The 55,015-nt window shown below is 67.5% G+C and carries 52 protein-coding genes and 2 pseudogenes (2 of these 54 running past the window's edge); 23 read left to right on the plus strand and 31 right to left on the minus strand.

Features of this window, described 5'->3' with window-relative positions; all coding sequences use genetic code 11:
- The 3 genes from ACODSU_RS14280 to ACODSU_RS14290 all read right to left on the minus strand — a co-directional run.
- Window positions 1–503, minus strand: partial view of a helix-turn-helix domain-containing protein gene (locus ACODSU_RS14280; protein ID WP_488842762.1) — the 5' portion only. Its footprint begins 466 nt before the window's first position; the window shows 503 of its 969 coding nt (coding positions 1–503); its start codon is at window positions 501–503; the stop codon falls past the left edge of the window.
- Window positions 504–587: 84 nt separating this feature from the next.
- Window positions 588–1,916, minus strand: a complete 1,329-nt coding sequence (locus ACODSU_RS14285; protein ID WP_488842763.1) for a sulfatase family protein — start codon at window positions 1,914–1,916, stop codon at window positions 588–590.
- Window positions 1,913–2,866: a Bug family tripartite tricarboxylate transporter substrate binding protein gene (locus ACODSU_RS14290; RefSeq protein ID WP_488842764.1), complete on the minus strand. Its 954-nt coding sequence runs from the start codon at window positions 2,864–2,866 to the stop codon at window positions 1,913–1,915. The genes ACODSU_RS14285 and ACODSU_RS14290 overlap by 4 nt, the downstream gene beginning before the upstream one ends.
- Before the next feature lie 117 nt (window positions 2,867–2,983).
- On the opposite strand from ACODSU_RS14290, the gene ACODSU_RS14295 reads away from it, so the two are divergent.
- The 4 genes from ACODSU_RS14295 to ACODSU_RS14310 all read left to right on the plus strand — a co-directional run bounded on the left by ACODSU_RS14295 (window position 2,984) and on the right by ACODSU_RS14310 (window position 7,455).
- Window positions 2,984–3,535 carry a MarR family transcriptional regulator gene (locus ACODSU_RS14295; protein ID WP_488842765.1) on the plus strand — a complete coding sequence of 184 codons (552 nt, stop codon included), beginning with the start codon at window positions 2,984–2,986 and terminating at the stop codon, window positions 3,533–3,535.
- A gap of 135 nt (window positions 3,536–3,670) precedes the next feature.
- Window positions 3,671–5,251 carry an MFS transporter gene (locus ACODSU_RS14300; RefSeq protein ID WP_209820563.1) on the plus strand — a complete coding sequence of 527 codons (1,581 nt, stop codon included), beginning with the start codon at window positions 3,671–3,673 and terminating at the stop codon, window positions 5,249–5,251.
- A 154-nt stretch (window positions 5,252–5,405) separates the two neighbouring features.
- Window positions 5,406–6,518, plus strand: a complete 1,113-nt coding sequence (hemE, locus tag ACODSU_RS14305; RefSeq protein ID WP_488842766.1) for a uroporphyrinogen decarboxylase — start codon at window positions 5,406–5,408, stop codon at window positions 6,516–6,518.
- A 52-nt stretch (window positions 6,519–6,570) separates the two neighbouring features.
- Window positions 6,571–7,455 (plus strand): helix-turn-helix domain-containing protein, encoded by an 885-nt coding sequence (locus ACODSU_RS14310; protein WP_476018191.1) that lies wholly within the window; start codon window positions 6,571–6,573, stop codon window positions 7,453–7,455.
- Window positions 7,456–7,467: 12 nt separating this feature from the next.
- On the opposite strand, the gene ACODSU_RS14315 is transcribed toward ACODSU_RS14310, so the two are convergent.
- Window positions 7,468–7,929 (minus strand): NuoB/complex I 20 kDa subunit family protein, encoded by a 462-nt coding sequence (locus ACODSU_RS14315; protein WP_370220959.1) that lies wholly within the window; start codon window positions 7,927–7,929, stop codon window positions 7,468–7,470.
- Between the two features lie 827 nt (window positions 7,930–8,756).
- On the opposite strand from ACODSU_RS14315, the gene priA reads away from it, so the two are divergent.
- The gene (priA, locus tag ACODSU_RS14320; RefSeq protein ID WP_488842767.1) at window positions 8,757–10,889 is read left to right on the plus strand and encodes a replication restart helicase PriA; all 2,133 of its coding nucleotides are present in this window, start codon (window positions 8,757–8,759) and stop codon (window positions 10,887–10,889) included.
- Between the two features lie 96 nt (window positions 10,890–10,985).
- Here the strand turns inward: priA and ACODSU_RS14325 are convergent, their stop codons facing one another.
- Entirely contained in the window at window positions 10,986–12,947 is a 1,962-nt protein-coding gene (locus ACODSU_RS14325; RefSeq protein WP_110961833.1) for a gamma-glutamyltransferase family protein, read from the minus strand.
- A gap of 336 nt (window positions 12,948–13,283) precedes the next feature.
- On the opposite strand from ACODSU_RS14325, the gene ACODSU_RS14330 reads away from it, so the two are divergent.
- Complete coding sequence (locus tag ACODSU_RS14330) at window positions 13,284–13,565, plus strand: cupin domain-containing protein (RefSeq protein ID WP_488842768.1); 282 nt, start codon at window positions 13,284–13,286, stop codon at window positions 13,563–13,565.
- Between the two features lie 28 nt (window positions 13,566–13,593).
- Here the strand turns inward: ACODSU_RS14330 and ACODSU_RS14335 are convergent, their stop codons facing one another.
- Both ACODSU_RS14335 and ACODSU_RS14340 read right to left on the minus strand, forming a co-directional pair.
- Window positions 13,594–14,547 (minus strand): AEC family transporter, encoded by a 954-nt coding sequence (locus ACODSU_RS14335; protein ID WP_488842769.1) that lies wholly within the window; start codon window positions 14,545–14,547, stop codon window positions 13,594–13,596.
- Window positions 14,548–14,658: 111 nt separating this feature from the next.
- Entirely contained in the window at window positions 14,659–15,948 is a 1,290-nt protein-coding gene (locus ACODSU_RS14340) for an ABC transporter substrate-binding protein (RefSeq protein ID WP_488842770.1), read from the minus strand.
- A gap of 314 nt (window positions 15,949–16,262) precedes the next feature.
- Here ACODSU_RS14340 and ACODSU_RS14345 point away from each other — a divergent pair, with 314 nt between their 5' ends.
- The 4 genes from ACODSU_RS14345 to ACODSU_RS14360 all read left to right on the plus strand — a co-directional run bounded on the left by ACODSU_RS14345 (window position 16,263) and on the right by ACODSU_RS14360 (window position 20,892).
- Window positions 16,263–18,362 carry an ATP-dependent helicase gene (locus ACODSU_RS14345; protein WP_488842771.1) on the plus strand — a complete coding sequence of 700 codons (2,100 nt, stop codon included), beginning with the start codon at window positions 16,263–16,265 and terminating at the stop codon, window positions 18,360–18,362.
- A gap of 179 nt (window positions 18,363–18,541) precedes the next feature.
- Window positions 18,542–18,895, plus strand: coding sequence for a hypothetical protein (locus ACODSU_RS14350; RefSeq protein WP_238990895.1), 354 nt, complete (start codon window positions 18,542–18,544; stop codon window positions 18,893–18,895).
- Entirely contained in the window at window positions 18,892–20,133 is a 1,242-nt protein-coding gene (locus ACODSU_RS14355; protein ID WP_488842772.1) for a phospholipase A, read from the plus strand. Before ACODSU_RS14350 ends, ACODSU_RS14355 begins: the two co-directional genes overlap by 4 nt.
- Before the next feature lie 372 nt (window positions 20,134–20,505).
- Window positions 20,506–20,892, plus strand: coding sequence for a hypothetical protein (locus ACODSU_RS14360; protein WP_015015968.1), 387 nt, complete (start codon window positions 20,506–20,508; stop codon window positions 20,890–20,892).
- Window positions 20,893–20,988: 96 nt separating this feature from the next.
- Here ACODSU_RS14360 and ACODSU_RS14365 read toward each other — a convergent pair whose 3' ends face one another.
- Complete coding sequence (locus ACODSU_RS14365) at window positions 20,989–21,468, minus strand: universal stress protein (RefSeq protein ID WP_015015969.1); 480 nt, start codon at window positions 21,466–21,468, stop codon at window positions 20,989–20,991.
- Between the two features lie 109 nt (window positions 21,469–21,577).
- Here ACODSU_RS14365 and tgt point away from each other — a divergent pair, with 109 nt between their 5' ends.
- The 4 genes from tgt (at window position 21,578) to ACODSU_RS14385 (ending at window position 25,451) form a co-directional block, all read left to right on the plus strand.
- A complete protein-coding gene (gene tgt, locus ACODSU_RS14370; protein WP_056065832.1) occupies window positions 21,578–22,750 on the plus strand; it encodes a tRNA guanosine(34) transglycosylase Tgt in 1,173 nt (390 codons plus the stop codon).
- Between the two features lie 191 nt (window positions 22,751–22,941).
- Window positions 22,942–23,340 carry a hypothetical protein gene (locus tag ACODSU_RS14375; protein ID WP_056065528.1) on the plus strand — a complete coding sequence of 133 codons (399 nt, stop codon included), beginning with the start codon at window positions 22,942–22,944 and terminating at the stop codon, window positions 23,338–23,340.
- Window positions 23,341–23,400: 60 nt separating this feature from the next.
- Window positions 23,401–23,979, plus strand: a complete 579-nt coding sequence (locus ACODSU_RS14380) for a LuxR C-terminal-related transcriptional regulator (RefSeq protein ID WP_488842773.1) — start codon at window positions 23,401–23,403, stop codon at window positions 23,977–23,979.
- Window positions 23,980–24,041: 62 nt separating this feature from the next.
- Window positions 24,042–25,451, plus strand: a complete 1,410-nt coding sequence (locus tag ACODSU_RS14385; protein ID WP_488842774.1) for a GGDEF domain-containing protein — start codon at window positions 24,042–24,044, stop codon at window positions 25,449–25,451.
- Window positions 25,452–25,485: 34 nt separating this feature from the next.
- Here ACODSU_RS14385 and ACODSU_RS14390 read toward each other — a convergent pair whose 3' ends face one another.
- The 4 genes from ACODSU_RS14390 to ACODSU_RS14405 form a co-directional block, all read right to left on the minus strand.
- A complete protein-coding gene (locus tag ACODSU_RS14390; protein ID WP_056065517.1) occupies window positions 25,486–26,538 on the minus strand; it encodes a zinc ribbon domain-containing protein in 1,053 nt (350 codons plus the stop codon).
- Between the two features lie 119 nt (window positions 26,539–26,657).
- Entirely contained in the window at window positions 26,658–27,509 is an 852-nt protein-coding gene (locus ACODSU_RS14395; protein WP_488842860.1) for a DUF2145 domain-containing protein, read from the minus strand.
- Between the two features lie 14 nt (window positions 27,510–27,523).
- Complete coding sequence (locus ACODSU_RS14400; RefSeq protein WP_476018181.1) at window positions 27,524–28,009, minus strand: hypothetical protein; 486 nt, start codon at window positions 28,007–28,009, stop codon at window positions 27,524–27,526.
- A 132-nt stretch (window positions 28,010–28,141) separates the two neighbouring features.
- Window positions 28,142–28,630, minus strand: coding sequence for a YiaA/YiaB family inner membrane protein (locus ACODSU_RS14405; protein WP_476018180.1), 489 nt, complete (start codon window positions 28,628–28,630; stop codon window positions 28,142–28,144).
- Window positions 28,631–28,923: 293 nt separating this feature from the next.
- On the opposite strand from ACODSU_RS14405, the gene ACODSU_RS14410 reads away from it, so the two are divergent.
- Complete coding sequence (locus ACODSU_RS14410) at window positions 28,924–30,105, plus strand: saccharopine dehydrogenase family protein (RefSeq protein WP_476018179.1); 1,182 nt, start codon at window positions 28,924–28,926, stop codon at window positions 30,103–30,105.
- 133 nt (window positions 30,106–30,238) lie between these two features.
- Here ACODSU_RS14410 and ACODSU_RS14415 read toward each other — a convergent pair whose 3' ends face one another.
- The 16 genes and pseudogenes from ACODSU_RS14415 to ACODSU_RS14490 form a co-directional block, all read right to left on the minus strand.
- Window positions 30,239–31,219 carry an NAD-dependent epimerase/dehydratase family protein gene (locus ACODSU_RS14415; RefSeq protein ID WP_476018178.1) on the minus strand — a complete coding sequence of 327 codons (981 nt, stop codon included), beginning with the start codon at window positions 31,217–31,219 and terminating at the stop codon, window positions 30,239–30,241.
- The gene (locus ACODSU_RS14420) at window positions 31,219–32,214 is read right to left on the minus strand and encodes a fumarylacetoacetate hydrolase family protein (protein ID WP_488842862.1); all 996 of its coding nucleotides are present in this window, start codon (window positions 32,212–32,214) and stop codon (window positions 31,219–31,221) included. Before ACODSU_RS14420 ends, ACODSU_RS14415 begins: the two co-directional genes overlap by 1 nt.
- An 11-nt stretch (window positions 32,215–32,225) precedes the next feature.
- On the minus strand, window positions 32,226–32,585 hold the full coding sequence (locus tag ACODSU_RS14425) for a tripartite tricarboxylate transporter substrate-binding protein (protein WP_488842864.1): 360 nt from the start codon (window positions 32,583–32,585) through the stop codon (window positions 32,226–32,228).
- Window positions 32,586–32,598: 13 nt separating this feature from the next.
- Window positions 32,599–33,234 (minus strand): annotated as a pseudogene (locus ACODSU_RS14430) (tripartite tricarboxylate transporter substrate-binding protein); the annotation flags it as partial.
- The gene (locus ACODSU_RS14435) at window positions 33,224–33,970 is read right to left on the minus strand and encodes an SDR family NAD(P)-dependent oxidoreductase (RefSeq protein ID WP_488842775.1); all 747 of its coding nucleotides are present in this window, start codon (window positions 33,968–33,970) and stop codon (window positions 33,224–33,226) included. The pseudogene ACODSU_RS14430 and the gene ACODSU_RS14435, both read right to left, overlap by 11 nt.
- Window positions 33,967–34,938 carry a Bug family tripartite tricarboxylate transporter substrate binding protein gene (locus ACODSU_RS14440; protein WP_288853466.1) on the minus strand — a complete coding sequence of 324 codons (972 nt, stop codon included), beginning with the start codon at window positions 34,936–34,938 and terminating at the stop codon, window positions 33,967–33,969. Before ACODSU_RS14440 ends, ACODSU_RS14435 begins: the two co-directional genes overlap by 4 nt.
- Window positions 34,935–35,516: a cupin domain-containing protein gene (locus ACODSU_RS14445; protein ID WP_488842776.1), complete on the minus strand. Its 582-nt coding sequence runs from the start codon at window positions 35,514–35,516 to the stop codon at window positions 34,935–34,937. Before ACODSU_RS14445 ends, ACODSU_RS14440 begins: the two co-directional genes overlap by 4 nt.
- Window positions 35,517–35,527: 11 nt before the next feature.
- Window positions 35,528–36,325: a cyclase family protein gene (locus tag ACODSU_RS14450; protein ID WP_488842777.1), complete on the minus strand. Its 798-nt coding sequence runs from the start codon at window positions 36,323–36,325 to the stop codon at window positions 35,528–35,530.
- A gap of 17 nt (window positions 36,326–36,342) precedes the next feature.
- Window positions 36,343–37,359, minus strand: coding sequence for a tripartite tricarboxylate transporter substrate binding protein (locus ACODSU_RS14455; RefSeq protein ID WP_488842778.1), 1,017 nt, complete (start codon window positions 37,357–37,359; stop codon window positions 36,343–36,345).
- Window positions 37,356–38,516: an MFS transporter gene (locus ACODSU_RS14460; protein WP_488842779.1), complete on the minus strand. Its 1,161-nt coding sequence runs from the start codon at window positions 38,514–38,516 to the stop codon at window positions 37,356–37,358. Before ACODSU_RS14460 ends, ACODSU_RS14455 begins: the two co-directional genes overlap by 4 nt.
- A 12-nt stretch (window positions 38,517–38,528) precedes the next feature.
- Entirely contained in the window at window positions 38,529–39,662 is a 1,134-nt protein-coding gene (locus tag ACODSU_RS14465) for an FAD-dependent oxidoreductase (protein WP_488842780.1), read from the minus strand.
- A 12-nt stretch (window positions 39,663–39,674) separates the two neighbouring features.
- Window positions 39,675–40,013 carry a Rieske (2Fe-2S) protein gene (locus ACODSU_RS14470; RefSeq protein ID WP_476018169.1) on the minus strand — a complete coding sequence of 113 codons (339 nt, stop codon included), beginning with the start codon at window positions 40,011–40,013 and terminating at the stop codon, window positions 39,675–39,677.
- Between the two features lie 9 nt (window positions 40,014–40,022).
- Entirely contained in the window at window positions 40,023–40,964 is a 942-nt protein-coding gene (locus tag ACODSU_RS14475) for a VOC family protein (RefSeq protein WP_488842781.1), read from the minus strand.
- A 38-nt stretch (window positions 40,965–41,002) separates the two neighbouring features.
- Window positions 41,003–42,175: an alpha/beta hydrolase family protein gene (locus tag ACODSU_RS14480; RefSeq protein WP_488842782.1), complete on the minus strand. Its 1,173-nt coding sequence runs from the start codon at window positions 42,173–42,175 to the stop codon at window positions 41,003–41,005.
- Between the two features lie 11 nt (window positions 42,176–42,186).
- Window positions 42,187–42,675, minus strand: a complete 489-nt coding sequence (locus ACODSU_RS14485; protein ID WP_488842783.1) for a nuclear transport factor 2 family protein — start codon at window positions 42,673–42,675, stop codon at window positions 42,187–42,189.
- 25 nt (window positions 42,676–42,700) lie between these two features.
- Entirely contained in the window at window positions 42,701–43,612 is a 912-nt protein-coding gene (locus ACODSU_RS14490) for a SphA family protein (RefSeq protein ID WP_488842784.1), read from the minus strand.
- A 266-nt stretch (window positions 43,613–43,878) separates the two neighbouring features.
- On the opposite strand from ACODSU_RS14490, the gene ACODSU_RS14495 reads away from it, so the two are divergent.
- Window positions 43,879–44,790: a LysR family transcriptional regulator gene (locus ACODSU_RS14495; RefSeq protein WP_056065468.1), complete on the plus strand. Its 912-nt coding sequence runs from the start codon at window positions 43,879–43,881 to the stop codon at window positions 44,788–44,790.
- Between the two features lie 176 nt (window positions 44,791–44,966).
- Entirely contained in the window at window positions 44,967–45,869 is a 903-nt protein-coding gene (locus tag ACODSU_RS14500) for an EamA family transporter (RefSeq protein ID WP_488842866.1), read from the plus strand.
- Between the two features lie 18 nt (window positions 45,870–45,887).
- On the opposite strand, the gene ACODSU_RS14505 is transcribed toward ACODSU_RS14500, so the two are convergent.
- Window positions 45,888–46,403 (minus strand): Lrp/AsnC family transcriptional regulator, encoded by a 516-nt coding sequence (locus ACODSU_RS14505; protein ID WP_056648055.1) that lies wholly within the window; start codon window positions 46,401–46,403, stop codon window positions 45,888–45,890.
- 162 nt (window positions 46,404–46,565) lie between these two features.
- On the opposite strand from ACODSU_RS14505, the gene ACODSU_RS14510 reads away from it, so the two are divergent.
- Window positions 46,566–47,582, plus strand: a complete 1,017-nt coding sequence (locus ACODSU_RS14510) for a 1-aminocyclopropane-1-carboxylate deaminase (RefSeq protein ID WP_488842785.1) — start codon at window positions 46,566–46,568, stop codon at window positions 47,580–47,582.
- A 124-nt stretch (window positions 47,583–47,706) separates the two neighbouring features.
- Window positions 47,707–48,705 (plus strand): annotated as a pseudogene (locus ACODSU_RS14515) (Bug family tripartite tricarboxylate transporter substrate binding protein).
- Between the two features lie 36 nt (window positions 48,706–48,741).
- Here the strand turns inward: ACODSU_RS14515 and ACODSU_RS14520 are convergent.
- Window positions 48,742–50,682 carry an MFS transporter gene (locus tag ACODSU_RS14520; protein WP_488842786.1) on the minus strand — a complete coding sequence of 647 codons (1,941 nt, stop codon included), beginning with the start codon at window positions 50,680–50,682 and terminating at the stop codon, window positions 48,742–48,744.
- Between the two features lie 55 nt (window positions 50,683–50,737).
- The gene (locus ACODSU_RS14525; RefSeq protein ID WP_488842787.1) at window positions 50,738–51,625 is read right to left on the minus strand and encodes a hypothetical protein; all 888 of its coding nucleotides are present in this window, start codon (window positions 51,623–51,625) and stop codon (window positions 50,738–50,740) included.
- Between the two features lie 133 nt (window positions 51,626–51,758).
- Here ACODSU_RS14525 and ACODSU_RS14530 point away from each other — a divergent pair, with 133 nt between their 5' ends.
- The 4 genes from ACODSU_RS14530 to ACODSU_RS14545 all read left to right on the plus strand — a co-directional run.
- Window positions 51,759–52,490 carry a helix-turn-helix domain-containing protein gene (locus ACODSU_RS14530; RefSeq protein ID WP_099729114.1) on the plus strand — a complete coding sequence of 244 codons (732 nt, stop codon included), beginning with the start codon at window positions 51,759–51,761 and terminating at the stop codon, window positions 52,488–52,490.
- A gap of 289 nt (window positions 52,491–52,779) precedes the next feature.
- Window positions 52,780–53,679, plus strand: coding sequence for a TetR/AcrR family transcriptional regulator (locus tag ACODSU_RS14535; RefSeq protein ID WP_488842788.1), 900 nt, complete (start codon window positions 52,780–52,782; stop codon window positions 53,677–53,679).
- Window positions 53,676–54,251: a DUF2867 domain-containing protein gene (locus ACODSU_RS14540; RefSeq protein WP_488842789.1), complete on the plus strand. Its 576-nt coding sequence runs from the start codon at window positions 53,676–53,678 to the stop codon at window positions 54,249–54,251. The genes ACODSU_RS14535 and ACODSU_RS14540 overlap by 4 nt, the downstream gene beginning before the upstream one ends.
- Window positions 54,238–55,015 carry the 5' portion of an ABC1 kinase family protein gene (locus ACODSU_RS14545; RefSeq protein WP_488842790.1) on the plus strand. 554 nt of this gene lie beyond the right edge of the window, so the window shows 778 of its 1,332 coding nt (coding positions 1–778); the start codon lies at window positions 54,238–54,240; its stop codon lies beyond the right edge, outside the window. The genes ACODSU_RS14540 and ACODSU_RS14545 overlap by 14 nt, the downstream gene beginning before the upstream one ends.

Here is a 55,015-nt window from a genome sequence, read left to right on the forward strand (position 1 = left end):
TGGCCCCAGCCCTGGTCGCGCCAGGCCACGCGCGGCCCGGGCGCCTCGGCCTGCTGCAGCCACTGCCCCACCCAGGTGCGCGGCAGCTGCAGCGACACACAGTGGACGCCTTCGGGAAAGTGCAGTTCGTACGGCCGTGCCGAATCCAGCAGCACCACATCGCCCGGCCGCAGGTGGGCCACATGGCCGTCCTGGCGCACATGCCACGCGGTCTCGGCCTGGCCGATCAGGTAGAAGGGCAGCTGGCGGCTGCGCGCGATGCCAGCAGGCGTGCGAAACACATCCTGGGTGGAGGCCCGCACGCGGTTGATGGACAGCGTCTCCACCGGCAGGCTTTGCAGCTCGCCGCCAAACAGCGGTGCCTCGCGGGAGCTGCAATCCATCTCGAGAAACGCCTCGCAGATCGCACCCACCCAGTAGTCCAGGCGCGCGGGCGGCGCCACCACATCGGTGGTCCACTGGCGCAGAGCAGCGGGGGACGAGGGCGCAGACACGGCGGGCATGGCGCCCAATCTACCGGCAAGCGAGCGTGGCAGGCAACAGGGCAAGCCCTGCCGTCCGCCCGCTAACTTGCATGCTCGCCGGGTTCAGCGCTGCGGCATGTCCTTGACCGAATACCCTAGGCTCACCGTGGCGTCGTCAGGAATGGCGGGCATGGATGCGTTCCACGCCTCCCACGCGGCGCGCATGGCCCGCAGGCGGTCGGGCTCCACAGGCGCACGGTTGGCGCGCTCGCGTTCGTCGTCGGCCAGGTTGAACAGGTAGTCGTTGCCATCCACGCGCAGGTACTTCCACACGCCATGGCGCATGGCGCGCTGGCCCCGGTGGTTCATGCGCCAGAACAGCGGGGGCTCGTCGTGCAGGCTGGCATCGCGCAGCAGCGGCATCAGCGAGCGGCCGTCCAGCGGGTAGTCCGCATGTGCAGCGGCCCCGGCAGCATCGAGCATGGTGGCCGACCAGTCCATGGTCATGCAGGTCTGCGCGCTGACGCCGCCCGGCGCAATCACGGCAGGCCAGTGGGCAATCCAGGGCACGCGGATGCCGCCTTCTGTCAGGTCCATCTTGCCGCCCACCAGCGGCCAGTTGTCCGAGAAACGCTCGCCGCCGTTGTCGCTGGTGAACACCACCAGCGTGTCGCGCGCCAGGCCCTTTGCCTCCAGCAGCGCCATGATGCGGCCGATGCCTTCGTCCATGTGGTGGATCATGCGGCGGTAGGTCTCGATGTTGCCGCCGTGCAGGTGGAACAGGTTCGTCTTCACCTCCTGCGCCAGCGCCTCGTCGTCGCGCGTCTCCCAGGGCCAGTGGGGCGCGGTGTAGTGCAGGCTCAGGAAGAACGGTGTGCCGGCCTGTGCGCCCGGCGCCATGCGCTGCACATAGTCGAGCGCATGGTCGGTGATGAGGTCGGTGAGGTAGCCGTCCTGCTGCTTTTCTTCCTCGCCCAGGTACAGGTCGTGGGCGCCGTTGGAACTGCAGTGGGTGAAGTAGTCCACCCCGCCCGACATGGGTCCAAAGAACTCTTCGTAACCCGAGCGCAGCGGCCCGAACGTGGGCGGGTAGCCCAGGTGCCACTTGCCCATCAGCGCCGTGCGGTAACCCGATGCGCGCAGTAGCGACGGCAGCGTGGGGTGCTCGGGCGGCAGGCCCAGCGTGGTGCTGCCCCGGCTCTTGCTGTTGATGGGCTCCTCGGCCGCGCCGCGCAGGCGGTACTGGTAGCGCGCCGTCATCAGCGCGAAACGTGTGGGCGAGCAGACGGGCGAATTGGAATAGCCCTGCGTGAGCTTGAGGCCGTTGGCCGCCAGCTGGTCGAGCACCGGCGACACTGGGCCAAAGGCCGCTTCGCGGCCGCCATAGCAGCCCAGGTCGGCATAGCCGAGGTCGTCGGCAACGATGAAGATGATGTTGGGGCGGGTGGTCATGGCTTGAAGCCCGAGCGCTGTACGACGGGTGCCCATTGCGCGCGGTAGGCCTTGAGCATGGCTTCGGTCTGCGCCATGGTCGCCACCACGGGCTCCATCTTGGCGGTTGCGAACTTGCGCTGGGTGTCGGGGTCTTTCATCACCTCATGGATCAGACCGGCCAGGCGCTCGGCCTGCGCCTTGGGCATGCTCATGGGGGCAAAGAAGGTGTTCCAGCCAGTGGCGGCCAGGTCCATGCCGGCTTCCTTGAACGTGGGAATCTGGGGCGCCAGCGCGCTGCGCTTGGCGCTCGACACGGCCAGGATGCGGATCTTGCCCGCCTCGTGTTGCGGCAGCAGCGTGTCGAAGGTGTCGAACGCGACCGGCACCTGGCCGCCCAGCAGGTCATTCAGCAGGGGCGCCGAGCCCCGATAGCCCACCACCTCGGCGCGCACCTTGGCGGCGTCGCCCACCATCAGGCCAAAAAAGTGCGGCAGGCTGCCCGTGGCGGGCACGCCAAAGTTGGCCTTGTCCGGGTTGGCCTTGAGCCAGGCCATCAGGTGCGGCAGCTCCTTGACCGGCACGGCGCTGCCCACGGCCACGCCGAATTCGTAGCTGTTCACGTGGCTCACGGGGCGGAAGTCGCGCTCGGGGTCATAGCCCGCGTCAGGGAAGACCAGCGGCGCCACCAGCATCACGGCGGGGTTGGCCAGCAGCAGCGTGGGCTGGTTGGCGGGCGCGGCTTTGACAGCCTGGGCCGACAGGCGGCCGCCTGCGCCGGTCTTGTTCTCCACGATCACGGGCGTGCCAAGCTTGCTGCCCAGCTTGTCGGCCACGATGCGGGCCACGCGGTCGGTAGCGCCGCCGGGGGCGTAGCCCACCACGATGCGCAGCGGGGTGTCCTGCGCCTGGGCCAGGGTGGCGCACAGGGCGAGTGCGGCGGTCAGCACAACAGCAAGGGGTTTGCGCATGGTCGAAATCTCCAGGGGCGATGGCAGGGCCTGCGCAGCCGCGCAGGGGGTGGATGGCCGGACTGTATTGGCCACACAATCAATTGATCTAATCAATCATTGCCCGGAAATACCCTGATGTCTGCGCCAGCCCCGGCCCCGAACTCACCCGCCGCGTCCGGCCACCGGCTGGCCCACCCGCAGGCCGCCAACGACCTGCTGATGTACCGCCTCAACCGCCTGATCGCGGTGGCGGGCAGCCTGGTGGTGCGGCTGTGCGAAGGCGGCTACGGCATCACCCGCCGCGAGTGGGGGCTGATGATGATGCTGGCGCAGCACCCCGGCATGCCCCCGGCCGAGCTGGCCCAGCGCCTGGGGCTGGACCGGGCCCGCACCTCGCGCGCCATCACCTCGCTGCTGACCAAGAAGCTCATCACCCGCGACGCCATGCCCGGCGACCGGCGCCAGGCCCGGCTGTCGCTCACTACGGCGGGCCAGGCCGTGCACGACGAGCTGTTTCCGCAGGTCAAGGCGCTCAACCAGGAGCTGCTGGCCGGGCTGGGTGCCGAGGCGGTGGCAGGCCTGGACCAGGCCCTGGCCGACATGCAGCGGCGCGCCGAGGCGCTGGTTGCCACCCGCACCGACGTGCCACGCACCTACCGGCTGCGCGGTGGACGGCATGTGGATTGAGGGGGTTTGCAGGATGGAGTTGCCCCAAAACGGGGAACCGGCGATATCCTCAAACCCGCCCTGAGCCACCCGCCCACGGCACGCACGCGCTCCCCTTGTCCCACAACGACCCACGCACACCCAACGCCACCCTCCATGTCCCAGCACTCGACCTCTTTGTGGAGCCCCCTGCGCCAACCCGCGTTCCGGGGCCTGTGGATTTGTGGCGGCATCTTTTTTGTGGGCAGTGGCATGCAGACCATGGCAGCTGCCTGGCTCATGGTGGAGCTGACGGGGTCCTCCTTCCTGGCCGCGCTGGTGCAGACCGCCGTGTTCATGCCCATGTTCCTGCTGGCCCTGCCCGCCGGGGTGCTGGCCGACACCACCGACCGGCGGCGCCTGATCTCTGGCGCACTGCTGGCGCAGGCGGGGGCCAGCGCACTGCTCACGCTGCTGGTGCTGGGCGGCTGGGGCGGGTCGGCCTCGGTGCTGTTCCTGGTGTTTGTGTGTGGCTGCTGCACGGCGGTGCTCACACCCGCGTGGAACTCGTCGGTCATCGACCCCGTGCCGCGCGACGAGTGGCCCCAGGCCATCACCGCGGTGAGCATTGCCTACAACGCGGCGCGCGCGGTGGGGCCCACGCTGGCGGGCCTGGTGTTTGCGCAGCTGGGCGCGGGCTGGGTGTTTGCCATCACCGTGACCACCACGCTGGTGATGTGGGAGTCCATCCGCCGCTGGCCGCCCAAGGCGCACCCGCCCTCTAAACTGCCCGCCGAACGCCTGTGGGGCGGCACGCTGAGCGGCCTGCGTTTTGCCTGGCACTCGCGCATGATCCTGGCGCAACTGGTGCGCGTGATGGCCTTCAGCGCCGCGGGCTCGGCCCTGTGGGCGCTGCTGCCGGTGATTGCGCAGCGCCTGGGCACGGGAGCGCCGGGTTTCGGTTTGCTGATGGGCTGCCTGGGTACGGGCGCCGTGGGCGTGGGCCTGGTGCTGGGGCGGCTGCGCGCACGCTTTGGCATGGAGGTCATCGTGGGCACGGGCGGCGTCGTGTTTGGCATCGCCATGCTGGTGGCGGCACTCACCCACATTACCTGGGTGGTCTACATCGCCATGCTGTTTGCAGGCGCGGCCTGGATGTCGGCCATGTCCACCTTCAACACCGCCACCCAGGCCAGCGCGCCGCAGTGGGTGCGCTCGCGCGCCGTGGCCATGCACATGGTGGCGGCGCTGGGTGCGTTTGCGATGGGCTCGGCCTTCTGGGGCGCGGCGTCGGACATCCTGGGCCTCACGCCCACGCTCTGCGTCGCCGCCGCATTGATGGGCGTGGGCCTGCTGCTGGCCCGCCCCATGCCGCTGCGCATGGGTGCGCTGCACGAGGTAACCCAGGCCACGCCCTGGGACGAGCTTTTCATCGAGGCCGAGCCCCTGCCCGAGGCGGGCCCCGTGGCCGTGGAAGTGGGCTACCGCATCGCCCCCGGCACCGACGCCGCCTTCCTCGACACCATCAGCCGCATGAAGGCCCCGCGCCGCCGCGACGGCGCCACCTTCTGGCGCGTGTACAAGGACCTGGGCGAGCCCTCGCGCTATGTGGAGCGCTTCATCGTCGAGTCCTGGGCCGACTACCTGCACCAGCGCGCCCGCGCCACCATGGCCGACCAGGCGCTGGAGACGGAAGTGCGGGCGTTCTTGGCGCCGGGCGAAGTCGTGCGGATGTCGCACTACATCGCTGAACGATAGCTCCCCCCCTGAGCCGCTTCGCGTCTTCCCCCTGAGGGGGGACGCACCCGGCGGCCCGGCAAAGCCGGTTCCGCGGGTGCACTGGCTTGATGCGCGTCAATTTCTGGCGCCAGCGGGGCGCCAAGGCGGCCAGTCGGCCTGCGACAATCACAGGATGACCTTCGCCCCCCTTGCCAACGACACCTTCCTGCGCGCCTGCCGCCGCCAGGCCACCGACTACACGCCCCTGTGGCTCATGCGCCAGGCGGGGCGTTATCTGCCGGAATACAAGGCCACGCGTGCCCAGGCAGGCAGCTTCATGGGTTTGGCCACCAACGTGGACTACGCCACCGAAGTGACCTTGCAGCCGCTGGAGCGTTTTCCGCTCGACGCGGCCATCCTGTTCAGCGACATCCTCACCGTGCCCGACGCCATGGGCCTGGGCCTTTCGTTCGCCGAGGGGGAAGGCCCGCGCTTTGCCAAGGTGGTGCGCGACGAAGCCGCCGTGGCCGGGCTGGCCGTGCCCGACATGGACAAGCTGCGCTACGTGTTCGATGCGGTCACCAGCATCCGCAAGGCGCTCAACGGCCGCGTGCCGCTCATCGGCTTCTCGGGCAGCCCCTGGACGCTGGCCTGCTACATGGTCGAGGGCAAGGGATCGGACGACTACCGTCTCGTCAAGACGCTGATGTACGGCCGCCCCGACCTGATGCACCGCATCCTGGCCGTGAATGCCGACAGCGTGGCCGCGTACCTCAACGCCCAGATCGACGCCGGAGCCCAGGCCGTGATGATTTTTGACAGCTGGGGCGGCGTGCTGGCCGATGGCGCCTTCCAGGAATTCAGCCTGGCCTACACCAAGCGTGTGCTGGCCCAGCTCAAACGCACCGGCGTGGATGGCACCGACGTGCCGCGCATCGTCTTCACCAAGGGCGGCGGCATCTGGCTCGAAGACATGAAGGACATCGACTGCGAGGTGCTGGGCCTGGACTGGACGGCCAACCTGGGCAAGGCGCGCGCCATCGTCGGCGGGCAGGTGGGCGGCCCCGGCAAGGCACTGCAGGGCAACATCGACCCCAACGTGCTGTTTGCGCCGCCTGCGCAGATCGTCACCCAAGTGCATGCCGTGCTCGACAGCTTTGGCAAGCCCCACACCGACCGCAGCACCACCGGCCCCACGCACATCTTCAACCTGGGCCACGGCATCAGCCAGTTCACCCCGCCCGAGCATGTGGCGGCGCTGGTGGAGGCGGTGCATAGCCACTCGCGCGCGCAGCGCCAGGGCTGATCGCCCGGGCGAGTGCTCCAGACCGCGCGGCGCACCCGGCAGGGACCAGGTGATGGCAATGGAACATCCCGCACCGCCGCCAGCGGAGCCACCCACCGGCCCGCAGGCGCTGCCCGCCTCGGCCCTGCAAGCCCCACCCGGCGCGCTCGCGGACTGCGTGCGCGCCTTTTTCTGGCGCGACCTCGGCCGCCAGCCGCCCCACACCCCGGCGGACACGCGCGTGCCGCCCAGCCCCTACCCCGGCATCATCTGGCTCACGCGGGGCACGGCCCAGCTTGTGGAATGTGCAGGTACGGCCACGGCAGCGGCCCTACCGGCCATCACGCTGTCGGGCGCACACCGCCATCCTTACCACTCGATCTCTTCCCGCGATGGCGATTCGTTCTGCCTGGCTTTCCAGCCCGGCGCGCTGGGGCTGCTGACAGGGCAGGACCTGGCGCCGCTGACCGACCGCATCACGGACGCGGTGACCTGGCTGCCCGAGGAGTGGCACCCCTTCCTGGCGGCCGTCCACACGGCGCCCGACCATGGCGCGCGCCAGGCGCTGTGCGTGGACTTTCTGGCCCCGCGCTGGGCGGCAGTGGCCGACCGGCACGCCGCCTGGCTGCAGGTTCTGCACCAGGCATGGCGGCGCGGCGCACGCCAGGCCCTGGCCTCCACGCTGGACTGGACGCCCCGGCACCTGCAGCGCCGCACCCGGCAACTGGCGGGCCTGCGGCCTGGCGAGATAGAACGCATGCTGCGCGCCGAACATGCACTGCTGGCCATGCGCGATGGCAACGCCGGGGCCCTCGATGCCGCACTGCGCCACGGCTACGCCGACCAGGCGCATTTCAGCCGCGAGGCGCGTGCGCTGTTCGAGAGGCCCCCCGCCGCACTCAAGGCCCACACCCAGCGGCCGGGCGACGATGCAGACTGGCTGCTGCGGCGCAGTTAAACCACCCGCCGTTTACCGCTGGATCACCCGGGGCCGCTTGATCTTGGCCTGCAACTGCAGGATGCCGTAGAGCAGCGCCTCGGCCGTGGGCGGGCAGCCGGGCACATACACATCCACCGGCACGATGCGGTCGCAACCCCGCACCACCGAGTAGCTGTAGTGGTAGTAGCCACCGCCGTTGGCGCACGAGCCCATGGAGATCACATAGCGCGGCTCGGGCATCTGGTCGTAGACCTTGCGGATGGCGGGCGCCATCTTGTTGGTGAGGGTGCCCGCCACGATCATCAGGTCGCTGTGGCGCGGGCTGGAGCGCGGGATGATGCCGAAGCGGTCCAGGTCGTAGCGCGCCATGGCGGCGTGCATCATCTCGACCGCGCAGCACGCCAGGCCGAAGGTCATGAACCACAGGCTGTCGGTGCGCGCCGCTTGCACCACCTCGTCCAGCCGGGCCAGCACAAAACCGTCGCGCTCCATGGTGGGCGCCTCTGTCATGGGGGAAGAAGAGTAAGTAGCCATGGCGGCATCGTCGCCACAAGCCGCTGCGCCGTCTTGAAGCAAAGCGACATGGAGCGCTGTGACACCCGGGACGCCAGAGACTCCGGGCCCTGCGACAATCCCCGGGCATTTCGTCGCAGATCCAGGCGCCTCGCCAGCGCACTTATGCACAAAAATGGAGCATCCTCACGCCCGGCATGACAGCAGACTGCAACTTGCCAAAAAACCTTGCCAACGCACTAAGTCGTTGATTCATAAGGATTTAAATCCCCTGCTTTTTTGACAGGCAATCCAGCCAAAGCACGATTTGACAAGGACTTGCGGGGCAAACCCAGGGGATATCAACAAAGTTATCCACAGGAATTCTGGATTTCTTACAAATACCCTGTCAAATCAACCACTTGCAGCCCAAACCGAAGAGAAGCATGAACATCTGATGACGGCACTAGCACAAAAAGGGGGCTGCCTGTCCTCTTGACGAACCCATGCTGTCCGACTTATGCACACAAAACGTGATGCAGCGCAACATCGAGACGCCGAATGGGCTTAGCACAAAAATTGGGGCCAAATTTCTTCAGATGATTGATTCATAAGGATTTTTTTGGAGTGCCGCATTTCCGGGCAATCTGTTCGCAGCCAGTATTCATGCGGCTTGGGCGGGGGTCCAGGCGGGATGTCAACAAAGTTATCCACAGAAATCCGGGATTACTCACACACCCTCGGCAAATCAAGCACTTAGCCGCCAAAGCTCCAGATCACATCCACAACGCGCACTAAGCTCGCCAGTCACCCCATAGCCCGTGCCTATGCCCACCTACATCGTCCACGTTGCCCTGCAAACGCCCTCGCACAGCGGGGTCGGCGACTTGCTGAGCTACGCCAGTGAGCGCCCGCTCTCACCCGGAACGCTGGTGCGTGTGCCCCTGGGCACGCGCGAGGTGCTGGGCGTGGTGTGGGATGCCGACGAGGCCCCTGGCGAGCTGCCCGATGGCGCCACCCTGCGCCCCATTGCCGGCGTGCTGGACGGTGTGGCGCCCCTGGATGCGCCGTGGCGCCGACTGGTGGGGTTTGCGGCGCGCTACTACCAGCGCGCCTTGGGCGAGGTGGCGCTGGCCGCCCTGCCCCCCCAGCTGCGCGACCTGCGCCCCGAGCAGTTGGCGCGGCGGCTGCGGCGCCCGGCCAAGGGCGCTGGAGACGCCTCAGGCACTATTGAAAAAATAGCACTCACCGCAGAGCAGGAAAGCGCTAGGGCCCGAATTTCTGCAGAAAAAGGACCCTTCCTGCTGTTTGGCAGCACGGGCAGCGGCAAGACCGAGGTGTACCTGCGCTGCGTGCAGGAGATGCTGGAGGCCGACCCCACCGCCCAGGCGCTGGTGATGGTGCCCGAGATCAACCTCACGCCCCAGCTGGAGGAGCGGTTTGCAGGCCGCTTTGCGCCGCGCTTCGGCCCCGGCGCCGTGGTGTCGCTGCACAGCGGCATGACGAACCCGCAACGCCTGGCCAGCTGGCTGGCCGCCCATGGCGGCAGCGCACGCATCGTGCTGGGCACGCGCATGGCGGTGTTCGCCAGCCTGCCGGGGCTGAGGCTCATCGTGGTCGATGAGGAGCACGACCCCAGCTACAAGCAGCAAGAAGGCGCGCGCTACTCCGCCCGCGACCTGGCCATCTGGCGCGGACGCGAGCAGGGCGCGAAGGTGATCCTGGGCTCGGCCACCCCGTCGCTGGAGAGCTGGCACGCCAGCCGCCCGCCCACGGCCGAGGACCCCGAGGGCGGCCGCTACGTGCGCCTGCACATGCCCAGCCGCATCGGCGCCGGAGCCCTGGCCCGCGTGCGCCGGGTGGACATGAACCAGCAGCCCCGCCGCACCGTGTTCAGCGCGCCGCTGCTGCAGGCCATCACCGAACGCGTGGCGCGCGGCGAGCAGAGCATGATCCTGCTGAACCGCCGGGGCTACGCGCCCGTGCTGCACTGCGTGGACTGCGGCTGGAAGAGCGACTGCCCGCACTGCAGCGCGCACCAGGTGTTCCACAAGACCGACCGCACCCTGCGCTGCCACCACTGCGGCTACACGGTGCGCGTGCCGTTTCACTGCCCGACCTGCGGCAGCCCCGACATCCACCCCATGGGCAAGGGCACCGAGCAGCTGGAGGAGCAGCTGGGCACGCTGCTGCGGGAGGTGCTGCGGCCCGACCGCACGCCCGCCCGCATCGCCCGCATCGACGCTGACACCACCAAGGCCAAGGGCGCGCTGGAGGCGCAGCTGGCACAGGTGCATTCGGGCGAGGTGGATGTGCTGGTGGGCACGCAGATGATCGCTAAGGGGCACGATTTCCGGCGCATCACGCTGGTGGCTGCGGTGCAGCCCGATGGCGCACTCTTCAGCAGCGACTTCCGCGCCGCCGAGCGGCTGTTTGCCCTGCTGATGCAGGCTGCAGGCCGCGCCGGGCGCGACGCTGCCTACATGGCCGCCCAAGCGGTGCACGGCACGCAGCCCGAAATGTGGGTGCAGAGCTTTCACCCCCAGCACGCCGTGTTCGAGGCGCTGCGCAAGCACGACTACGAAGCCTTCGCCGCCCAGCAGCTCAAGGAGCGCGAAGAGGCAGCCATGCCCCCGTTCTCATACCAGGCACTGGTGCGTGCCGATGCGCGCACGCAGGAGGTGGCGCAGGGCTTTCTGACTGCGGCCACCGCCGCCGCCCACGCCGCGCAGTTGCCCGGTTTGCCCGACGGCACGGTGATCCTGTTCCCGCCAGTGCCGCTCACGATCCAGCGCGTTGCCAATGTGGAGCGCGCCCAGATGCTGATGGAGAGCGGCAGCCGCGCCACCCTGCAGCGCTTTCTGGCCGCATGGCAGCCGATATTGCAAGCCACGCGCAGCCAGCCGGAGCACAAGGCGTTGATCCGCTGGCTGGTGGACGTGGACCCGCTAGCCATCTAAGTCCGACCGGCAGGCCCACACAGCGGCCTCAATACAAAGCAAAGGGGGCTGCGCATTTCAACGCAGCCCCCGTCTCGTCAGAGAGTGGTTCGCCGGTTACAGCGCGCCGTCACCCAGCACGATGCCTTCACGGCGGGGGTCCACCCCGCCTTCCAGCCGGGTCTGGCCGTTGCGGTTGACCCGCATGATGGTGGACACGCCGCTCGACTGCGCGGCGTTGTTCACCGTGTGGCCCTTGGCCTTGAGGCCGTCGATCAGGCCGGTGAGGTCCAGCGCCGTGTTGGCGCCGTCCACGTTGGTGGTGGGGCTGTTGGTGGCGCCAAAGTTCACCAGCGATGTGGCTTGCTGGGCATCGAGGTTCCAGTCCACCGCGCCGACCACCGTCTTGAGCACGTACTGGATGATGGTGCCGCCGCCGGGCGAGCCCGTGGCCATCACGAAATCACCCGGCTCCGTGCCCTTGAACACCAACGTGGGCGCCATGGTGCTGCGGGGGCGCTTGCCGGGCGCCACGCGGTTGGCAATGGGCACACCGGCGCCGTCAGCCGGCTGGGCCGAGAAGTCGGTGAGCTGGTTGGTCAGCAGGAAGCCGCCCACCATGTGGAACGAGCCCATGCTGGACTCTACCGTGGAGGTCATCGACACCACGTTGCCGTAGGCATCCACGATGGAGAAGTGCGTCGTGCCACGCTCCACCGTCTTGTCCACGCCCAGAGGCACGTCGCCCAGCGCCCCTGCCGACGCCGTTCCCAGCGACTTGCCGTCCGGCTGGATCAGTGCCGCGCGCTGCTTGAGGTAGGCCTTGTCCAGCATGGTGGACACGCCCTTGCCGGGCAGCGGGATGAAGTCGGTGTCGGCCACGTACTTGTCGCGGTCGGCATAAGCCAGGCGCTCTGCCTCGGACACCAGGTGCACGCCCATCACGCTGGGTACGCCGCCTTCGTTGGTGGGGTTGGTGGGGCCGTATTTGGAAAGGTCGAAGTTCTCCAGAATGCCCAGCGCCTGCGCAATGGCGATACCGCCCGATGACGGTGGCGACATGGTGCAGACGTAGTAGCTTGCGCGGTAGGTGGTGCACACCGGTTCGCGCTTCTTGGCCTGGTAGTTCTTGAGGTCGTTCACCGTCATCAGGCTGGGGGTGATGGGCGTCTTGGCCGCATCGTCGCCCACCGACTGGGCCGCCTTGGCCACTATGGCTTCGGCCAGAGGGCCGGAGTACAGGGCATTGGCGCCGCCGCTGGCCAGCGTGCGCAGCGTCTGTGCATACGGCAGGTTGGTCGTCACGGTGCCGGTGGCCTTGGGTGTGCCGTCGGCATTGAAGAAGGCGGCGACCGCATTCGCATCCAGCGCCAGGCTGGCGGCGTTGCCCTTGATGGCGTCGCCCATGCGGCCCGGAATGCGGTAGCCGTTGGTGGCCAGTTGGATGCCTTCGTCGAACAGCTTGTCCCAACCCAGCTTGCCGTGTTCCTTGTGGGCCATGTCCAGCATGCGCATCACGCCGGGCACGCCAATGGAGCGGCCGCTGCGCCGGGCGCTGGGCACGGGCGCGGGGGACGAGGCATCGCCCTGGTCCTGGCGCACCAGGTAGTAGCCGTTGGCGGCAGCAGGGGCGGTCTCGCGGCCGTCGTACGCCACGACCTTTTTGGTGTTGGCGTCGTAATACATCATGAAGGCGCTGCCCGCCAGCGTGCTGGACTGCGGCTCCACCAGGCCCAGCACGGCCTGCACGGCCACGGCAGCGTCCACCGCCGTGCCGCCGGCCTTGAGCACGTCACAGCCGGCCTTGGTGGCCAGCGGGGTGTTGGCCACCACCATGTATTTGCTCGATTGCTTGGCCTTGTAGCCCAGGCGGTAGCCCGATGCCGCCTCGGGCGCGGCCGGGTCGCCCGCCACGCCAGAGCCCACCACCACGGCCGATCCGGAGCTGGACACCACCGAGCAGCTCTGGGCATTGTTGTCCACGGCCAAGTCGTTGTCCGAGCCGCTGCCGCAGCCCGAAAGCACCAGCGCAACGGCCACGGGCGTGAGTGCCCACAGCGCAATATTCCTCTTCCTCATAGTGAATCTCCTGTTGTTGTCCGTTCGTGGGCATGGATTGACCACGTGGCATCGTCGGCGCAAAAAGCATGCCGTGTCGAATGTTTTTTCGTATCGTTTTCTCAAGGCAGCCATCTCAGGAAGGCAACGACAGGCAGGCCCAGGCGGCGGCATGGCAGCGGCACGGCCACATTGCCTGGGCGACGCCCACGCGCGCTCCCGCATGAAAATGGAAGAAAATCCGGTGGTAGCGCTAGTGCATCATGCGCTGGCAGCTATCATTTTTGAGAGTCCGAGCCCCCACCCTGGCTTTGAGCCCGCACCTACACTGCCCTCCGTACCGCAGCAGGAGACCCCATGCCCCCCGAACAATTTGCAGACGAACTGGCCCGCGAGGGCTTCGAGCCCGCCGTCACCGTGACCCGCGAGGCCGGCGGCATGCTGGGCGACCACACGCACCCGTTCGAGGCCAAGGCGCTGATCCTGTCGGGCGATATCCGCATCGCCACGGCTACGTCAGAACGGGTGTACCAGGCGGGCGATGTCTTTCACCTGGCGGCCGAAGAGCCGCACTCGGAGTTCTACGGAATGCTGGGCGTGCAGTACCTGGTGGGGCGCAAGACGCCGGCAGCGGCCTGAGCCCACCGCACCGCAGCGGCCTGGCGGCTCAGGTCAGCAGCGCGACGGCGGCAGAGAAGCTTAAGAACGCCAGCGCGGTAGACACCAAAATGATGCGCGCCACCCGCCCGTTGTTGGCGCCAAACTTCTCGGCCAGCAGCGACACGTTGCTGGCGCTGGGCAAGGCTGCCAGCAGCACCATCACCGTGAGTGCGAACGGCGTGAGCGGCACCCCCAGTGCCATGGCCGCGGTGCCTGCGCCCCACACCAGCAACGGGTGCACCAGCAACTTGGCCAGCGCCACCGGCACATAGTCGCGCGCGGGCACCTGCTCGTGCTGGTTCATCTGCGAACGGGCCAGCACCGCACCGATGGTGAACAGCGCGACGGGCGAGGCCGCATCGGCCAGCATGGCGATGGTCTTGTCCACCGGGCCGGGCAGCCTGAACTGCAGCGCCGACGCCAGCGCGCCCAGCGCAATTGACCAGGGCATGGGGTTGGTGGCCATGCCCCTGAAGGCGTTCTTCAGCGCCACGCCCACACCGTGGGTGCCCGCGCCATCCAGGCGCGAGAGCGCAATGCACAGCGAGCTGGTGATGACCATATCCACCACGATGGTGACGATGGCCGGGCCCGCACTCTGCGCTCCCAGGAGGGCCACCAGCAGCGGCACGCCCATGAAGCCGGTGTTGGGGAAGGCCGCAACGAGCGCCCCAAAGGCCGCGTCGTTCCAGCCGATGCGCGCGTTGCGCGTGAGCGCCACGGTGGCCCCCACCATCACCAGCGCACACAGCACATAGACGCCCGCCACGGCCGGGTCCAGCAGTTGCCCGATGGGCGTGCTGGCGCCAAAGCGGTACAGCATGCAGGGCAGCGCAAAGTACAGCACGAAGGCGTTGAGCCCCGGGATGGCCGGCTGCGGCAGCACGCCGCGCCGTGCGGCAAGGTAGCCGCAAAGCACAAGCGCAAAGAAGGGGAAGGTGATGAGAAGGACGGACAGCACGGCCCGATTGTCCTTGTTGCGCCTGCGGCCAGGGCCTGCAGCCCACTAGGTGGTCAGCGCAAAGTCAGGTGGGTGGGCTCGCGGGTGGCGAGCGCAGGCACCCGCTTTTTGTTATTGCTTGCGCTGGATGATGAGGTTGCGCTTGGCATCCTCGGGGTAGGCAAAGGTGATCGCGCCGTTCTTGACCATGCCCATGACCAGCATGTTGCGCGTGATCGCGTCCTTGTCCTGCGCGCTGAAGGGCTTGTCGTAGGTGGTGACCACGCCGTAGTAGGTCTTCATCTTGCCCTCCAGCGACTCCTTGATGGCCTTGCCGTTCAGGTTGCCGTCGCGGATGCCGAGGAACGAATACATCAGCAGATAGGTGGCGTCGTAGGCGTTGGCCGCCGCCATGGGCACGGCCACCTTGCCTTGGTACTTGCGGGTGTAGCTCGACAGGAACGATGCCCGGCGCTCGTTGCTGGGCTCGGCGATGAAGGTCTGCACCATGAGCGCGCCCTCGGCCGCGTCCTTGGCGCCTTCGAGGAAAAACGGGAACGACAGCGGCCACGGCCCCACCTGCGGCACCTTCCAGCCGAGCGCCTTCTTGCCATTGGCAATGGTGGCGTTCTCCGGCCCCACGGTGTAGCTGTAGACCACGTTGGCGCCCGCGTTGCGCGCCGCAGTCAGCTCGGCCGTCAGGTCCTTCACCCCCAGGTCAAAGCGCGCCACATGCACGGGTTTGAGGTTCTTGGCCGCCAGCGCGGCCACCACGTCGTTGTAACCGCCTTCGCCATAGCCGGTCTTGTCGGCAAAGATGGCGACCTTGTCCCAGCCGCGTTTGACGATGTCGTCCACCAGGAAGGGCGCCTGGATCGCGTCGCGGGCCTGCACGCGGAAGATGTAGCTGTCGGGCGCAGGGTATTTGGCCGTCACGGCCGTGCCCGTTGCGCAGGGCACGATGAGCGGGCTTTTGGCGTCCTGGAACAGGTCGATGGCCTTGAGCGCCACGCCGGTGTTGCAAAAGCCAATGGTGGCAACAACCTTCTCCGCCAGCAGCTCCTGAGACACCTTGCGGCCCTGGTCGGGGTCGGCCCTGTCGTCCTTGATGACCAGTTCCAGCGGGCGGCCGAGGTAGCCGCCCACGGCATTGATCTCATCCACCGCCAGCTTGATGCCATTGAGCATGGGCACACCAAAGTCGGCCGACGGCCCGGTGAAAGGCCCCACCACGCCGATGCGCGCGGGGGCGTTCCCCCCCACCTGCGCATGCGCCGCACGTGGCAGCAGCGCCGCGCCCGCCAGCACGCCGGCAACCGCCAAGGCGGCGCATGCGGCCCAAGCAGGCAGGGGCAACCTACCGTGGACAACCCGGGGCGTGGCGGCGGTCAAAGCGATGGAAGGCGGGGTCACAGGGTTCATGGCGGTGCTCGGTTCACAACACTCCCCTCCCGGTGGGGGAGGGACTCGCCAACCAGTATCAAATTGTGAAAACAAAGCCCCTAGCGGGGTTTCCCGGAGCACTGGGCCTGCCAAATGGGCTGCGGGGCGCTCCTGTCAGCCGACCGTCAGGCACCGGTCGCGCGTGGGCGACCAGGGCATGCCGGGGGGTACGCCGGTATCATTGCGCCCTTGCGCTGCACGTCCCCTCGGCGTGCACCCCACGCCCGTGGCACCCACCGCCCCGCGCCTGTCCGGTTCCCCCTTCGCCTCTTTCTGCACGTTCCTTTTCCTCCATGTCTGCCGGTCTCAATCTCGCCCAGCTCCAGGCCGTTCACTACACCGACGGGGCCTGCCTCGTTCTGGCAGGGGCTGGCTCGGGCAAGACGCGGGTGATCACCATGAAGATCGCCCACATGATCGAAAAAGGTATGGACCCCAAGCGCATCGCGGCCATCACCTTCACGAACAAGGCGGCGTCTGAAATGCGCGAGCGCGCAGGCCACCTGATCGGCCGCCGCGCCAAGGATGTGCTGATCTGCACCTTTCACGCGCTGGGCGTGCGCATGGTGCGCGAGGACGGCCATGTGCTGGGCCTCAAGCCCCAGTTCAGCATCCTCGACGCTGACGACGTCACGGGCATCCTGAAGGAAGCCTCGGGCGGCACCACCGACATGGCCACGGCGCGCCAGTGGCAGTGGGTCATCAGCAAGTGGAAGAACATGGGCCTGACCTCGGAGCAGGCGCTGGCCCAGGCGGCGGACGACAACGAACGCATCATCGCCACGCTGATGGCGCGCTATGAAGAGCGCCTGGCGGCCTACCAGAGCGTGGACTTTGACGACCTGATCGGCATGCCGCTGCGCCTGCTGCGCGACTTCCCCGAAGTGCGCGCCAAGTGGCAGGCTGCCCTGGGCCATGTGCTGGTGGACGAATACCAGGACACCAACGCCACGCAGTACGAGCTGCTCAAGCTGCTGGTGGGCGAAAAGGGGCACTTCACGGCCGTGGGCGACGATGACCAGTCCATCTACGGCTGGCGTGGCGCCACGCTGGACAACCTCAAGAAGCTGCCGGTGGACTACCCCCACCTCAAGGTCATCAAGCTGGAGCAGAACTACCGCTCCACCAGCGCCATCCTGCGCGCCGCCAACAATGTGATCGGCCCCAACCCAAAGCTGTTCCCCAAAACGCTGTTCAGCGAATTGGGCGAGGGCGAACCGGTGCGCGTGGTCGATGCCGACAACGAAGAGCACGAAGCCGAGCGCGCCGTAGCCCGCATCCAGAGCCTGCGCGCCGCCAGCAACCCGCCGCCGGACTGGAAGAGCTTTGCCATCCTGTACCGCGCCAACCACCAGGCCAAGCCGTTTGAAAAGGCGCTGCGCAAGGCCAACATTCCGTACAAGGTGTCGGGCGGCACCAGCTTTTTTGACCGGGCGGAAATCAAGGACCTGTGCGCCTGGTTCCGTCTGTGGATCAACAACGACGACGACCCGGCGTTCCTGCGCGCCATCACCACACCCAAGCGCGGCATCGGCCACACCACGCTCGCAGCGCTGGGCGCGTTTGCCACGCAGCACAAGCAGAGCATGTTCGGTGCGCTGTTCAACGGCATGCTGCCCGCCGCCGTGCCCAAGCGCGCCATGGACGGCCTGCACGAGTTTGGCCGCTACATCAACTACCTGGAGTACAGCGCCCGCCGCACCGTCGGCGCCGAAGACGCCCGCGCCTTTCTGAACGAATGGCTCAAGGAAATCGGCTACGAGCAGCACCTGTACGACAACGAAGACAGCGAGAAGGTGGCCGCCGCCCGCTGGAGCAACGTGATGGAGTTCTGCGACTGGATGGCCCAGCGCGCTGGCGGGCAGATTGACGACACCGCAGGCGCCGTGGTGGTCAAGGAGACCAAGAGCCTGCTGGAGGTCTCGCAGACCATTGCGCTGCTTTCCACCATCAGCGAGCGCGAGCAGGAACAGGACATGGTCACGCTCTCCACCCTGCACGCCAGCAAGGGGCTGGAATGGCCGCATGTGGTGCTGGTGGGCGTGACCGAGGGCATGCTGCCCTTCAAGCTCGACGACGACGAAGGCCGCCAGCAAAAGGTGACCGACGACGTGCTGCAGCGCCTGCAGGAAGAGCGCCGCCTGATGTATGTGGGCATCACCCGCGCCCAGCGCTCGCTGGCCGTGAGCTGGACCAAGCGGCGCAAGAAGGGCCGCGAGATGGTGGCGGCACAACCCAGCCGCTTCATCGCAGAAATGGGCCTGGACAAGACCACCGCCCGCGAAGACCCGCGCGAAAAGCTCAAGGCCCTGCGCGCCGAATTTGCTGCCAAGGCCCAGGCCACCACTGCGGCCAACGCGGCTGCGGCCGCCAACCCGGCGCCCACTGCTTGAGAGGGCGTACGCACATGGCACAACACCCCGCCACCGATACCACCCTACGCCCCGCCCTGCCCCGTGGCCGCAGCGCCTGGGGCATTGCTGCGCTTTTGATAGCTATCAGCGCTTGTCCTACAAGCGCCATCGGCCAAAAAGTCCCACAATCCACGTCGGCATGCCCGACGGCGGCAGACATGGACCACCAACACCTGCAGGGCCAGTGGCGCGCCGAGCTGCAGGCCCCTGCGCCGGGGGACCAGCCCACCACCGCCACGCTGCAACTGGGCCCGCACCCCGAGCTGGCACAGAGCGTGCGTGGCACCGTGGTGCGCGGCGGCACCACGGCCCAGGTCAGTGGTGACGTCGATGGCGGCGACCTGACCCTGGAAGAATCGATCAACGGCACCAACATCAGCGCCACCTGGACAGGCCAGGTGGTCGATGGAAGTTGCGGCAAGGAAATACGCGGAACATGGAACAACGCCCACCCCACCCCCACCACGCCGTCGGCACCGTTTGTGCTGCGCAAACAGGCGGCCTGGCAATGAGCGCCGTAACGCGCGTGCCCGCTGCGCCCCATCGGCACCGCTCTCTGGCCCTGCTGCTGGCGGCCGCCCTGGCCCCGGCCGGCGCGGCACTGGCGCAATCAGCCCCAGCCCCAGCCGCAGCCACCGGCGCCGCAACAGGGACCGACGCAGCCTTGCGCCGCTGCACCGCCCTGTCCAGCGACAACCAGGCGCGCCTGGCCTGCTTTGACGCCTGGGCGGCCGAGCAGGCGCAGGCGGCTCCTGCGGGTGGGCAGGCGTGGCAAGCCCCAGCAGCATCGGCCAACGCCAGCGGCGCAACGTCTTCGTCGGCCGTGCCACCCCCGGTGGACGCCACGCTGCCCGCCACGCGCATCATCGACGTGGCGCGCACTGAAGGCTGCCGCGACCCGCAGTACAGCGACCTCTCCCGCTTCTGGGAGCTGGAGACGGGCACCGACTGCGGCACGTTCAGCTTCCGCGGCTACCGCCCGATCACGGTGTCGGTGGTGGCATCGAGCAGCGTGAACCGCCAGCCCACGTCGGACGCCGACGGCAACTCGGCCACCGACTCCACGCCGTACCGCCGCACTGAAAACCGCATCCAGCTGTCCGTGCGTACCAAGATCGCCCAGGGCATGCTGACCCAGGGCCACCCCACGCTCAAGGACTCGCTGTGGTTTGGGTACACGCAGCAGTCGTACTGGCAGCTGTTCACGCCCGAGATCTCGCGCCCCTTCCGCGCCACCGACCACGAGCCCGAGGTGATGTATGTCTACCCCACCACGGCGCAACTGCCGTTTGGCTGGAAGTGGCGCTACAGCGGCATCGGCCTGGTGCACCAATCCAACGGCCAGAGCAAACCCCTGTCGCGCAGCTGGAACCGCGCCTACCTGATGACCGGCATCGAGCTGGACAACCGCTTCAGCGTGAACGCCCGCATCTGGAAGCGCATCCCCGAAAGCGCGGGCAGCGACGATAACCCGGGCATCAGCGACTACATCGGCCGGGGCGAGCTGTCGCTGCTGTGGAACGTGAACAAGGACAACACCCTGGGCGCCACCGTGCGCCACACGCTGGCCAGCAGCGACCGGGGCTCGGTGCGCGTGGAGTGGCTGCAGGCCCTGGGCACCGGCCTGTTCGGCAGCAAGAGCAACCTGCGCTTGCACACCTCGCTGTTCAGCGGCTACGGCGACAGCATGATCGACTACAACCGCAAGCGCACGGTGTTCAGCGTGGGGTTGAGTCTGGTGGATTTTTAGCAGAGACATCCCCCTGAGGCGCTGCGCGCCTTCCCCCTTCTCTCGAATGGCTGCGCCATTCGGAAAGGGGGACGCAGCCCTCGCGGCGGGGCGGCCCTTGCTTGGCTGCCATCGCCTGGTGCGTGCCAATTCCGACGGCCACGTGCCTTGCCAAGCAATGCCAATAGTGGGCACCCGACATTGCTCACAACTCGTTACGACATCCTCCTCAAGTTTCTCTGGATGGCGCCGACGTGCGGCCACAATGTCACGCGCACAGAAACCGGCGTGGCCCTCAGTGAGAGGCGTTCAAAAAGAGCCCCTTTCCCACCGTTTTACCTGCCATTGCCTGCAGCGTGCCCCTCGACAATGCCGACAAAGAGGAACACACCCATGGACATGCAATACCAGCTCAAGGCAGGCAGCTACTACCTGTATGACATGCGCGAGGCGCCCAGCGCCGTCACGGGTGAACGCCGCTTCAAGCTCAAGACCGACACCGTGGCCATTGCGTTCGACAAACACACGGGCGAGGTGCACCAGCATGGCAGCCCCACGCGCATCCAGTCGTGGGCCAACAACACGCGCCGCCGCCTGCGCGCTGCCGGTGCACAGGACGTGGCCAACGACATCGTGGTGGTGTCAGGCCCGCTGCCCGTGGACGAGCTCAACAAATGCCTGTGGGTGCGCGGCTATGTGCGCCGCATGTTCTCGCGCCTGGCCACCCTGCCCCATGGCAAGCTGCAGCGGCCCTCGGAGCCGTTTCGCAAGGCGGCCTGATCCGGGCAACCTCTCCCACACATTCCGATCGGGGCCGCGCACAGCGGCCCTTTTCCTTTGTCCTGTCTTTTTCTATCAGGGCGGGCGCCAAAGGGGTCAGGCTTCGGCGTCCTCGACCGCGTCGCTGTCCACCCCCTCCAGCACCTCGGCATGCTTGACGATGGTCACCGGCACCGGACTGGCATGGGCCACCTCCTGCGACACCGACCCGAGCAGCGCGCTGGTGATGGCGCCCTGCCCCTTGGCGCCGATGATGACCATGTCGCAGCCCGAGCGCTCGATCATGTCCACCAGCGTGTGCGCCACATCGCCCACCCCCACATCGGTTTCGTAGGCCACCCCGGCGGCATCGAGCAGCGCGCGCGCTGGCGCCATCAAATGCTGGCCCGCCTCCAGGCTGGCGGCGGCGATCAGGTCGGGGTCGCGGGTGGTCACCAGTTCGTACAGCGTGGCGGGCTCCTGCACGTTGGCCAGCACCATCGTGGCCTGGAGCCCCTGGCGCACCAGCGCCAGCGCGTGGTGCACGCCATCCAGGGAGAGTTCGGAGCCGTCCACGGCGATGAGGATCTTGAGCATGGGGTTCTCCTTGAGTGAGTACAGACCAGTGTAGCGACGCCATCGGCCAGCGCCAGTCCAATCCCTTGCGGCAGGTCAGCCCGGCCCGTCTGGGACAATGCGCCCCATCATGCTGCAGTTCGACCTCCTCAAAACCGACCCCTCCAGCCACGCACGCCGTGGCCAGCTCACGCTCAACCACGGCGTGGTGCAGACCCCCATCTTCATGCCCGTGGGCACCTATGGCACCGTCAAGGGCGTGATGCCGCGCAGCCTGCACGACATGGGCGCGCAGATCATCCTGGGCAACACCTTCCACCTGTGGATGCGCCCGGGGCTTGACGTGATGCAGAGCTTTGGCGGCCTGCACGGCTTTGAAAAATGGGACAAGCCCATCCTCACCGACTCCGGCGGCTTCCAGGTCTGGAGCCTGGGCGCCATGCGCAAGATCACCGAAGAAGGCGTGACCTTTGCCAGCCCCGTCAATGGCGACAAGCTCTTCATGTCGCCCGAGGTGAGCATGCAGATCCAGACCACGCTCAACTCCGACATCGTGATGCAGCTCGACGAGTGCACGCCGTACGAGACCAAGGGCCACAAGACCACCGAGGCCGAGGCGCGCAAGAGCATGGAAATGAGCCTGCGCTGGGCGAGACGCAGCCAGGACGAATTCCACCGCCTGAACAATCCGAACGCCCTCTTTGGCATCGTGCAGGGTGGCATGTTCAAGAACCTGCGCCAGGAGTCTCTGGAGCGCCTGGTCGAGATGGACTTCCCCGGCTACGCCGTGGGCGGCGTGAGCGTGGGCGAACCCAAGGACGAGATGCTGGACATCATGGCCCACACGCCCCACCGCCTGCCCGCACACAAGCCCCGCTACCTGATGGGCGTGGGCACGCCCGAAGACCTGGTGCAGGGCGTGGCCGACGGTGTGGACATGTTCGACTGCGTGATGCCCACCCGCAACGCACGCAACGGCACGATGTTCACGCGCTTTGGCGACCTGAAGATCCGCAACGCCCGCCACAAGGCCGACCACAAGCCCATGGACACCAGCTGCACCTGCTACGCCTGCGCAGGCAGCTCGGGTGTGTCGTGGGACGACGGCGGGCGCGAAGGCTTCAGTCGTGCCTACCTGCACCACCTGGACCGCTGCGGCGAGATGCTGGGCCCCATGCTCACCACCGTGCACAACCTTCACTACTACCTGAACCTGATGCGCGAGGTGCGCGAGTCGCTGGAGGCCGGCACCTTTGCCCAGTTCCGCGCGCAGTTCAAGGCCGACCGGGCGCGCGGCGTATGAGCGGCAGATTCGCTCTCCACCAGCTTGCTATGTTTTAAATAGCACACCAGGCATGATCCACTAGCGCATCGGGCCAAATCATTCCAAAAATCCTGCGCCATCTGCTGCACTGGCCCCTGCGGGCCCTCACGGGCCTGGGCAGCGGCCTGCTCGCCCTGCTGATCCTGTTCGAGGAATGGGGGTGGGAGCCATTGCAGCGCCTGCTGGCGCGCATCGGCCGCTGGCCGGGGCTGCGCTGGGTGGAGGGCTGGGTGCGCTCCCTGCCGCCCTGGGCTGCGGTGGCCTTGTTTGCGTTGCCTACGGCCTTGCTGCTGCCGATCAAGCTGCTGGCGCTCTGGGCCATCGGGCGCGGGCATGTGGTGCTGGGCATGCTCGTCATCGTGCTGGCCAAGGTGGTGGGCACGGCGGTGGTGGCGCGGCTGTTCACCCTCACGCAACCTGCGCTCATGCAACTGCGCTGGTTTGCCTGGACCCACGCGCACTGGATGCAGCTCAAGCACGCCGTGCTGGAGCGTGCCCGTGCGTCGTGGGCCTGGCGCGTGGCGCGGGTGATCCAGCGGCAGTGGAAGAAGCGGTGGCGCCAGCGCTGATCGATCGGCCCCGCCAGGGTGACCCGCTCAGCCTGGCGGGGCTGCTGCAAAATCCGCCCCATGACCATCGTCCCACCCGCATCATTGCCCCCTCTGAATGAAGCGCTGGAACTGGCGTTCAACCTCGCCCCCGTGGGCATGTGCGTCACGCGCGAGCGCCACATCGAGATCTGCAACGAAGCCTTTGCCCGCATGTTTGGTTATGAACAGGCCGAGCTGCTGGACCAGCCGCTGGCGCCGCTGTATCCGTCGCTGGACGAATTCACCCACACCGGCAACCTGGGCCTGCCCGCCATGATGGACACCGGCAGCTACAGCGACGAGCGCGTCATGCGCCGCCGCGACGGCACCCTGTTCTGGTGCCATGTGGTGGGCCGCGCGCTGGACCGCGCCCAACCGTTTGCGCGGGCAGTGTGGATGTTTGAAGACATCTCGCACCGCCGCGTGGTCAGCACGCCGCTCACGGTGCGCGAGCGCGAGGTGGCCCAGCACATCGTGACCGGCGCCACCAGCAAACAGATTGCCCGCCACCTGAACATCAGCCACCGCACGGTGGAAGCCCACCGGGGGCGGATCATGCGCAAGCTGGGCGCCACCAGCACCGGCGAATTGGTGGCCTTGCTGCTGGGCATGCCCTGACACCGGGGACAATCGAGGCCAACGCGCCCCTGCACGCCCCCTCGCACGCATCCGCAGCCCACATGCCGCCCGCCCTGCCCCGCCTTTTTGCCCCTGCCCGGACCGTCCCCCCGCCCGTGGGCTGGGCAGGTCTCGCGCTGCTGATCTTTGCCGCCTGCCTGGTGGGCATCTTTGCGCGGCCCATCGGCTTTTTGTCGGCGTTCTGGCCTGCCAATGCACTGCTGCTGGGGCTGCTGGTGCGCTACCCGCATCTTGCGCGGCCGCCCGCCTGGGCGGCGGCCGCAGTGGGCTATGTGGCGGCCGACCTGGTCACCGGCAGTGCCTGGGGCATGGCCCTGTGGCTCAATGCCGCCAACCTGCTGGGCGCCACTGCCGGCTGGCTGGTGCTGCGGGGGCTGGACGAGCGCATCCTGCGGCTGCAGCGCACTGTGGCGGCGCTGTATCTGCTGCTGGCAGCCCTGGCGGCCAGCGCGGTGGGTGCGCTGGCAGGCTGCGGCGCGGCACCGGTGTATTTCGACTCCCCGTGGACGGACCTGCTGTCGCTGTGGTTCAGCACCGAGCTGATGAACTACATGCTCATCGTGCCCGTGGTGCTGGCCGCACCGCGCGCGGCAGATCCCCCCTCGCGCACCCAGGACACCCCCCTGTTCTGGCGCGTCGCACCCGTCAGTTCGCTGGTGCTGGCCGAGGGCATCCGCACGCTCATCGGCGGGCCCGGCATGCTGGCTTTTGTCGTGCCGGGGCTGCTGTGGTGTGCGCTGAGCTACAGCGCCTTCACCTCCAGCCTGCTGTCGCTGGTGGTGTGCCTGTGGACCATGGCGGGTGTGGCCACGGGTGTGCTCAATTTCACGCCGGCCCATGCGGGCGATGTGTTCTCGCTGCGCGTGGGCGTCACGCTGCTGGCCCTGGGGCCCCTGGCCGTGGCCTGCGCCAGCGCGGCACGCGCCGAGGCCCTGCGCCGCCTGCACCATGCCGTGCGCCATGACGACCTGACGGGCGTGCTGGCCCGCCGTGCACTGCTCAAACAGGGCGATCGCCTGCTGGAGCGCTACCAGCGCGAATCCACCGGGCTGGCGGTGATGATGGTGGACGTGGACCACTTCAAACAGGTGAACGACCAGCATGGACACGGCGCAGGCGACCGGCTGCTGGTCAGCATTGCGCAGACCATGGCGCGCGCACTGCGCGCCGACGACGTGCTGGGCCGCATGGGGGGCGAAGAGTTTGCCGCCGTGCTGCCCGGCGTGTCCCCCACCGAGGCCCAGGCCATTGCCGAACGGGTGCGCAGCGCCGTGGAACGGCAGGCGCTGGACGCGACGCTGGGCGGCCCCCAGCGGGCCACCGTCAGCATTGGCCTGGTGCACAGCGCCACACTGGGCGCAGAGGCCGATATGGACACCCTGCTGCTGGCCGCCGACACGGCGCTGTACCGCGCGAAGGCCGAGGGGCGCAACCGGGTGATGGTGGGCTAGGCCAAGCCCCGCATTGGCCGCACCGCGGCCTGCCTCACTCCTGCGCCAGCTTCACACCCGCCCCGGTGCCGCAGGCGTGGCAAAACCGTGCAAACGCGCTCTTGCGGGTGTTGCAGTGGCCGCAGTGGTCGAACAGGCCGATGCCGCAGTGCGGGCAAAAGTCGATCTTCTCGTTCTTCAGGTCCACGGGCCGCTCGCAGCCGGGGCACACGCTCTTGGCAAGGCGGGCCAGGGCCACGTCATAGCTCAGCTCCTTGCGGCGCTCCTGGTCGGGCAGGGCCTCGGCCAGCTTCTGGCGCTCCAGGTAGCGGTTGAGCGCCTGGATGGCGTAGCGCCCCACCACGGCCGTCACGGCAATGCCCACCACGTAGCGCACGTAGCCGCCGTAGCTGGGCAGGTAGGGCACCAGCTCCACAAAGAAGGCAAACAGCGCAAAGAAGATGAAGCCCCACACAAACGGCCAGTAGGTGCTCTTGCGCTTCTTGACGAACAGCCAGCCGGCGGCGGCCAGCAGCGGCAGCGTGAGGGCCAGGCGGTACAGGAACACGCGCAGCTCGACCTTGCGGCGCTCGGCCGCGAGCTTCACATAGCCGTCAGACTCCATCTGGTTGAGCTGCTCCTGCCGGGCGGCTGCCGCCTGCCGGGCATCAAGGGCGGCCTGCTGCTGCGTCTCCACCGCCTGCTGGGCCTTGCGCTCCACCAGCTTGAGGGCGTCGAGCGCCTGGGTGCGCGCGATCACCTCAGGGTCCTGGTCCGCCCGCTGCGTGGCGCTGCGCGTCGACAGCCAGTTGTTGAAGCTCTCCCGCTCAGCCTGCACCTCGCTGCGCACCTTGCTGCGCTGCAGCTGGGCCTGCTCCAGCGCGGTCTGTGCGTCCTGCTCTGCCTGGCGTGCTGTTTTGACCTCGGCGCGCAGCTTGTCGGCTGCGGCTTTGTCCAGAAAGTCGTCCACCCGCAGCGGGGTCTCCACCTTGGGCAGATCGCCCACGATGGTGCCGCCCAGCCCGATGAGGAAGCTGGCAAACACCAGCGCTACCAGCCACAGGCCACGGCGGAACCATTTTTCGGACAGTCTCAGGGACTTGCTCATGTTCTTCTCCTCGGTGGCGCTGTGCGCCGGGTTTGGGTGCGCGCGGTAGCGCACCGGCAAATGCTCTTCTTTTTATAGCTGCTAGCGCATATATTGATTGCGCCTGCTGGCATTTTGATTCAATTTTTGATGGGCAGTACCACCGGTGCGGCTGCCAGCTGGGTGCGCTGCATCCAGGCCAGCACCGAGTCAACGGTCACGGTCTCGATGCGGTCCGAGAACCGCTTTTCGTTCGGATGGTCGTCAAACGCAATGTTGGCCGACCCAACCCGCCCGCCCATGCGCGTGAGCGGCCCCAGCCTGAGCGTGGTGGGTTCGTAGCCCTTGAACTGCAGCCAGGCCTGCGCCTGGTCGCGCGAGCGCACGGTGGCGGGCTCCATGGCCATCGCCAGGGTCTCCAGCGCCCACTGGTTGGACTGCTGGTATTTGCGCCCCCACGCGTAGCTGACCATGCTGTAGGGCAGGTGCTGCAGCGTCTTGGTGCGGCCCTTGTCCTGCAGCACCGCCAGCAGGCGCTGCTGCACCTCGGGCGTGGGCACTGCGTACACGGCCTCGTAGCGCCACAGGTCGTCCAGAAAGAACTCGCCCAGGCCCTGGCGATACAGGTGGCCCACGGCTGTGCCACATTCGTTGAGCTTGTGCGCCACGCGCCAGGGGCCTTCGGCCGTCTTGTAGGCCCAGCCAAAGTGCGAATAGCGCAGGCCGTATTTGGAGAGGTCCTGCCCCGCACGGGCCAGGGCCACCACCTGCACGCCCGACTTGGCATGCTCGGCATCGAGCGCGGCCGAGGTCTGCTCGGCCAGCTTCATGCCGCGCTCGATCACCTGCGGCGGGACAGGCTTGCGCGATTCGCAGGAGCGGCCAGCGTGTGCCGGCGTGGCGGCCAGCAGCGCGGCCCCTGCGAAGAACACCATGCCCACCACGGCCGGGATGCGCTGCGCGGGGCCGCGGCCAAGGTTCAGGGCCTTCATCATCGCGCTGCTCCTCACAGGCGCTCGTTGTGCAGCAGCGCACGGCCGATGGCATTGGGTACGAAGGCAATGGCCTCACCCGCTGCCGACAGGATCACGCCCGTACCGATCACGCTGCAGGTGACCACTGTGCCCACCGCGTAGGCCGAGCCCGCCACACCGCGGCCGACCACCTCCACACTGACCTGGGCGCCGTCCGAGGCGCGCTCCAGCAAATACACCGTACCCACGGCCGAGGCTTCCACCGCCCGCACCGTCAGCACCGCGCCGCCCACCGACAGCGCCGCCGGCACTGTCACCACCGCACCGGCGGCCGCCGAGGCCACCGACGCTGTGCCCACCACCGAGGCCACCGGCAACATCGACAGCGCGGCAGAAGCCTCGCTCTGCGCCCGGGCCGGTGCAGCGGCCACCAGGGCCGCACACACCACACCGGCCGCCAGCAGGGCGCGGGGCAGGCGCGCCGCAGAGCCCCACGAAGAAAACACGGCATTCATCATCATTCACTCCTCAGGGTACGGCCCGCCCACACACCCCAGGTGCGGGACAGACCGGGTCGAAAGACCAGAAAGAACCAGAAAGAAACTCGTCCAGAAGGGTGGCGGGTTGCCACCTGTGCCCACCGGGTGCGATCAGTTCGCGCTGCTGTTCTGGGCGGCAACTTGGGCCGCTTCGCGGCGGCCTTGCAGGCGGGCTTCGAGCAGGTCGGCCTCATGGCGGTCGCGCAGCATCTTGGCCAGCGTGAAGGCGGTGGTGATGAGGTACAGCCAGCTCACGCCCAGAAACGCCTTGTAGGTCACGTTGATGTCCATGCTCAGCAGGCCCCAGCCTGTCAGGCCCATGGCCACCGCAAAGCCTCCCCACACCACCAGCTTCCACATGGGGGTATCGCCACCGCCGCGGCGCGAGGCGCTTTCGTTGTCCCGCACAAACTTGGCCAGCACAAACGCGGCCGAGAGGCAGAACACGTAGCCCATCACCATGAACGCCTGCTCCAGTTGCTCGCCCGGCAGCCATGCCAGGCCCACGGCGCACAGAAAAACCGCGATGCCGAACGAGACCCACACCTGCAGCTGCCAGGCCTTGGTGTCACGCTGAACAACGATGGGAGAAGAAGACATTGCTGTGGTGCCCGAAGGGCGTTGGTTGAACACGGAGCGAATGGTGCCCAGACGTAACTTGCGTGTCTGCATTGAACCGTAACAGTGGCCACCGGCAGGCCAACCGGTATCGTTTTGCGATACTTTTTCTCAGAAAATGGGGAGCAAGCCGTTGTTCAGGCCCTACGCGGCCCTCGCCATGCACCTGCGCGACAGAGGCAGCAGGCAGGGCCACAGAGAATGGCGGCCTCTCCGGGCAAGGCAGCTTCTGCCTGCCCCAGGACCTTGCACTTTTGACGGACGGAGCTCCCACCATGACCAAACCTTTTGACCTCGTCGTCCACGGCGCCACCGGCTTCACCGGCCGCCTGGTGGTCGAGTACCTGCTGCAACGCTACCCCGCCGGCAGCGGCCTGCGCTGGGCCATGGGGGGCCGCAATGCCGACAAACTCGCCGCCGTGCGCGACGAAGTGGGCGCCCCGGCCGACACCCCGCTGGTCGTGACCGACACCAGCAACCCCGCCAGCCTGCAGGCGCTGATGGACGCCACGCGCCTCGTGCTGACCACGGTGGGCCCGTACCAGCTGTATGGCAACGAACTGGTGGCCGCCTGCGCAAAGGCCGGGGTGGACTATGTGGACCTGTGCGGCGAGCCCGCCTGGATGCGCCAGATGATCGACGCGCACGAAGCCGCCGCCAAAGCCAGCGGCGCGCGCATCGTGTTCTCGTGCGGGTTCGACTCCATTCCGTTCGACCTGGGCGTGTTCCTGCTGCAAAAGGAATTCCGCCACCGCTTCGGCCACCCGGCGCCCCGCGTGCGCGGCCGGGTGCGCAAGATGAAGGGCACCTTCTCCGGCGGCACGGCCGCGAGCCTCAAGGCCACCATGGCGGCCGCTGCCAGTCAGCCCGGCGTGCTGGACCTGCTGAAAAACCCCTTCTCGCTCACCCCCGGTTTTGAAGGCCCACGCCAGCCCTCGGGCAACAAGCCCATGGTGGACGAAGCATTGGGCGATGGGGTGTGGGTCGCACCTTTCGTGATGGCCGCCATCAACACGCGCAACGTACACCGCTCCAACTTCCTGCTGCAGCACGCCTACGGCACCGACTTTGTCTATGACGAAATGCTCATCACCGGCCCCGGCGAAAAGGGCGAGGCCATCGCCAATGCGGTGGCGGGCGACAAGTCGCTGGGCTCGGACAAAGGCCCCAAGCCGGGCGAAGGCCCTTCGCGCGAGGAGCGCGAGAACGGCTTTTACGACGTGCTTTTTTTGGGCACCGACGACGCAGGCCGCACCCTGCGCGTGGGCGTGAAGGGCGACCGTGACCCGGGCTACGGCTCCACCTCCAAGATGATCACCGAAGCGGCCGTGTGCCTGCTGCAGGAAGCCACGGAAACGCCTGGCGGCATCTGGACCACCGCCCCGGCGATGGGCGACCGGCTCATCGCGCGGCTGCAAGCGAATGCGGGCCTGGACTTCGCGGTGGAGACGCCTTGAACGCACCCCAGGCCGACGCCCGCATCGGCTGAGGGCGCGGCGCGTCACGGGAGCGCTGCAGCACGCGGCGCCGCCCACCAGTCCGGCGCCTGCCCCGCAGCGCGTCCCGTGGCGCGCCCTTTTTTGTCGCCCCCTACTTCACGCCCCCACCGCCCTGCAACCCGCCCAGCACGCGTGTGACCAGGGACTGCAGCGAGCCGTCGTTCTGAAAACCGGCAGCCTCCGCGCGCGGCGTGTGCAAGGCGGGCAGGCGGCCGAACAGCGTTTCGATGGGGGTCTCGGGCGCGTACCCAATCCACTCGGCCGGATCGGCATCCACCGCGCGGGCAATTGCCTGCACGACCTCCTCCACCGACGCGCGCAGCACCGGGGGTTGCCAGCACCGTTCGGCCGGCATGCCCTCTGTGGGCAAGCGTGCGGCATGCACCAGGTTGTCCAGGCAGCACTCCAGCGACATCCACCACGCCGTGGCCCGCGCCGACACGGGGCAGGTGTACGCCTGCCGTGCCCGCAGGGCATGGAAGATCTGGCTCATGAATGCGGAGCCATGGCCCGTTTCTGCCGGGGGCCGCGCCACGATGCCGGGCAGCCGCAGGCTGCGGCCATCGATATCGCCGCGCCGGGCGTAGTCGGCCAGCAGCAGCTCCACCATCCACTTGTGCACCCCGTAGCTGAGCGTGGGCTGCGGCCACTGGCCCTCATCGACCGCCTGAGCGCCCAGCGCGCCATACACCGCCACCGAGCTGGCAAACACCAGCCGCGGGACGGGCGCCCGGCCTGCGCGCACCGGGCGCGCAAGCCCTTCGCACAGGGCCACGGTATCCAGCAAATTCGCCTGCACGCCCAGCGCCGGCTCACGCTCGGCCAGCGATCCCGGGACACTGGCCAGGTGGAATACGCAGTCGGGCGGATGGTCTTTCAGAGCGTCGAACAATGCGCAGTCGGCAAAGCTACCGATGTGCCAATGTACGCCCGGTGCGCAAGGCGCAACAGGCCCGACGCGGTCCACCAGCGTCAGGCGCAAGGGCGTGCCGGGCACGAGCGGGGCGGACTGCAAGCGCTCGGCCAGGGCGGCACCAATGAACCCGCCAGCGCCGGTGACGACCACATGCATCAACGTGCCCCCGTGCCTGCAGCCACCACACGCTGGTGCACCACACCAAAAGGCCCCTCACGCCCATCGGGCCAGCGCGCCTGCATACGCACGGTATCGCCGTAGCGGATGAAGGGCGTCTTGGCGGTGCCCTCGTCCAGGATTTCGATCACACGCCGCTCGGCCAGGCAGGCAGAGCCCGCATCGCGCGCCTGGTTGGACACGGTGCCCGAGCCGATGATGGTGCCTGCCGTGAGCCGCCGTGTGCGGGCCGCGTGGGCAATGAGCTGACCAAAGCTGAAATTCATTTCGCCGCCATGGGGGTGACCAAACCACTGGCCGTTGGACTCCACATGCAGCCGCAGATGCACCCGCCCACCCTGCCAAGCATCGCCCAGTTCGTCGGGGGTAACTGCCAGCGGCGCAAAGCTGGTGGAAGGCTTGGCCTGCAAGAAGCCAAAGCCCGTCTTCATCTCGTGCGGGCCCAGCGCGCGCAGGCTCCAGTCGTTGATCTGCACCACCAGGCGCACGCTGTGGATTGCCCCTTCAGGCGTCACGCCCATGGGCACCGGTCCACAGACGACGCCGAACTCGCCTTCAAAATCGATGCCGTCGGCCTCGCTGGGCATCGGAACGTCGTCGTGCGGGCCCAGAAAGTCGTCGCTCGCGCCCTGGTACATGACCGGGATGGTGTCGAAGTGCGGAATGGGAGGGGTGTTGAACGCGCGCTCCATCAAGCGGCCATGGTTGAGGAAGGCCGATGCATCCAGCCACTGCGGACTGCGCGGCAAGGGAGCGCTGCAGGCCGCAGGGTCGAACGCGAAGATACCGGTTGCCGTGCCTGCCTCCAGCGCAGCCGCGCGCTCGCGCAGGGCGGGCTCTACAGCCTCCCAGTTCTGTACAGCGGTCAGCAAACTGGTCGCTATCGGGGCGGTATCGACGGCCTGCAAGCCGGAGGAAGAAACCAGTACCAGGCGGCCGTCCAGGCTGCCATCTTTCAACGTTGCAAATCGCATCGCCAGTCCTGTCAAGAAGAAGGGGTTTCCAGTCGCAGCCCCGCCGCCCGGATCACGCGGGCATAGCGGTCGGTCTCTGCCGTCAGAAATGCGCCGAACTCGCGCGCATTCTGGGTGGGGGCATCGGCACTGCCCAGCAGGGCCAGCTTTTCGCGCAGCTCGGGCTGGGCCAGGATGCGAACGCATTCGGCGTTGAGCCGCGCGATCGCCTCGGCAGGCAGGGCAGCAGGCGCCAGCAGGCCAAACCAGCCGGTGACCTGAAAGCCTGCCAGGCCCGGTGTTTCGGCCACCGTGGGCAGATCGGCGGGCAAGGCGGGCGAGCGCTGTGCGCCCGTCTGGGCCAGCAGGCGAATGCGCCCATCCTTGACCATCCATCGGGGCCACAGACAGGGCGCTGTTGAACATGAGGTTGACCTGCCCGGCCGCCAGATCATTGAAGGCGGGCGCTGCACCTTTGTAGGGAACGTGCAGCAACTGCACTCCCGCCTGCTGCGCCAGCATCTCGCCCGCCAGGTGCAGCACATTGCCAACCCCGGCCGATGCGTAGCTGACCTGCCCGGGCTTGCGCCGAGCCAGATCAATCAGGTCGGGCAGACTGTGCACCGGCGGGGCTGCGGGCACCGCAATCACCATGGGGCCGGGGCTAGCCACCAGGGCTACGGGGGCAAAGTCGCGCTGGCTGTCATACGGCAGCCGGGGGTAGAGGCTGGCGTTGATGGCGTGCGCTGCACTGACCCACAGCAGCGAATGCCCGTCGGTGCTGCGGGCTACGGCCTCCGAGGCAATGATGCCGTTGGCACCTGCGCGTGACTCCACCACCACCGGGCTGCCCAGTGCCTGGCCCAGCTTGTCGCCCAGCAGGCGGGCCACCAGATCGGAGCTGCCTCCAGCTGCGAAGGGCAGCACGATGCGCAGCGGCCGCGTGGGCCAGGTGGCAGCCCAAGTGCTCATGGGCAGCGCCAGGGCACTGGCCACCAGGGTTCTTCGGTTCAGCATGCCGTGCATGGTTTCAACTCCCATCGCTGATGGTGGTGCCGCCGTCGACCACCAGGTTGTGTCCGGTCACAAAAGCCCCGGCGGGGCTGGCCAGCATGGCGACCACGCCAGCCACTTCCTCGGGCTCTCCGGCGCGCCGCAGCGGCGTAGCCTGGACGCGCCGCGCCATGAAGGCGTCATCGGCCATGAGCCGCTCGGCCAGCGGCGTGCGGATAAGGCCGGGCGATACGGCGTTGACCCGCACACCTGAAGGCCCCCATTCCACAGCCAGGTTGCGCGCCAACTGGGAGAGCGCCGCCTTGGTCAGCCCGTACAGGCCAATCGACTGGTTGCCGCGCAGCCCCGCAATGCTGGAGATGAGCACCGCGCTGCCGCCGCCCCGCGCTGCCATGCCGGGCAGTACCAGGGCACACAGCCGTGCGGCGGCGCGCAGGTTGATGTCAAACACCTGCTGCCAGTCGGCATCGCTGGCATGGGCCAGCGGGCCCGCAGGCCCCTGGATACCGGCGTTGCACACAAGGATGTCCAGCGGACCAGCGCGTTCCACCAGCGCAGCAATGTCCGCAGGCACCGCCATGTCGGCAGCGATAGCGGTGGCGCTGGGCAACGATGCCGCCCCCTGCTCACAAGCGAGCGGATCGCGGTCTGTGACCACCAACCGGGCGCCCTGATCAGCCAGGGTGCGCGCAATCGCCAGACCCAAGCCCTGGGTGGCTCCCGTGACCAGAGCTGTGCGGCCCCGCAGATCAAAGAGACTCATTCGACCTTGATCCCCGCCTGGCGGATGGCCAAGCCCCACCGCTGCGATTCGCTCTGGATGAACTCGCCAAATGCAGCGGGCGTTAGTGGCGCAGGCTCCAGGCCCAGCGGGCGATAGCGGCCCAGCACCTCGGGCGACTCCAGCGCGGCTACCACCGCCTTGTGCAGCAATTCGACCACCGGAGCAGGGGTACCCGCGCGCACCATCACACCGTTCCAGCCCGGGATATCGAGGTCGGCATGCCCGGCTTCGGTCAGCGTGGGCACTTGGGGCAGCACCTGCAGGCGCTGCTCGCTGCCCACGCTGACCAGCGCGCGCAGCTTGCCTTCGCGCACCAGCGGCAGGCTGGATGCCACCACATCGCACATGAAGTCCAGGCGCCCGGCCATCAGGTCTTGCAGCGCGGGCGCTGCGCCCTGATAGGGCACGTGGGTCATGCGCGAACGCGTCTTGATGCGCAGCTGCTCGGTCCACACATGGGGCTGGCTGCCCTGCCCGTACGAGCCATAGTTGAGCCCGTCACCTGCAGCAGCGGCGCGCAAAAGGTCGGCCAGTGTCTGAAACGGACTGCCCGCAGGCACAACCACGACCAGGGGCGACTTGAACAAGCGTGTCAGGGGCGCAAAGTCCTTGAGGGGGCTGAAGCTCAGCTTGGCGTACAGCGCTGGGTACATGGCCAGCGGGCCGATGTCGGCATACAGCAAGGTGTGGCCATCGGCGGGCTGCTGCTTGACGTACTGGGCCGCCAGTTGCGCGGCACCGCCGGGCTTGTTTTCCACCACCACGGCTTGCTGCATGCGCTCTCCCAGCTTCTGCACCAGCAGGCGCGACATCGCATCGCCAAAGCCCCCGGCCGGGTAAGGCACCACCCAGCTCAACGGCCGCGCGGGATACGGGGCCTGCGCCCAAGCCCAGGGCGCCACCGCTGCGGACGCGGCGGCGCCCAGCCATTGACGGCGCGTACTCATGGCTGCTCCTTGGCAGGTGCGGCCACCGACGCATCAAAGCGCCCGTCCACCAGCACAAACAGCATGCGGCACGGCGCGCCCGAACGGTTGGCCCAGGCGTGGTTGGTGCCGCGCTGCACCACCACGCTGCCGGGGCGCAGTTGCACCTCGCCATCGTCGAGCACCAGCGTCAGCTCGCCTTCGATCACCACGCCGTAGTCCACCGATTCGGTGCGGTGCATCAGCGGATGGGGGGAGTCCGTCTTCACCGTAGAGGCCGCCGCATCGCCAATCTGGCTGAAGGCGTCGTGCATGCGCTCGGCACCCAGGGCCAGGAACTCGGGCGTATCGGGCGGAATATCCACGAACCGGATGCGGGTGCCCCCCTGCGGGGGCGGCAGCACCAGCGGGCCAAGCGTCGGGTCCGGGCCGTTGTCCACAACAGCGGGCGACTGCGCAGTGCTCCAGACCTCATGGAACACCGTACCGGGAATGGCCGCAATCTCGACCACGGTGGGCAGCGGCCCCTGGCTGGCGACCACGGCACGGCCTTGGGCGTTGTGGCCAGTAACCACGCGGTGGATGGATGGAAAACCCATGAACGGACTCCTCAGTCTTCAAAAATGGCGACCGCGCGCGTCCAGCCTGCCGAGGCGCCGCGGATCTTGTGGGGGAAGCAGCTGATGGTGAAACCCGTGGGCGGCAGCACCTCCAGGTTGTGCAGTTTTTCCAGGTGGCAGTAGCCAATGTCGCGGCCCGCCTTGTGGCCCTCCCAGATCAGGGCCCTGTTGCCCGTTTCGGCCACGCGCTGGGCGGTGTACGAAAACGGCGCATCCCAACTCCAGGCGTCGGTACCCGTGAGGCGTACGCCGCGCTCCAGCAGGTACATGGTGGCCTCGTAGCCCATACCACACCCGGCGCCCAGGTAGTCCTTGTGCCCGTAGCGCGAACCTGCGCGCGTGTTGACCACCACGATGTCGAGCGGCTGCAGCGTGTGGCCGATGCGGGCCAGCTCGGCCTCCACATCGGCGGCGGTGGCCACATAGCCATCGGGCAGGTGGCGAAAGTCCAGCTTCACGCCCGGCTGGAAGCACCATTCCAGCGGCACCTCGTCAATCGTGATGGAAGGGCGGGCACCGCCATTCTTCGCATCCTGCGTGGAGTGAAAGTGCCAGGGCGCATCCAGGTGGGTGCCGTTGTGCGTGGTCAGCGTGACCCACTCGGCAGCCGCCGCTTCGCCGTCGGGGTAGTCCTCGGGCTGGGTGCCCGGGATCATGGCCATGAACTCGGGCAGCGTGTCGGCGTGCCTCTGGTACGTGATCTTGGGCGCCAGGGGGGGCGGGTCGGAGAGGACATCGTTTTCCAGGTAGATGGAAAGGTCCACAAAGCGGCGTTGGGGTTTGGTCATGGCAGTGGGTACACAGCTCACTCGGGCACCACACCCACGGTGCGGGCGAGGGCCTGGTGGATCTGGATTTCGGATTGGTAGAACTGGTCCAGGGCGGCCAGTGACAGCGGCTCCTGGGGCTCGGTGCCATTGGCACGCAGAAAGCTCTGGACTTCGGCGTCGCGCAGGGCCACACCGAAGGCCTGGTGCAGGCGATGCACCGCCGCATCGGGGGTATGGCGCGCCACCAGCAGCGCGCCCCAGGCGGTGTATTCAAAGCCTTTGAGCGCTGCAGATTGCTGGCTCAAGGACGCGACGTGGGGCAGCAGCGCAGGCGCTTTGGCAGCGGTGCTGCCGAAGGCCCGCAGCTTGCCCGTCTCCAGCATGTTCAGCGCTGCACCGCCCAGCGGCACAAAGGACAGATCGATCTGACCGCCCATGAGGTCTTGCACGACCGGCGGCACCCCCCGGTACGGCACATGCACCAGCGGCACGCCACACAGGCGCGCCCACTGGGTCCCCATCAGGTGGATCATCGAGCCTTGCCCGATGTGCCCGAAGGTCAGCGGCTTGCCAGCGGCAGCGGCTTGCCGCGCAATGTCCAGCAGCTGCGCATGGGTGGTGGCTGGCATGTCAGCCCGGCCTGCCAGCACGTAGCTGGTCCGCCCCAATGTGCCAATGGCGCGCATCTGCTCGGGCTTGTAGCGCGCGCTGGCCAGTGACAAGGGGGTGAGGATGGGCTCGGTCTGCGACGCCACGACCAGCGTTGCACCATCGGCAGGCGCGTTCAGCATGCGCTGCACACCGATGGAGCCGCCAGCGCCCGGCAGGTTCTCGATAACGATGGTCTGGCCCAGCTCGCGCTGCATCACCGTCTGGAGCTTGCGGGCGAACACATCGCTGGGGTTGCCCGCAGGTTGGGGCACGATGAAGGTGATGTGCCGCCCAGACTGCGCTCGGGCCCACGGCGCCGCCATGCCCGCTGCAGCCGCTACCAGGCAAGCCCGGCGGCTGAGCCGGGGCTGTGGCTGCACGGGGGAAACTAGGCGGCTCATGCCATGCCTTTCACTGCGCCTGCAGTACCCGGGGCACGGTGGATGCGTGCAAATGCATAGACCGCCACTGCGTCAATCACCAAGGCGGCCACCCCCAAGCTGCCATAGCCCCAGGCCTTGACCAGGGTGCCGCCGAGGATGGGCCCAATGGCCGCACCGAACATGAGCATGGCCGGGGTAGCGGCCAGGGCACGGCCACTGGGGTCCAGCCGCGCCAGTACGCCAAAGGCAAAGGTGTGCGTGAAGATCATCACGGCCGCAAACACGGCGGCAGCCGCCGCATAGGGCGCAAACACGGGCGAGCTCATGATCACCACCACCAGCAAGGCCTGCAGCGCAGGCCCCGCCAGCAGCACGTTGCGGGCTGCCCAGCGCTTTTCCAGCACCGCAGCCAGGGCTGCAGGGAAGAGGTTGACCACCCCCAGAGCGATCAGCACACCAGTGACGGCCTGCAACCCATAGCCCCGGTCGCTGCCCACGCGCTCCAGAAAGCTGAAGGTCATGGACTGCACCAATCCCAGGGCTGCGATGCCTGCCACGCCCCACCAGACGGCGGCAGGCAGGGGCGTGACAGGCGTCCGTGAACGCTCCGCACCACCCGCCATGTCAGGTGCGGGAAACGCCACTGCAGCAACCACCGCCCCCACCGCCATGACACAGGCAAACACCTGGAACAGCACCGGCCCACCCTGCTGCGCCACCAGCACCGGCGTGCCGCCGAGGAACACGATGGCAAACACGCCCAGCGCCATGCCCACCAGGGCGAACAGGCGGTGGGGGTTCTGGCTGCGGGCGATGGTGCCATGCGTCACGCTCAGGGCCGCGCCCGCCGCCACCCCGGCAACGCCGTGCAACAGGGCCAGCAAGGCAAACTGTTGCGTGGTGGAGGCTGCGGCAAAGGCCACGGCGGCGCCAGCAAACCCTGCGGTAGCCACGCTGCGCCCGCGCAGCAGCTGGAAGAACGGCGCCAGCACCAGGCTGGCCGCAACCGCCCCGGCCAGAAACAACGTGGCCAGCAGGCCCGCCTGCTGCGGGTCGAAGCGGTACACCGAGATCAGCGTGCCCACCCACACCGGCAACGCGACCAGATCGACCATGCCCGCGCAATGGCCCACCATCAGGGCCACACGGCCCCGCAGCGAATTGGTTGTGATCATGGCGACCTCGCTTCAGATGGGCTGGGCCAACGCCATGAGGGACTCCCGCATGATGCGCGAGTGCTCTTCCTTGTCGCCGCCGTCGATCTCGATCTCGCCCAGGCGTGCCGAGTTCTCCACCACCATGCGGCAGCGCTCCCAGCGGCGGCTCTCAAAGGCCGCCAACGCAGCCGGCACGTCGCCCGCAGCCTGCGCCAGTTCATCGGCCAGCACCAGCGCGTCCTCGATGCCGATGCAGGCGCCCGATGCCAGGTGGGGCGTGGTGGCGTGCACCGTGTCGCCGATCAGCACCACACGGCCGCGCGACCAGGGGCGGGGCATGAGCAGCCCTTCGAGCGGGCGGTACACGATCTGCGAGTCCGGGCCGATCTGGCTGCGGATGGCCTGCAGCGTGGGGGCAGCAAAGCCCTCCAGCAGCGCGCGCAAGGTGTCCACAAACGTCGCTGGATCGACATGGTCGTTGGTGGGGCGCGGCTCGGTGACGAATAGGTACATCTCGGTCTTGGAGACCGGGTTCACGCCGGGCTTGATCTGGGGGCCCATCCACATCGTGGCCGTCTCGATCTCTGGCGGCCGGGGCAGCACGGCGCGCCACACCGCTTGGCCGCTGTAGCGCGGCCGGGGGGCGTTTTCAAACACGGTGTCGCGCACCTTGGAGTACAGCCCGTCCGCGCCTATCACCAGGTCATAGCGCTGGCGCTGGCCGTCGGTGAAAGTCACCAGCACCCCGTCAGCCTGCTGGTCGATGGCAGCGAACGTGCAGCCCAGACGGACATTGGCGCCCGCTGCGCGGGTGGCCTCGGCCAGGATGCGGGCCAGCACCGGGCGCAGGATGGCGCCGCCACCCGGCACATCGTCGCCCGCAATGCGGGGCGTGGGCAGCGTGGCCACCAGGGGGCCATGGGGCAGGTGCAGGTTCACGCCGTCCGTGGCGTTGCCCTGGGCCAGAAAGGCCTCCAGAACACCCAGGCGCCGCAGCGCCCGCAACGTGGCGCCGCCCAGGCTGATGCCGGCGCCATAGCTGCGCCAGCCGGGGTCGATCTCGACCAGGTCCACCTGCGCGCCTTGCTTGCGCAGCTCAATGGCCGCAGCCATGCCGGAAAATCCGCCGCCTATGACCAGGATGCGTTGGGAAGAAAGGCTCATGGGTTTGTCTCCTTATTCATTTTTTGGATTCGCCAGATGGACGTCGCCATTGGCTTGCAGGACCAGGGGTACGGGGGTGAGCGCATCGCCCAGGCACGGCCCCAGGGTGCACTCCCCGGTGGCGATGTCGAACAGCGCGCCATGGGCCGCGCAGACGATGCGGTCACCAGCCGCATTCAGATACCGGTCTTTGCGCCATGCCATCGGGACGCCATCGTGGGGGCAGACGTTGGCATAGGCATGCAAACGCAGGCCCTGCCGCACGACGATGACCGTGTCCTGGCCGTGGCCTGCGGGGTCAAAGCCCCGCGATGCGCCGTCGGGCAGGTCGCTCCAGTGGCACAGCTTCATGGTGCCGGCTCAATGGTGCGCCTGCGCTGGCGGTGGGCCAGAAGGCGCCCACTTCTCGCGGTGCTGGAACAGGAAAAGCTGCGAGGCATCGGCGCTCATCGGCACCTCCCGCGGCGCCCAGGTGTTGTCGTGCTGGTCCATGTCGGCGTCGTATTCGACATGGCAGCCCAGGGGCGAGTTGAAGTACCAGAACCAGTTGCTGCCGAACCGGTGGCGCCCGGGGCCCCAGAAGCTCTGGTAGCCCTTCTCCACAAAGCGGGTGCCGGCCAGCAGCAACTCGGTGGGGCCGCCCATGTGGAAGGTGAAGTGCTCGCAACCTTTCATGAACGAGGGCGTCTGGATCATGAACAGCGTGTGGTGGTCTTGCGTGCCCGCAGGGCGCAGGAAGGGGCCGACGCCTGTGAACCGGTCTGTGCAGACAAAACCCAGGCGGGCATAAAACGCCTCGGCCTTGGCCGCGTCCGGCACGAAGTACACGACATGCGACAGCGAGCGAGGTCGCGCCACCAGGTCTGGTGGCAGACCCAGCGCGTTGGGCGCCCGCTGCGGCGCGGCCCCGGGGGCGTTGACGGACTCCGCAGGCAACGACAGCGGCTTGCGCACGGTGACCTGGAACGCGAGGGCAAAGCCCAGGTCGTCCGTGGTGCGCAGCACGCCGCCCTGGCGCACCACCAAACGGTCGCGGGCCAGTTCGGCCTCGATGGCATCGAGCGTGGCCGCGTCGGCCACGCCGTACACGGTCTCGCGCAGCAGGCTGGCTGTGCCCAGCGAAGGCGGCAACGCCGGGTCGTCCTGGGTGCGTATCTCCACGGCCGTACCGTCCAGGGCCTCGAAGCGCCCGCCCCGTGCCGTCACCCCGACCGGGGTCAGCCCGTAGTCCGTCAGGTACTGCGCGCAGGCGGCGATATCGTCCACGCCAAAAACCAGCGCGTCGGGTCCAATGATGTTCATCTGTTGATCCTTTGTGGTGTCGGTGGTGCGGTGGGGCTTCAAGCCCTGCAGGCGGTGTGTCCGCCCAGGACTTCTGCCACCCAGTCCGCGATGTAGTGGCCCGCATTGATGCTGTTGTCGAAGCTCGCGTGCTGCGAGCCGCCTTCGCGGTCGGTGAACACCTTGAGTTCTCGCCGGGGGCTGTTGACCAGCTGCTCGTAGGTGCGGTGCGCCCACTTCAGCGGGATCTGCGAATCGTGCTCGCCGTGCGTGACAAGGAAGGGCACGCGGATCTTCTCGACCACGCCATCCAGGTGCACGTTCTGCGCGATCCGCATGAAGTCGTCGATGTCCTTGGCACCCCATACCCAGCACACGTGGGCCCAGTAGTGCGGCACCGGGAAGTCGCCTTCTTTCTGCAAGCGGCGTTCTTGCACGTCCCGCCAGTCGTGGTTCGCGCCCCAGGCCACGCCGCAGGCAAAGCGCGGCTCCAACGCCACGCTGCGTGGGCAGTAGTAGCCCCCCAGGGACACGCCTTCGCAGCCGATGCGTTTCGGGTCCACGGCGGGGTGTTGCTCCAGCCAGTCCACCACGCGGCTGGCCCAGTGCTCGGTGTCGTACCGCGCCGTGAGCCCGTGCAGGCGCAGCGCCTCGCCGGTCCCTGGCTGGTCCACCACCAGGGAGGACACGCCACGCTGGGCCAGCCATGCGGGCAAGCCAACCAGGTGCTTCATTTCCTTGGTCGAGTCCAGACCGTTGAGCTGCACCAGAATCGGCGCCCGCTCACCCGGCTGAAGCCCCTTGGCGGGGTAATACAAGGCAGAGAGGTGGGTTCCCTCGTACGGAATTTCCACGCGCTCTACCAGATCGCCCAGCAGGGCCGAGCCTTTGAGGAACAGCTCCAGTTCGCGGCGGTAGATGGCCAGGCGGCCCGGTGCGTTGTGCGCCAGCAGCCGCTCAGCGGTGATCAGGTAGCTCGCAGCGCGCCGATACTTCTCACCGGCCGAAAGCATGCGACCCCGGGCTTCGTCTTCTTCGGCCAGTCCGCAGAGCTTGTCGGCCATGCGCACCCAGGTCTCGCGAAAGGCCTGCGTGCCAGCAGCATCCGGGGCCTTGGCGGCCTCTTGCAGGGGGGCGCACATCTCCTCGATTTCGCCGATCCGCGCGCCCATTTCAATGGCGAGATCGACGGACAGGTTCCAGACGTAGTTGGTGGGGAAATACTTGAACATCTATTTCAGACTCAGGGTTGGGAACTGCGGGGACGCGGCGTGATGCCGATGCTGGCGAAGAAGCGGGCCGTGGCGGGGTCTGCGAAGTCCGGCACAAAGCGGAAGGCCCGGATCTGGCCGCCCTCGATGCGCAGCACATCGCTGCCGACGATGCGCTCCACGCCCGCCTTCTCGTACAGCGGGCTGCGCACCTCCAGCCGGGCGGTCAACTCACTGGCGCGCACCTCCACCGAAAGCACGGTGAGCCGTGCGCGCGGCTGCACCACGGTCTGGTCGATGTAGAGCGCCAGGCAGGTCGGGTTGTCCATCGGCGCAGTGCAAGCAGGGTAGTCCGATCGCTCGACATCCGGGGCGATCAGCGCACGCACCGCACCCATGTCTGCCGCGTGCACGGCCTGCACATAGCGGTCGAAAATCGCCTGCAGCTCGGCGGGCGTGGCGGCATGGACCAGCGCGCAGGCGGCCAGCAGGGGTAACGCCATCAGAGATTTCTTGGTCATGGTGTGCAGTGCGGAATGTGCGAGGTCAGTGCTTGATCCACAGAGGAATGGCGATCCCGATGCCCAGCACGTTGTTCTTGGTGGTATTGGCGGCGTAAAGGCCCCGCTGGTAGCTCAGGCTCACGCTGAAGGGGCCGGCGTTGTAGTTGAGCGAGGGTCCCAGCGCAAAGCTGCGTGCGCGGTTGTCCCGGATGGTGGCGCCGCCTTGCTTGTCGTCCGTGAACTGGTGAAGGTACGAACCCACCATGCCCATCTTCCAGGGGCCGACGTTCCAGCCAGCGGTGAATTCGCCCACATAGCCGCTGCCCGAGCGGTAATGGGTGGTGCTGTTTTCACGGTTCACCATCAGGCGGTTGATGAGGCCAATATCCAGGCCGCTCGGATCGGTGTGGCGAATCCCGAGCACCGGCTGGACCGAGGTGTAGCCGGTGGACACGCTGGGCCGGTGCGGGTCGTAGGAGCCATTGGGCAGCGCGATGTCCAGGCCCGCCACGGCATAGGTCTTGTCTGTCAGGCTCCAGCGCAGCACGGCGGGCGAGACGGTGATGTTGGCCACCCCGCTGTGCCGCTCGCTGTGGCCGGCGACGTCGGTGCGCAAGGAGACGGCAGGAATCACCAGCTGCGAATACAGCCGTGCGCCCAGCACCGTCATGTCGTAGGCCGCCAGCAGCCGCGTGGTGGCCGAGGTTGCGCTCAGCTTGAACGGGATGGGTCGCTTGTCGCCGTGGTTGTCATACAGACCGCTGGAGGTGGTGTGGTGCACCTGCTCCAGCACGAACAACCCGGGAATGGGCGGCAGGCCGGCCACGTATTCGCCGGTAGATCCGACCGGGAAGGGCGACACGCCCCCTTCGAAAGCCTGGGCCTGGTGTGCGCTCAGCAGGCTCAGCAACATGCAGCCCGCCGCCTGCCCGGCGCGGGAAATTACCGTCTTCATCGTTGTCTCCTTGTTCTACGCATCCAGCCAGGCTGGGCGTGTTTTCGCTTTGCTCGACAGGGCCTCGGAAGCACGGGTGGGCCCCTCATCGGGTCTGCCAGGTGGCAGGACGGGAGCGAGATTAAGATCGGCCTTAACTTAGATCAAATGGATTGATTCCATTCACAGTATTGATCTCATGAATAGCTCAGGGACTCTGCGGCCCCCTGTTGCGCCTGGCAGGGTCCGAACAAGAAACCAGACGCCTTCATCGATGCCTGCCGCCCATGCGCTTTAACAAACTGGACCTGAACCTGCTCGTGGCACTGGACGCCCTGCTCACCGAACGCAGCATCAGCCGCGCCGGGGAGCGCCTGCACCTGAGCCAGCCCGCCACCAGCAACGCGCTGGCGCGCCTGCGCACCTATTTCGACGATGAGCTGCTGGTGCAGCAAGGCCGCACCATGGTGCTGACGCCGCGTGCCGAGGGGCTGCTGGACCCCGTGCGCGAGGTCTTGATGCGCATCGACAGCACCATCGCAGAAAAGCCCCGGTTCGACCCTGCCACATCCACCCGCAGCTTCACCCTGCTGGTGTCCGATTTCACGACCACGGTGCTCATGCAACCGCTGATCGAGCAGCTGTTTCAGGAAGCGCCCGGGGTGCAACTGCACCTGCGTGCGCAGAACAACCGGCCTGTCGAGCAGTTGGAGGAATACGGGGCCGACGTCCTCATCATTCCCGAGCAATACGCCTCGCCCAGGCACCCGAGCGTCACGCTGTTCGAGGAAACCTACCTGTGCATCACCTGGGAGGGGAACCCCCACATCTCCGAAGCGCTGAGCTTTGACGACTACCTGGCCGCCGGCCATGTGGTGGCCGACTATTCGGGCGCGCGGCACATCCCGGCGTTCGACGGCTGGTTTCTCGAACGCTTTGGCGTGAAGCGCCGCATCGAGATCTCGGCCCCCACCATGGCCGCCCTGCCGAGCTTGGTGATTGGCACCCACCGCGTGGCCACGGTGCACAAACGCATCGCCCTGCGTGCCGTTCAGCTCGGCCTGCCCGTGCGCATCTGGGAGCCGCCCCTGGAGATTCCGCCCATGCGCCAGAAGCTGCAGTGGCACCGGCACCGCGACAAGGACCCTGGGCTGGAGTGGCTGCGCGAGCGGGCCATGGCCGTGGCCGCACGCATCTAGCCCACCCATGCCGCTGCGCTGCGTGCAGTGCAGTGCAGTGCAGTGCGGTGGGGTGGGGTGCGCAAAATGTCCCGTTTTGATCGGAAACCTGGCCGAACACTGCCGCTATGGGCGGGGTGTGCAAGCCACAATCGGAGCCCGTCCACGGCCACTCCCGCAACACCATGCCCTCTTCCCTGCGCCCCCGCGACCTCGCCCTGGCCCTGCTTGTCATCGTGGTCTGGGGCCTCAACTTCGCTGTCATCAAGGTGGGCGTGGCCGGGGTGCCGCCCCTGCTGCTGGGGGCCCTGCGCTATCTGCTCGCGGCCTTCCCCGCACTGCTGTTCGTCAAGCCGCCCAAGGTGCCGCTGCGGCTGTACCTTCTGTACGGCATGACCATGGCCGTGGGCCAGTTTGCGCTGCTGTTCACCGCCATCCACATCGGTATGCCCTCAGGCTTGGCGTCGCTGGTGCTGCAGTCGCAGTCGTTCTTCACCCTGCTGCTGGCCGCGTGGTGGCTGCGCGAAAAGTGGCAGGGCAACCAGGTGGCGGGCCTGGCGCTGGCGGGCTGCGGGCTGGTGCTGATCGGTAGCGCGCATGGCGCCTCCATGCCCCTGGCAGGCTTTGCGCTCACGGTGGCGGCAGCCGCCATGTGGGGCTGCGGCAATATCGTCACGCGGGCTGTGGGGCGGTATGGGCCCATGAACCAGTTTGCCTTCATCGTCTGGTCCAGCGTGGTGGCGCCACTGCCGTTTGTGGCGCTGTCGCTGTGGCTGGACGGGCCTGTCACGGTGTGGGCGGCCGTGCAGAATCTGTCCTTCCAATCGATGGCTGCCGTCGCTTACATCGCATGGATATCGACGCTGCTGGGCTTCGGGCTGTGGACCTACCTCATGTCGCGCTACCCGGTGAACCGCGTGGCGCCCTTCACGCTGCTGGTGCCCGTGGTGGGCCTGACCACAGGCTGGGTGGCGTTTGGCGAGCAGTTGCTGCCCGTGCACTTTGCGGGCGCCGGGCTCTTGATGGCGGGGCTGGTGGTCAACGTGTTTGGCGGTCCGGCCTGGGCGGCCATGATGGGGCGGCTGCGCGGCGCCCAGTAAGCGGATAGACGCAGAGCGCTACACCGCCAGCGGCAGCTCGGTAGTCGATAGCACGTTGCGCAACACCATGAAAGAACGCACTTGCCGCACCCCGGGCAGGTAGAGCAGCTGCTCGGCGTGCAAGCGGTTGAAGCTGTCGTTGTCGCGCGTGCGCACCAGCATGAAGTAGTCGAACTCGCCGGTGACCACATGGCATTCCATGCAGCCGGACACCTTGGCCGCCGCCTTTTCAAACTCGGCAAACGACTCGGGCGTGGAGCGGTCCAGCACCACGCCAATCATCACCAGCATGCCCGCCCCCACGGCCTGGGGGTTGAGTAGCGCCACCACCTTGTCGATGAGCCCCAGGCGCCGCAGGCGCTCCACCCGGCGCAAGCAGGCGGGCGGGCTCAGATGCACCTTTTCGGCCAGCGCGACATTGGACAACGACGCATCACGCTGCAGTTGCCGCAGGATGGCTTTGTCGGTGCGGTCCAGCTCGGCAGAGACATCGGCCTGTGGTGCATTCTTGGCACGAACTTTTGTTGCGCACATAAACGGTCTAAAGAAATATTTTTGGCTTCTATTCTCATTCATAAAACTTAAATGCCGAAATCTTGACAATTTTTGCAACCACTTGATGCGCGTGTTTTTCTACGATGAAGGCACTGCAAGCCCCCCCGCTTGCGACTCCTCTTCACCGACCGGAACACCGCCATGAACCTGCAGAAATTTGCCCGCCACCCGCTCACCTTCGGCCCCTCGCCCATCACGCCCCTCAACCGCCTGTCAGCACACCTGGGCGGCAAGGTGCACCTGTATGCCAAGCGCGAGGACTGCAACTCGGGCCTCGCCTTCGGCGGCAACAAGACGCGCAAGCTCGAATACCTGATCCCCGAGGCGATTGCGGGCGGCTACGACACGCTGGTCTCCATCGGCGGCATCCAGTCCAACCAGACGCGCCAGGTGGCCGCCGTGGCTGCACACCTGGGCATGAAGTGCGTGCTGGTGCAAGAGAACTGGGTGAACTACTCCGACGCGGTGTACGACCGCGTGGGCAACATCGAGATGAGCCGCATCATGGGCGCCGACGTACGCCTGGACGCAGCGGGCTTTGACATCGGCATTCGCCCCAGCTGGGAACAGGCCATGGAAGACGTGAAGAAGGCTGGCGGCAAGCCCTTCCCCATCCCCGCAGGCTGCTCCGAGCACCCGTACGGTGGCCTGGGCTTTGTGGGCTTTGCCGAGGAGGTGCGCCAGCAAGAGAAGGAGCTGGGCTTCCAGTTCGACTACATCGTCGTGTGCTCGGTCACGGGCAGCACGCAGGCGGGCATGGTGGTGGGCTTTGCGGCCGACGGCCGCGCGCGCAAGGTGATCGGCATCGACGCCTCGGCCAAGCCCGAGAAGACGCATGCGCAGATCCTGCGTATTGCCCAGAACACCGCCAAGCTCGTCGAGCTGAGACAGGAGATCACGGCCGAAGACGTGGTGCTGGACACCCGCTACGGCGGACCTGAATACGGCCTGCCCAATGAGGGCACGCTGGAGGCCATCCGCCTGTGCGCACGCCAGGAAGGCATGCTGACCGACCCGGTGTACGAAGGCAAGTCCATGCACGGAATGATCGACATGGTGCGCAAGGGCGAATTCCCCGAAGGCTCCCGCGTGCTCTATGCGCACCTGGGAGGGGTGCCGGCGTTGAACGCCTACAGCTTTCTTTTTCGCAACGGCTGATGCGACCACGGAGCAGCAACGGCTGGCGCAGCTGGCCGGGCTGTCGTTGATCTGAGCGCCTGTTCGAAGGGCCCTTGACCGCCAGGCAAGGGCCCCGCCCGTTCCCCCGATCCAAGGAGTCCCCATGAAGTGCTTGCAGCTTGTCAGTCGGCGTAGCGTGATCCTCGTGGCGGCGGCCGTCGCGGGGCTGGGACTCGGCACATTACGGCTCGCCCATGCCGACGGTTATTCCGCCAAGCCGGTGCAGTTGGTCGTGCCCTTTCCGCCAGGGGGCGCCGTAGACATCGTGGGCCGCACCATCAGCAAGAAGCTGGGCGACCGCCTGGGCCAGCCCATCGTGGTCGAGAACAAGGCGAGCGCGGGCACCGTGGTGGGTGCGGCGTATGTGGCCAATGCGCCTGCCGATGACTACACGCTGCTGATCAGCTCCGGCTCCACCTTCACCGTAAACCCCGCGCTGAACGCCAAGCTGCCCTACGACCCCGTCAAAAGCTACGAGCCCGTTGGCCTCGTCGCCCGTGTGCCCCTGATTCTGCTGGCCCACCGCGATGTGCCGGTCAACAACCTCCGGCAGCTGATCGCTGCCGTTCAGCGCACGCCCGACAAGTTCTCCTACGGCTCGTTTGGCAACGGAACCACGGGGCATTTCGCAGCCGAGCTGACCTGGTCGGCCGCGGGCATCAAGCTGATGCACGTGCCTTACCGGGGCAGCGCCCCCGCCATGGCCGACCTGATGGGCGGGCAGAACCCCTTCACCATCGACACCGTGGCGGCAGCACTGCCACAGCTCAAGGCGGGCAAGATCAAGGCCATCGCCGTCACGGGCGCCACGCGGGCCACGCAGCTGCCCGACGTGCCCACGGTGGCAGAAAGTGGCTTCCCGGGGTTCTCGGCCGATTCCTGACTGGCCGTGGTCGCGCCGCGCGGCCTGCCCGCCGAGGCCAAGGCCAAATTGCACAAGGCCCTGGCCGAGACCCTGGCGGACGCCGAAATCCGCAGCAAGCTCATTGCCGCAGGGCTGGAGCCGTCTTACGCCACGGGCGATGCCGTGCTGGCGCAGATCGAAGACGAGTTGCCACGCATGCGCGCCATTGCCCAGCGCGCGCAAATTCGGGCGGACTGAGCCCGCCCAGCCACGGGCGGCTTGCACTCTTGGCCGTCAGGCCGCCAGCAGCTTCTGCACCCGCTCGCGCAGCAGTGTGGGCTGCACCTCGGTCGATGCCACGGCAGAGCCCACATTCAGCCCCACCCGGCTGTAGAACCCCCGGCGAAACGGCCGCACCATGGCGCCACCCTTTTCAATGCGGCTGAAGTACGAGCCCCACAGGTTGGTCAGCGCCATGGGGATCACCGGCGCCTCCACGCCCTCTGCACGCGCACGCTCGATGATCTTCATGATGCCGCCCTTGAACTCCTGCAGCTGCCCGTCCTTGGTGATGCCCCCCTCAGGGAAGATGGCGAGCAAATCACCCTCACGCAACACCTGGGCAGCGCGGTCAAAGGCGGCTTCGTAGGTCTTCGGGTCTTCCTTGTACGGCGCAATCGGGATCGCCTTGGCCAGGCGGAACAGCCAGCCCAGCACGGGCACGCGGAAGATGCGGTGGTCCATCACAAAGTAGATGGGGCGCGGGCTGACGGCCATGAGCAGCACGGCGTCCACAAAGCTCACGTGGTTGCAGGCCAGGATGGCGGCGCCGGTGGACGGCAGGTTTTCATCGCCCTGCACCTTGAAGCGGTACACGAACCGCGACGACACCCACGCGATGAAGCGCAGCAGGTACTCGGGCACCAGCATGAAGATGTAGAACGCCACCACGGCGTTGGCCAGGCCGGTGAACAGGAAGATCTGCGGCACCGTGAAGCCCGCGCCCAGCAGGGCGCCGGCGATGAGCGAGCTGCCGATCATGAACAGCGCGTTGAGGATGTTGTTGGCAGCGATGATGCGCGCGCGGTGTGTGGGCTGGCTGCGCATCTGGATCAGCGCGTACATGGGCACGCTGTAGAGGCCCGCAAACAGGCTGAGCAGCGCCAGGTCCAGCATCACGCGCCAGTGGGCGCCCTGGGCCATGAAGGCGGCCAGGCCCATGATCTCGGAAGGCGGCAGGCTGCGCGATGCAAAGTACAGGTCGATGGAAAAGACGCTCATGCCGATGGCGCCCAGTGGCACCAGGCCGATCTCGACATGGCGGCGCGACAGCACCTCGCACAGCAGCGAGCCTACACCGATGCCGATGGAGAACACCACCAGCAGCAGCGAAGCCACCTGCTCGTTGCCATGCAGCACGTTCTTGGCCAGGCTGGGGAACTGGCTCAGAAACACCGCGCCAAAGAACCACATCCAACTGATGCCCAACAGCGAGCGGAACACCACGATGTTCTCGTGCGCCAGCTTGAGGTTGCGCCAGGTTTCGGTGAAGGGATTCCAGTTGATGGTGAGCCCCGGGTCGGTGGCCGGCACCGAGGGAATGAACTGCGCCACCGCGCGTCCCGCCAGGGCCGCCACCACACAGGCCACGGCCACGGTGGTGTGACCGATGCCGGGCAACGCCACCAGCAACCCACCGGCCACATTGCCCAGCAAGATGGCCACAAACGTGCCCATCTCGACCATGCCGTTGCCGCCCGTCAGCTCACGCTCGTTGAGCACCTGGGGCATGTACGCAAACTTGACCGGGCCAAACAGCGTGGAGTGCACGCCCATCAAGAAGGTGCACAGCAGCAGGATGGGGATGTTGCCCGCGATGAAGCCCACGGCCGCCACCAGCATGATGGCGATCTCCAGGTTCTTCACGAAGCGGATCATCTTCGTCTTGTCGTACTTGTCGGTCAGCTGGCCCGACGTGGCCGAGAACAGCAGGAACGGCAGGATGAACAACGCGCCAATCACCAGCCCCGCCATCGCGGGCGGCAGCCAGTCCACACTGAGCTGATAGGTCACCATCACCGTGAAGGCGAACTTGAAGAGGTTGTCATTGGCCGCGCCGGAGAACTGCGTCCAGAAAAAGGGGGCAAACCGCCGCTGGCGCAGCAGGGCAAACTGGTTCGGGTCCTCGTGCGTGGGTGCGGGGGCCACGCTGGTGGAGGCGGTGTCGGGGCTCATGCGTTTCTCCTCGTTTCCGATGGGTTGGCTTGTTGGAATTTTCCGGACCTGCGCTTCATGCGCCGGATCTGCGGGCGACACCCACGGCGTGGGCGCCATTCTGCCCGGACGGCATGACCCGCGGCATCACCGCCGCGTCACTGTGGCGCAAAGCCACCAGCGACCCCAATGCCGTCATCACGGGCCAGGCGGCGCCCGCCGCCAGCACATGCTTGAGGCTGTGGCCCGACACCCATCCGCCTGTGGCCTCGAACACCGAATGGTCTGCCGCCTCCAGCAGCTTGGCCAGGGCGTACAGCACCACCACCATGCCCAGGTGCAGCGCCAGTCCGCCGACGCGGCGTGGCAGGCATGCCAGCGCCAGCACCACTAGCAGACCGCCCAGTTGCACCACGGCCCACGGCAGCAGGTTGCCGGTGTGCACCCAGGCCCACACGGCCAGTGGCCCCGCCAGCAGCACGGCACTTGCAGCGGCCACGCCCGCCCGCGCGCTCACCCGGCTGGCCGCCGCCAGCCCAAGCAGCCCCGCAAAAGGCAGCACCATGCCCAGGCGGTCCCACAGCAGGCCCGCGTCCTGCGGCTGCCAGTGGTACAGCGCCGAGCCTGCGGCGGTGCACAGCAGCCCGCCAAAGAACAGGGCAGCCAGCGCACGGGAGATGGCGTCCAGCGCGGCCGGCGGCACACGGCGCAGCACCCACCAACCCCATGCACCCGCCAGGGCAAAGGCCAGGTTGCTCAACACATCCAGCGCGCAGGGGATGCCCCACAGCGTGCGCTGGTCGGCAAAGTCATGCTGGTGCGCAGTGGCGGGCAACACCGGGCCGAACAGCGCCAGGGCGAGCAGCGCGGCCGCGCCCAGCAGCAGGCCGGTTTCGGCACCCGACAGTCGCGGCAGCGTTGCCAGGCCGCGCGCACGCAGGGGAGTCACAGGGGAAGAAGACATCACACACACCGTAGAAAGTGAACGATGCCGCGCAGTGTGGGCAGCCGCGCCATCGGCGGCCTTAAAAAGTCGCGCAAGGGGCTACCCACGCACCTTCGGGTATTGATAATTGATACCCAGGAGCCCCCTCACCATGAGCACGACCGCCGACCTCGTCACCGCCCTCAAAAAAGAACTCAAGACCGCGCAGATGACCTACGCCGATCTGGCGCAGGCGCTCGGCATGGCCGAGTCCAGCGTCAAGCGCATGCTGGCCAAGGGCGACATGCCGCTGTCGCGCATCGACGCGATCTGCCGCGCGCTGGCGCTGGACTTTGCCGATCTGGCGCGGCGCGTGGCCGACGAGCAGCCCTTGCTGAAAGAGCTGACCCACGAGCAGGAAAAGGCCGTGGTGGCAGACAAGAAGCTGCTGCTGATGGCGATCTGTGTGCTGAGCCAGTGGACGCTGGAGCAGGTGACGGGCTACTACCGCCTGACCGAGGCCGAGGGCATCAAGTACCTGGCGCAGCTGGACCGCATCGGCATCATCGAGCTGCGGCCGCTCAACCGCTACCGCCTCAAGCTGGCCAAGACCTTCCGCTGGCGCCCACATGGCCCGGTGATGAACTACTTCCGCGACCATGCGCTGCTGGACTACTTTGCGGGCGGCTTTGACGGACTGGGCGAAGGCGTGCTGCTGGTGCACGGCAACATCAGCCGCAGCCTGGCGCCCGCCTTCATGGAGCGCATGCAGCGCGTGGCGCAGGACTTTGCCCAGCAGCACCTGGCCGACCAGAAGCTGCCCGACCGCGAGCGCGAGGGCTACACCCTGCTGCTGGCCATGCGCAGCTGGGAGTTCGAGGCGTTTGCCAGCATGCGGCGGTGACCCGCCCGTCGATTTCGCGGGCCGCTGCAAGCGGCAGCCGTCGCTGCCAGCCAACTTCTGCCCTTGGTTGAGCGCAGCGGGCGCCTCACAGGTGCGGGGACTGGCCGCAGGGTCATGAACCAGCCTCTAATCACTATCCTTTTGATAGCTATCGGCGCATGAAATACCCTCGCTTGAGGCTAAAAACACCTCAAGACCCCTGCTTGCGCCTGCCAAGAGGTGGCTTGACGCCACAAACAGAAATAACTATTCTTTAAATTGCAAATTCAGTCAATTTAAGAATAGTCAAATGAAAACCACCCGCCAGCAGCAAGACGCCACGCGCCGCCAGATCGTGGCCAGCGCGGTGGATCTCATGACCCGCCAGGGCTTTGACGGCACGACGATGAAAGACATCGCGCGGGCCGCCGGCATTGGCGACGCCACGATCTACAAATACTTTCCGACCAAGGACCGCATCGTGCTGGGCTACCTGGACGACGTGGCCCACCAGGCGCTGGCCGACACGCTGCAGACGCCGGGCTTTGCGGGCTACGGCCTGCAAGAAAAGCTGCAGCGCCTGACCGATGCCGTACTGGAGCGCCTGCTGGCCGACCGCGAGTTTGTGGCCCAGGTGCGCGGCCTGGCGCGGCGCTCACCGCTGTCGATGCTGGCCGAGCCGCTGGCCGCGCGCCAAAGCCTGCGCGATGCGGTGGCGGGCTTTCTGGAAGCCGCCGAGGCCAGCAGCGAGATCGAGCCCTGCGACTTCAAGGGCCTGGCGGGCAGCCTCTACACCGACTACCTGGCGGGTGTGGTGAGCTACTGGCTGGCGGACACCTCCGACGAATTTGCCGACACCACGCAGCTGGTGGACCTGTCGCTGGGTGTGCTGGTGCAGGCGCTGCGCGGCGGGCTGGTCAACCGCGTGCTGCAACTGGGTGGCTTTGTGCTGCGCAGCCAGATGGCCCGCATGGTGCAACACGGCAGCGGCCTGATGGGCATGCTGCACATGGCCCAGCAGGCCATGGCCAGCGCGCCCGCAGCAAGGGCATCGCAACCCCCTGCCGGTAAGGCAGCGGCCGAAGGCCTCGCCCCCAAAACTGCGCAGCCTGCGCGTGCACTCCGCAAACCCCGGGCGGCCACCGGCCTCACGGAGGCCCCCACCGCCCCGCGCCCCGCCACGCCCCGCAAAAGAAAGAGCGCCCCATGAATGCGTCCTCTGCCCTCACCGCCCCCACCACCGCGCGCGCAACCCAGGTGCCGCCCGGCACGGCCATCCACGCCACGCTGCCCGGGGCCGATTTTTTTGATGCCTACGAAGTGGCCGACCGGCACCCCGCGCGCTCAGCCCTGCAGTCGTGGCTGGACGTGGCGGCCCGCACCCCGGCGTGGACGCGCGCCCTCATGTTCGTGCGCAACAAGGCCGTCCGTCTGGTGGGCCTGAAGGACCTGGGCCAGCTGGACGACGGCCACCCGCCTGCCAGCGGCCGATCCCTGCGCGACGCGCGCAGCTACCGCGTGGGCGACCGCGTCGGCATCTTCCACATCCGGCACCTGAGCGACACCGAAGTGGTGATGGGCCAGGACGACAAGCACCTGGACGTGCAGGTGTCCATCTGCAAACAGCCCGCCGCCCCTGGCGCCACGCCCCGCGTGGTGCTGAGCACGGTGGTGCACATCCACAACACACTCGGCCATGCCTACATGGCGGTGATCACGCCCATCCACCGTGTCATAGCGCGCGGCACGGCGCAGCGCCTGGCAGACCATGGCCAAAACTGAGGCGGAAGCACCCCGCACCGGCAAGCTGGCCCGCAGTGCCATCACGGGGCTGGCGGCAGCGCGCATCGGCATGGCGGAGCTGGGACACCGCACGCGCAAGCGCTCGGCCCAGGCACAGGCCGAGCACGAGGCCGCGCTGGGCCGCATTTTGTTTGGCGCGCTGGGGCAGCTGCGGGGCTCGGCGCTCAAGGTGTCGCAGTTGCTCAGCATGCACCCGGGCCTGCTGCCCGACGGCGTGCGCAGCGAACTGGCACGCGCCCACCACCAGGCCCCGCCGCTCAACCGCGCGCTGGTGGGCCGCGTGTTCCGCCAGGCCTTCGGGCAGGAGCCGGAGGCGCTGTTTGACCAGTTCGAGCCCACCGCGTTTGCCGCCGCCAGCCTGGGCCAGGTGCACCGCGCACAGCTGGCCGGCCACGGCACGGTGGCTGTCAAGGTGCAGTACCCCGGCATTGCCGCCACCATTGCCAGCGACATGCAGCTGATGCGCGCCGCGCTGCGCGCCCTGGCCCACACCGACATGCCGCTGCCCACCGATGCCGTGCTGGACAGCGTGATGACCGAGATCGAGGCCACCCTGCTGCGCGAGGTGGACTACATGCAAGAGGCCGAACAGCTGCAATGGTTTGCCCAGCACGCCGCGCAGCCGGGCGTGGTGATGGCGCAGCCCATCCTCTCGCACACGCGCGCCCAGGTGCTCACGCAGCAGTTTGTGCCCGGGCTGCCGTTGCAAGCCTGGCTGGCCACACAGCCACCGCAGGCACTGC

It is taken from the genome of Acidovorax sp. FG48, from assembly GCF_057809085.1.

What these genes read in the sequence shown, in the direction of transcription:
- ACODSU_RS14285 (WP_488842763.1), bottom strand. Translation starts at nt 1,916, where the DNA reads ATGACCACCCGCCCCAACATCATCTTCATCGTTGCCGACGACCTCGGC.
- ACODSU_RS14290 (WP_488842764.1), bottom strand. Translation starts at nt 2,866, where the DNA reads ATGCGCAAACCCCTTGCTGTTGTGCTGACCGCCGCACTCGCCCTGTGC.
- ACODSU_RS14295 (WP_488842765.1), top strand. Translation starts at nt 2,984, where the DNA reads ATGTCTGCGCCAGCCCCGGCCCCGAACTCACCCGCCGCGTCCGGCCAC.
- ACODSU_RS14300 (WP_209820563.1), top strand. Translation starts at nt 3,671, where the DNA reads ATGTCCCAGCACTCGACCTCTTTGTGGAGCCCCCTGCGCCAACCCGCG.
- hemE (WP_488842766.1), top strand. Translation starts at nt 5,406, where the DNA reads ATGACCTTCGCCCCCCTTGCCAACGACACCTTCCTGCGCGCCTGCCGC.
- ACODSU_RS14310 (WP_476018191.1), top strand. Translation starts at nt 6,571, where the DNA reads ATGGCAATGGAACATCCCGCACCGCCGCCAGCGGAGCCACCCACCGGC.
- ACODSU_RS14315 (WP_370220959.1), bottom strand. Translation starts at nt 7,929, where the DNA reads ATGGAGCGCGACGGTTTTGTGCTGGCCCGGCTGGACGAGGTGGTGCAA.
- priA (WP_488842767.1), top strand. Translation starts at nt 8,757, where the DNA reads ATGCCCACCTACATCGTCCACGTTGCCCTGCAAACGCCCTCGCACAGC.
- ACODSU_RS14325 (WP_110961833.1), bottom strand. Translation starts at nt 12,947, where the DNA reads ATGAGGAAGAGGAATATTGCGCTGTGGGCACTCACGCCCGTGGCCGTT.
- ACODSU_RS14330 (WP_488842768.1), top strand. Translation starts at nt 13,284, where the DNA reads ATGCCCCCCGAACAATTTGCAGACGAACTGGCCCGCGAGGGCTTCGAG.
- ACODSU_RS14340 (WP_488842770.1), bottom strand. Translation starts at nt 15,948, where the DNA reads ATGAACCCTGTGACCCCGCCTTCCATCGCTTTGACCGCCGCCACGCCC.
- ACODSU_RS14345 (WP_488842771.1), top strand. Translation starts at nt 16,263, where the DNA reads ATGTCTGCCGGTCTCAATCTCGCCCAGCTCCAGGCCGTTCACTACACC.
- ACODSU_RS14350 (WP_238990895.1), top strand. Translation starts at nt 18,542, where the DNA reads ATGGACCACCAACACCTGCAGGGCCAGTGGCGCGCCGAGCTGCAGGCC.
- ACODSU_RS14355 (WP_488842772.1), top strand. Translation starts at nt 18,892, where the DNA reads ATGAGCGCCGTAACGCGCGTGCCCGCTGCGCCCCATCGGCACCGCTCT.
- ACODSU_RS14360 (WP_015015968.1), top strand. Translation starts at nt 20,506, where the DNA reads ATGGACATGCAATACCAGCTCAAGGCAGGCAGCTACTACCTGTATGAC.
- ACODSU_RS14365 (WP_015015969.1), bottom strand. Translation starts at nt 21,468, where the DNA reads ATGCTCAAGATCCTCATCGCCGTGGACGGCTCCGAACTCTCCCTGGAT.
- tgt (WP_056065832.1), top strand. Translation starts at nt 21,578, where the DNA reads ATGCTGCAGTTCGACCTCCTCAAAACCGACCCCTCCAGCCACGCACGC.
- ACODSU_RS14380 (WP_488842773.1), top strand. Translation starts at nt 23,401, where the DNA reads ATGACCATCGTCCCACCCGCATCATTGCCCCCTCTGAATGAAGCGCTG.
- ACODSU_RS14385 (WP_488842774.1), top strand. Translation starts at nt 24,042, where the DNA reads ATGCCGCCCGCCCTGCCCCGCCTTTTTGCCCCTGCCCGGACCGTCCCC.
- ACODSU_RS14390 (WP_056065517.1), bottom strand. Translation starts at nt 26,538, where the DNA reads ATGAGCAAGTCCCTGAGACTGTCCGAAAAATGGTTCCGCCGTGGCCTG.
- ACODSU_RS14395 (WP_488842860.1), bottom strand. Translation starts at nt 27,509, where the DNA reads ATGAAGGCCCTGAACCTTGGCCGCGGCCCCGCGCAGCGCATCCCGGCC.
- ACODSU_RS14400 (WP_476018181.1), bottom strand. Translation starts at nt 28,009, where the DNA reads ATGATGAATGCCGTGTTTTCTTCGTGGGGCTCTGCGGCGCGCCTGCCC.
- ACODSU_RS14405 (WP_476018180.1), bottom strand. Translation starts at nt 28,630, where the DNA reads ATGTCTTCTTCTCCCATCGTTGTTCAGCGTGACACCAAGGCCTGGCAG.
- ACODSU_RS14410 (WP_476018179.1), top strand. Translation starts at nt 28,924, where the DNA reads ATGACCAAACCTTTTGACCTCGTCGTCCACGGCGCCACCGGCTTCACC.
- ACODSU_RS14415 (WP_476018178.1), bottom strand. Translation starts at nt 31,219, where the DNA reads ATGCATGTGGTCGTCACCGGCGCTGGCGGGTTCATTGGTGCCGCCCTG.
- ACODSU_RS14420 (WP_488842862.1), bottom strand. Translation starts at nt 32,214, where the DNA reads ATGCGATTTGCAACGTTGAAAGATGGCAGCCTGGACGGCCGCCTGGTA.
- ACODSU_RS14425 (WP_488842864.1), bottom strand. Translation starts at nt 32,585, where the DNA reads ATGGTCAAGGATGGGCGCATTCGCCTGCTGGCCCAGACGGGCGCACAG.
- ACODSU_RS14435 (WP_488842775.1), bottom strand. Translation starts at nt 33,970, where the DNA reads ATGAGTCTCTTTGATCTGCGGGGCCGCACAGCTCTGGTCACGGGAGCC.
- ACODSU_RS14440 (WP_288853466.1), bottom strand. Translation starts at nt 34,938, where the DNA reads ATGAGTACGCGCCGTCAATGGCTGGGCGCCGCCGCGTCCGCAGCGGTG.
- ACODSU_RS14445 (WP_488842776.1), bottom strand. Translation starts at nt 35,516, where the DNA reads ATGGGTTTTCCATCCATCCACCGCGTGGTTACTGGCCACAACGCCCAA.
- ACODSU_RS14450 (WP_488842777.1), bottom strand. Translation starts at nt 36,325, where the DNA reads ATGACCAAACCCCAACGCCGCTTTGTGGACCTTTCCATCTACCTGGAA.
- ACODSU_RS14455 (WP_488842778.1), bottom strand. Translation starts at nt 37,359, where the DNA reads ATGAGCCGCCTAGTTTCCCCCGTGCAGCCACAGCCCCGGCTCAGCCGC.
- ACODSU_RS14460 (WP_488842779.1), bottom strand. Translation starts at nt 38,516, where the DNA reads ATGATCACAACCAATTCGCTGCGGGGCCGTGTGGCCCTGATGGTGGGC.
- ACODSU_RS14465 (WP_488842780.1), bottom strand. Translation starts at nt 39,662, where the DNA reads ATGAGCCTTTCTTCCCAACGCATCCTGGTCATAGGCGGCGGATTTTCC.
- ACODSU_RS14470 (WP_476018169.1), bottom strand. Translation starts at nt 40,013, where the DNA reads ATGAAGCTGTGCCACTGGAGCGACCTGCCCGACGGCGCATCGCGGGGC.
- ACODSU_RS14475 (WP_488842781.1), bottom strand. Translation starts at nt 40,964, where the DNA reads ATGAACATCATTGGACCCGACGCGCTGGTTTTTGGCGTGGACGATATC.
- ACODSU_RS14480 (WP_488842782.1), bottom strand. Translation starts at nt 42,175, where the DNA reads ATGTTCAAGTATTTCCCCACCAACTACGTCTGGAACCTGTCCGTCGAT.
- ACODSU_RS14485 (WP_488842783.1), bottom strand. Translation starts at nt 42,675, where the DNA reads ATGACCAAGAAATCTCTGATGGCGTTACCCCTGCTGGCCGCCTGCGCG.
- ACODSU_RS14490 (WP_488842784.1), bottom strand. Translation starts at nt 43,612, where the DNA reads ATGAAGACGGTAATTTCCCGCGCCGGGCAGGCGGCGGGCTGCATGTTG.
- ACODSU_RS14495 (WP_056065468.1), top strand. Translation starts at nt 43,879, where the DNA reads ATGCGCTTTAACAAACTGGACCTGAACCTGCTCGTGGCACTGGACGCC.
- ACODSU_RS14505 (WP_056648055.1), bottom strand. Translation starts at nt 46,403, where the DNA reads ATGTGCGCAACAAAAGTTCGTGCCAAGAATGCACCACAGGCCGATGTC.
- ACODSU_RS14510 (WP_488842785.1), top strand. Translation starts at nt 46,566, where the DNA reads ATGAACCTGCAGAAATTTGCCCGCCACCCGCTCACCTTCGGCCCCTCG.
- ACODSU_RS14520 (WP_488842786.1), bottom strand. Translation starts at nt 50,682, where the DNA reads ATGAGCCCCGACACCGCCTCCACCAGCGTGGCCCCCGCACCCACGCAC.
- ACODSU_RS14525 (WP_488842787.1), bottom strand. Translation starts at nt 51,625, where the DNA reads ATGTCTTCTTCCCCTGTGACTCCCCTGCGTGCGCGCGGCCTGGCAACG.
- ACODSU_RS14530 (WP_099729114.1), top strand. Translation starts at nt 51,759, where the DNA reads ATGAGCACGACCGCCGACCTCGTCACCGCCCTCAAAAAAGAACTCAAG.
- ACODSU_RS14535 (WP_488842788.1), top strand. Translation starts at nt 52,780, where the DNA reads ATGAAAACCACCCGCCAGCAGCAAGACGCCACGCGCCGCCAGATCGTG.
- ACODSU_RS14540 (WP_488842789.1), top strand. Translation starts at nt 53,676, where the DNA reads ATGAATGCGTCCTCTGCCCTCACCGCCCCCACCACCGCGCGCGCAACC.